The organism is Kribbella sp. NPDC050281 (assembly GCF_040655855.1).
Taxonomy (GTDB): Bacteria; Actinomycetota; Actinomycetes; order Propionibacteriales; family Kribbellaceae; genus Kribbella.
Map to the genome: position 1 here is coordinate 54,945 of NZ_JBFAKS010000022.1, position 56,404 is coordinate 111,348.

Genomic DNA, 56,404 nt, shown 5'->3' on the forward strand with positions numbered 1-56,404 from the left:
ATGCAGGCGGCCTGGTGTCGTTCGTAGCCGTATCGCCATCCGGCGTGTGCAGCCGCACCTCCAGTTGGTTCTCGCTGGCTGCGACGCCGACGGCGATCTGCCCGGCCAGGCCACCCAACCGGATCACCGGCCCGACGGCCGGCGTCGGATAGCCCAGGTCCGCCGTAGCCGGAGCCGGGGAAGGCAATGACACGAGTACGGCGCTCGCGGCCAAGACCACCAGCAGAACCACGGCCTCGGCTCTCACCGGCCGGGTGAACGACGAGCCAGTTGCCGAAAGCAACCGTCGCCGGGCGACCCAGGCCAGGACCGCGACAACCGCCACCAGGGAGACCTTTGCGAGCAGCGTCCGACCGTACGCCGTACCGCTGATCACCCCAGGACTCGGCACCAGCATGAGCGCGCCGATCCCGCCGGAGACTGCGACACCAAGGAACAGCACGACGGCGAGCCGCGAGTACACCGCGAAGGCTCGCCGGATCGGGACACCACCACCCCTATTGGCTCTGGCTACCCGGAGGAGATGGAACAGCGCCCCCAGCCAGACGCTGAGAGCCACCAGATGGACGGCGATGACCAGAGCACCGGAGACGCCGCGTTGACTCCCCAAGTGATTGCGCAAGGCCTCGACCGAGATCACCACCACAGCCACCGTCGCAACCATCCACCAACGCATGCGATGAGCGAGTGCTGCCAGCAATGCGAGACCGGCGGCCCCGACAGCAAGGAGAAACCCGGCCCGGCCGAACCCAGCGGTCGCGATCACGACGTACACGAGCTGCGAGGCTGTCGCCAGAGAACCGACTGCCGCCGAGGGCCGCACAAGCGATCGCGGGCGGGTCGCCGCCGGTACGGCGCGGCGGACGATCCGTTCACCGACAGCGCCACCCAGCAGGCCGATCAGACCGAGGAAGAACAGCCAACGCAGCACGGCGATCACCGGGAATCCCGTCGAACTGCCGCTCTCCGCTCCGCTCAGCTCGACCGCTGCGGCTGCGACAACGAAATCGAAGTCGGCCGCAACCACATCGCCGTCCTGCGCGGTGACCTCCCAATGGACCACATACCTTCCCGCAGGCATCGGCTCGAGAGTGTTGACGGCAACTCTGCGTCCGCCCTGTTCGATGGCCACCTCGGACGTGTCGACAGCGTGCCCGCTGCTGTCCTCGACCCGTACGCCGTGCGGCGCAACACTGACAGGTTCATCGAACACCATCGTGATCGCGGAAGGCCTGGACGCGACCGAGTAGCCCGCTGCAGGCGTCGTACTCAGCAGCGTGGGGTGCGCACTTGCCTGCGGCGCAGTGATGAACAGCAGGACCGGCACCAGGCCCGCGACCAGACCCCACTGCCGCCCGCTCAACGGCCTGATCCGACGATTGACATAAAGCATCCTGTCTATCGGGTGGTGCTGGTCAGGGTGGCCAGGACGGTCTCGTCGGACCGGATGACGTCGAGACGGTCGATCTCCGAGAGCGGAATCGACGTACTGCCCGGAATCATCAGGCGCGACTGGTAGTTGGTCGACCACCAACCCGCTGTCTCAGCAGCACCAGTCCGCGGGTGCACAACCAAGCGACAGGTCAGCTCCGGCGGGAGATCGTCCATCCACAACCGGATGTCCGTGCCCCATGCCTGATCGGCGAGACGTGCGACCGTGTCGATTCCGCCGGCCGCATCCGTTGACGTCCAGGTCACAACCCCCGGCGTCGGCTGGCGAGTCAGGAGTTCTGCGCTCGCCAAGCCGCCGGTCGCCAGAACCAGCACCATGATCATCGCCAACAGCAGCATCGGCGACCGGCTCAAGCGATGCACAACCGCGGACCAGACCGAAGCAGTAGTGGCCTCGGAGAACGGTCTTGCCGCGTCGATTTCCGAGACGAGGTCAGATCGAGGCTCAGCTTGGACATCGCGTGCAGATGCCCTCGGTGAGACGTCATCCAGCGTGAGTCTGTGCATGAGCCCGGGCAGGTGAGCCACGTCGATCAGTTCCTGGCGGCAGACCTCGCAACCGATCAGGTGCCGCTCCATCTCGACCTGCTCCTGGGGGTCCAGCGCACCCAGCAAATAGGCCCCGACCGACCGCGTCTCCGGACACATCACGGGCCGGTCATCCCGTGTTCTCCCGCCGCGGCCCGAAAGGCGCCCAGCGCAGACAACGCCCGCACAGCTCGCTCCGCCGCTGGCCCGTCCTTCACATGGGGCTAATACGCCGCCGACGGTCGCTCGGTTCACCTACACAAATCGACCGGACGGATGCAGCGTGTGTACGCCGAGCACGGCATCCTGAGCCAGGTCTGGTGGGTTTCCCCGGCCACGGTCCGGCCGGTTGCCTCACAGTCGGAACATCCCCTTGACGGCCGGGGAACCCGTCGACCACTTCATCACGAGCTGACGCGGCAACACCAACGCCGAGCCACCATCCAGACAGGTGCGCGGCCAGCAGCCGGCCTTCACTCAGCGTCCGATCGGTTGTCGTCCTTGATGCGGGTACGGAAGAACGCCCGGACGTCCTCGGCGAGCAGCTCGGGCACCTCCATCGCGGCGAAGTGGCCTCCGCGCTCGAACTCCGACCAGTGCCTGACGTCGTACAGCCGCTCGGCCAGCGGTCGTACCGACTGTGTGATGTCGTGGGCGAACACCGCCACGCCGAGCGGCACCCGGCACGGCAGCTGGCTCCCCCGAGGGGTGTCGTGGTGGAACCGGCCCGATGAGGCCGCGGTGGCGGTCAGCCAGTACAGCGAGATGTCGGTCAGCATCTGATCGTCGCTGACCGGCGTGGCGGGGTCGGTCCACTGGGCGAAGCGCTCGGCGATCCAGACCAGCTGACCGACCGGCGAATCGGTCAGCGCGTAGCCGATGGTCTGCGGGGTGAGCGCCAGCAGAGCCTGGTAAGGCGGACGATTCGCCATCAGCTGTCTGACTTTGTCCAGTCGGGCCTCATCGGCTGCGGAGACCTCGACCTCGGGATCCGGCCGGGTCGGCAGGTAGTTGACGTGCACCCCGACGACCTGGTCGGGCGCCACCGCGCCGAGCGCCATGGAGATGCCCGCGCCGAAGTCGCCGCCCTGCGCGCCATAGCGCTCGTACCCCAGGCGGCGCATCAACTCGGCCCACGCCCGGGCGACCCGGACCGCGTCCCAGCCGCGCTCGTGGGTCGGCCCGGAGAATCCGAAGCCGGGGATGGACGGAATCACCAGGTGGAAGTCGCGCGACAGCGGCTCGATCACTTCGAGGAACTCCAGGAACGAACCTGGCCAGCCGTGGGTGAGGATCAGCGCGAGCGCGTCCGGTTTCGGCGACCGGACGTGGACGAAGTGGATGTTCTGGCCATCGACCTCGGTGGTGAAGTGCGGAAGCTCGTTCAGCCTGGCCTCGTGCTCACGCCAGTCGTAACCGGTGCGCCAGTATTCGGCCAGCTCCTTGAGGCGTGCCAGCGGGAACCCATAGTCCCATCCGGCATCGGCGACCTCGTTGGGCCACCGCGTGCGGGAGAGCCGGTCGGCCAGGTCGTCGAGGTCGGCCTGAGGGATCGTGATGTGGAACGGCTTGATCATCGTGTCAACTCCAGGGAGATTCATTCGGCGTCCAAACGTTAGCTCGACTAACGTTTGGTGTCCAAACGATATCACGGTCATTGGTCGCCCTAACGATTCGCTAGACTTGCCACGTGGAGAAGCCATCCGATGAAACGCCCGCAAGGTGGGAGAGCCTGCCCAGCTGGCTGCTCGGCCTGACCGCCCAGCACGCACACCGCCTGGTGGGCGACGGGTTCTCGTCCGTCGGCGCCCGCGGCTACCACTACCGCCTGCTGGCGACGCTGGAGGATTTCGGGCCGGCCAGCCAGGCCGCGCTGGGCCGCCGTAGTGGCATCCACCTCAGCGACATGGTCGCGACGATCAACGAACTCGCCGATCGCGGACTGGTCGAGCGCGCCCCGGACCCCTCGGACGGGCGGCGCAACATCATCTCGCTGACCGCCGCCGGCAAGCGGCAGCTACGGCGGCTGGAAAAGCGGCTGGCCGAATCCCAGGACGAACTGCTGGCTCCGCTGTCACCCGACGAGCGCCGGCGACTGACCGAGCTCCTGTCCAAACTGTCCGACCACCACAACCGACGTACCGGCACGCTCGAAGAGCCGCCGATGCGCTGACCGGGTCTGGATAATGAAGGTCGCGTCTGCGCAGTGCGATCGTCCTGGAGGATTGCCATCACCGACATCCGCGCCGAGATGGAACAGATCGAGAGGGCCATGCCATGAGTACGGCGTCCTGGTCCGTCAGGCGGTCGATCAGCGATCTGATCGAGCAGGTGGATCAATCGGCGATCCGGCTCGTCACGACGGCGGCCACGCTGAGCGATGCCGACGTTCGCGGCCCGTCGATGCTTCCAGGCTGGTCGCGCGGACAGGTGCTCCTGCATGTGGCACGGAGCGCGGATGCCTACACCTGGCTGCTGCGTTCGGCCCGGCGCAACACACAGCCCGGCAGCAGGCCGAGCACGACTGCCCCGCCCGATGCTGCTGCCACAGCCATGGAGGTCACCGGCGATCTGCAAGTCAGCCTGGAACAATTCGCCGCGGAGATCGGCAAGATGCCCGCCGACGCCTGGGGTCACGTGGTCACAGCCCTTGCGGGGTGGCCACACCCGGCCTGGTTCACCCTGCGGCGATGCTTGCGAGAACTGGAAACCCACCACTTCGATCTGGGCCGCGGGTACGGGACCCGAGACTGGCCCACCTCCTACGCGGCCTGGGCTCTCGACGACACACTGGCGACGATGAAGGCGCAACGCTTCCCGCTCGGATCGGCCGAGGCGATCGATCTCGGCCGCACCTGGACGATCACGCCGGGCGGACCGTCGATCGCCGCCGCCGGGCACGAACTGCTCGGCTGGCTCGCAGGTCGCAGCGAAAGTCCGGGGACCAACTCGGACACCACGCTGCCGATCCCGCCGCCGTGGCCGCAGCCGCCCGCGACCCTCCCGGTGCTGCCCGGAGAACAGTTCTGAGACCGTTGCTGCAGGCAACTTTCAGGTCGGGACGGTACGCCGGCACTTGCTGGCTGTCAGGAAGAATCAACCTCGGGGCTAGATTCTTGACGCGATCAATTAATCCCCCGTACGGTACCGGGACGCCCCGCAACGAAAGGTGCCATGCCATGTCCACCGTTCGTCCCCTCCGCCGTGCCCTCGCGCTGGCGACCGTCGTACCCCTCGTCCTCACCGCGACGATGGTGTCCACGAGCGCACCGGCGCTCGCCAAGAGCGACTTCAGCGTCAAGCCGTTCATGGGCTGGAGCAGCTGGAGCGTCCAGTCCTCCACTCACCCCGACTACGGGACGAAGTGGCTCACCGAGCAACACATCAAGGACACCGCCGACTCGATGGCCGCGAACCTGAAGCCGGCCGGATACACGAACGTGAACCTCGACGCGGGCTGGAACGCCAACTGGGACTGGCAGTTCCGCACCGACGCCAACGGCATCCCCGAGGCCGACCCGGCGCGCTTCCCCAACGGAATCGCCAGCCTGGCCCGCTACATCCACGGCAAGGGGCTCAAGATCGGCCTGTACGGCGGCGCCGGTCTGCAGAAGGCGATCTACGACAAGAACGCCCCGATCATCGGCACCGACTGCACGACCCAGGACATCACCGTGATGCCGCTGACGCCGACCAACATGTGGGGCGGCGACTGGAAGATCGACTTCACCAAGCCGTGCGCGCAGGCGTACTTCGACTCGATCGCGGACCGATTCGCCTCCTGGGGCGTCGATTTCGTCAAGGTCGACGGCGTCACCACCGACAACATTCCGGACATCGAGGCCTGGTCGAAGGCGATCGACCAGAGCGGCCGCAAGATGTGGCTGACCGCGAGCGCCTGGCCGGTACCGCGGGACGCCGGCGAAGGCCTGCGACCATGGGCGAACAGCGTCCGCGTCGACACCGATGTCGAGTGCTACTGCAACACCGTGTCGACCTGGACCAGCTCGGTCGACAACCGGTGGGAAGACCTGCCGAACTGGCTCGACGTGGTCGAGCCGAACTACTGGCCGGACCTCGACTCGATGCCGATCTCCAACAACACCGGCCTCGGAATCCAGGACGGCATCACCGACACCGAACGGCAGAGCGTGATGACGTTCTGGTCGATGGCATCCTCGCCGCTGTACGTCGGCGGCGACATCTCCACCATCGACGACAAGGCCGTGTCGATCCTGACCAATCGCGAAGTCATCGCGGTCGACCAGGCCGGCGTGATCCCGGCCCAGGTCACCGGCGGAACGCTGCAGGTCTGGAAGAAGCGGCTGCCCGACGGCCGCCTGGCAGTTGCGGTCTACAACCTCGGGGACGACTCTTCGGACATCACCGTCCAGTGGAGCCAGCTCGGCGTCAGAGGCAACCGGAATGTCCGCGACCTGGTCGGCCGGCAGAACCTCGGCAAGTTCAACAAGTCCTGGACCGCCGAGGCCGTCCCGGCCCACGGCTCCCGCCTGATCACCCTCTCCTGACCGTCGAACATCGGACCGAACTGCTGCTCACCGGCCTCTGGAGCAGGCTCGCGCCAGTCTTCGCGGGTGGTTCGTGGACAGGGCCGCTGGAAAGGCACATGCTGGGGGCAGCGCGGTCAGATCTTGCGCTCAGTAGCTCATCGGGGTTGCCACAGTTTCGTGTCCGTGCTGGGGGCCGTTCGCATGGACACAATCAGCAGTCGCGGCATAGAACCGCCGTGGCAACCGCCTGGCTTCCGAATCCGTCCTTGATCGAGATCCCTCGACAGGACTACCCGGGCATGTGCCTTTCTGGCACCGCGCACAAGCACCACAATCCAGCCGGCCGTTGCCGCGCTCAGGAGTTGAACACCATGACCCACTTCGCAACATCACAGCCAGTCTTCCTGCGGACCTGGTTGCTCTGGACAGCGGGCTTCCTCGCCTTCCCCGTCGCCGGCATTGCCGGCGACCTGGCCGCGGGCCGCGTGGACGACGCCCCCGCCGCGTTGCTCGGTGGCTTGGTCACCGGTGCCGTCCTCGGTACTGGACAAGTGCTGGTCAGCCGCCGGCGGCTCGACCCGCGGCGATGGATTCCGGCCACCGCGGTCGGTATGGGCCTAGGGCTCCTCCTCGGCGCCGCGATCGTCGGGTACGGCACGTCGTTGGGCGAACTCGCCCTCATGGGGGTTCTCACCGGCATCGTCCTCGGCCCGGCGCAGGCACTCGCGCTACCTGCCCGGACCCACCGGCGGTGGCTATGGGCCGCCGCCCTGCCGATCCTGTGGGCGCTGGGCTGGACTGTCACCACCCTCGGCGGGATCAGCGTCGAGAACCAGTTCACCATCTACGGCGCCTACGGAGCGGTGACCTTCTCCGCCCTGTCCGGCCTGCTGCTGCACTACCTGCTGCCGTACCGCGCCGCGGCCGGCCCGGCTTCGACGCAGACACCGATCGAGACCCAGGCATGAGCACCCCGCAGCACGTCATCTTCGGGACTGGCGCGATCGGACTCGCACTGCTCGCCGCGCTCCGCCGGCGCGGCGAGACCGCCCGGCTCGTCAACCGTTCGGGCCATGCACGCGTGCCCGATGGGATCGAGGTCGTCGGCGGCGACGCCCGCGACCCCGACTTCACCACTGCCGTGGCCAAGGGCGCCCGCGTCGTCTATCAGACGCTCAACCCGCCGTACACCGAATGGACGGCGCAGTTCCCTGCCCTGCAGGCCGGTGTGCTCGCCGCTGCCGAGGCCTCCGGCGCACGGCTGGTCAGCGTCGAAAACGTCTACATGTACGGGCGTCCTGCCGGTCACACGTTCACCGAAGACCACACCTACGACGCTCACACCAAGAAGGGACAACTCCGAGGACGAATGGCACGCCAACTCCTCGCCGTCCACCTCGCCGGCCGCGTCCAGATCGCGATCGGCCGCGCGTCGGACTACTTCGGCCCCCGCGGCGGCGCCCAATCCAATCTCGGCGACCGCGTCTTCCCCGCCGCCCTGGCCGGAAAGACCGCAACCGTGCTCGGCGATCCTGACCAGCCACACACTTACACCTACATCCCCGACATCGGCGAAGCACTCGCAGTACTTGGCGAACACCCCGATGCCCCCGGCCAGGTGTGGCACGTCCCGAACGACCCGGACACACGCAGTACGCGAGAGTTGGTCGACCTCATCTACCGCGACGCCGGGCAACCCCGCACGAAGCTCCGTGCCATGCCACCGCTGATGCTCCGCGCGCTCGGCCTGTTCAACCCAGCGGTCCGAGAACTCACCGAAATGCGGTACCTGTTCGAAGAACCCTTCATCGTCGACAGCACCAAGATCGCGAACAAGCTCCACGTCCACGCGACACCGATCGCACAAGCCCTGACCGACACCCTGACCACCTACCGAGGCTGACCGAGGAAGATCTCCGGGACCACCAGATAGCCGAGCAGCATCAGATGTACGCCGAAGAGCGCCAGCCCGATCAGCCACGTGTAGTCGAACACCTCCCGTGGCCGGGCCGGATCTGTGCGTGCGCATCGGGCTGTGAACTGAGGTGTCTCAAAGGCCATCGGCGTCGAGCTGGTGGAGTCGGTTGGCGAGCTCTGTGCGCGACCGAACCGACAGCTTGCGGTAGATGCGAGTCAGGTTGGCTTCCACAGTCTTGACTGACACGAACAGTTGAGCAGCGGCCTCCTGATTGGAGTGACCCGAGCCGACCAGGTCGGCGACCCGGCGTTCGGTTGCCGTGAGCATCATTGTGGTCGAGGGAGACCCGATCCGGTCGGCTTCGTCACGGGCACGTTCTGCCCACCGCGGTACACCCAACTCCTCGAAAGCCGCCGCTGCGCCGAGCAGCATCTCCTCGCCCGAGCGTCGGTGGCCGGCACGACGATAGACCTGCCCAAGCGCCAGTAGGGATCGCGCCGCCTCGAACGGACACTCCGCTCCCGTGTTGCCGACGACTTTGCGAAGCACGATCAACGCTCCGTCGACATCTCCGCGGGCAGCGGCCAACAGAGCCTGGCAACGGTCCGCGGCGACTGCTGCTTCCGGCCGGCCGGCCGCGCCCTGGCGTCGCAGGAGGTCGATCGCCACCTCGACCTCGTCCAGTACGCCGGCCTGCAACGCGGCGTCCGCGTAGTCGACGGGCCACAACAACTGCTCCAGGTCGACCATCTTGGTGATCGCGAAGATCTCCGCGAGCTCGCGCAACGACTCCAGCGCCGCAGACCAGTTCCGCGCGGAGACCTCGATGAAGCCCAGCTGCGCCAGGAAGCCGCCCAGCCAATACATCAGCCCACTGGACCTCGAGCGTTCCGCGGCGCGCCGGGCCAACTCGCGGGCCTCGTCCAGGTCGCCGGAGTACTCCTTGATCAGGATGCGGGCCATGCTCTCCTGCAAGCCGACCGTGCCCCACGCACCCGAGCGGTCCGCGTCCTCCAGAGCAGCCTGCGCCTGGGGAACCTTCGACGCGCGGATCAGAACGAGAACCAGCCAGATGTACAGGCTGGACAGGTCGGCGTACCGGCCGGCATCGACGGCCTTCACGATGGCATCGCGGACCACCGACTCGGCGGTGCCGTCGTTCCAGGCCGCATAGAAGCTGCGTGCGCCGGCCCATTCCGCCGGCGACAGCTCGAGCGACGAATGAGCGACCAGCCGTTCCATCTCGTGCAGCGTCCGTTCGGGCCGATCGATCCCCCAGATCTGCTCGATCGACTGCCGCTGATACAGCGCGACCAGCTGAATGTCCGGCCGATCCGCCGCGACCGCCTCCGCGATCGCCATCCGGGCCAGCCGCAGGGCGAGCCTGCCGTGTCCCTCCATGCGGTGGCGCTCACTCAGGGTCTGCAGGATCTCGGCACGGACCTCCCCCGCCGGTGCGATCCGGAATGCCTGCTCGGCCAGAGATCGAGACTCCCGCAGGTCCTCGGCCAGCCGGGCCCGACGTACCAAGACCTGGGCTCGATCCTGCGAACTCCCGGCCAATGCCGCCCCCTTGCCCAAGGCTGCACGCGCCGACAGGCCGTCGCCGGCATCGACGTAGCTGTCCACGGCCCGAAGCCAGCGACGGAAGCCATCAGCGGTGTCCATCGCTGACGGAGTGGCCAACGCGGCGCCTTCCAGCAGCTCCCCGGCAAGCTGCTGGGCACCGCGCGCCCGAGAGATCTCCGCGGCAGTCTCCAGTTCACCGGCGACGGCCTTGTCGGGGGCGACGATCGACTTCGATCGATGCCTGGCACGCTCGACCGGGTCGTCCAGCAGTTCCGCGAGAACGCGATGGGCGCGGCGACGGTCAGCAGGTACGGCGGCCTCGTAGATCGCCGAAGCCAGCATCGGATGGGTGAACGCAACGACCGACCCGGCACCCACTGTCGCCACATCCCAGTCCGCGGCAGCCTCCAGCGCGGACTCAACCTCGGCGTCATCCACGATTGCTCGCAGTGTGTCGACCGTAAGCCGCCCAGCAGCAGAAACGAGCAGCAGGACGTCGCGCGCGTTCTGCGGGAGCAACATGACCTTCTCGCCGAGAAGCCCAGCCAGACTCGGCGGTACCGGGAAGACCGGCTCGTGGCCGTCCTGGGCGCTCCAGCGCCACTTCGACACGTCTGACTGCATCGCCTGCGCGATCATCAACGCAAGGTAGGGATTCCCGCTGCTGGCCCGCGCCACCCCAGCACTCATCGGCGGAGTCCACCGCGCGCCCAGGCGAGTGCGCAGCAACTGGCCGATCGCCCAGTCCGCCAAGGCCGGCAGCGACAGCTCGCGGCGCGGCTCGGGCAGCTCGCCGATGAAATCGGCGCCGGCGTCCCGATCCGGCCGTGTCCCGACCAGGATGCTCAACCGCTGCGGCTCGACCGAGATCCGGCGGAGCGCGAAGCCGAGGCTGCCGACAGTCGCCCGGTCCAGCCACTGCAGGTCGTCGATGATCAGGGTCACCGGCTCGGCCTCGCAGAGCTGCTTCAGCAAACCCTGGACCGCCAGCGGAACCGCCAGGGCATCGGCGTCGCGATCGCCTGGTTCGTCACGGTGCAGAGCCACCGCGAGTGCGCGCCGCTGCGGCGCCGGAAGGGTCAGCTCCGATCCCGGCGGACATTGGCCGATGAGTTCGGCGAGACCGGCGAACGGCAGGCCCCGGTCGAACTGTGTCGGAGCGAGCGAAAGCACCCTTCGCCCTCGGCGCTGGGCCAGCTGATCCGCGACCTTCAGCAAGCTGCTCTTGCCGACCCCGGGATCACCGATCGCCACCGCGCTCCCACCCCGGTCCAGCACGTCGCTCACCGCACGCACCGCGTCCTCACGGCCGAACAGCCCGTACGCGGCCGCCGAAACCTCATCCACGAGGACATCATCCTGCACCGCACAGGCCCGGATCGAGGGTCCTGACCGCCGCTGTCGAGGGGTATCCCCGATGCCCCGAGCGCCGACCCCCGCCTAGCGTCACCGCATCGGTCCACAATCAAGGAGGACGCCATGAGCACAAGCACCCGGCCGGCCGTCGTACTCATCCACGGAGGATTCGTCGACGGTTCCGGATGGCGAGGTGTCTACGACCGGCTCCGCGCCCAGGGTCACCGGGTCGCCGTCGTACAGAACCCGACCGTCTCCCTCGAAGGCGACGTGGCCGCGACCAAGCAGGTCCTCGACGAGCTCGACGGGCCTGTGGTCCTCGTGGGTCACTCGTACGGCGGCGTGGTCGTCACCGAGACCGGCAGCGACCCGCGCGTCGTCGGACTCGTCTACATCGCGGCATTCGCCCCCGACAAGGGTGAGTCCGTCAACACCCTTATCGCCGACCCGCCGCCGGGTGCGCCCGTGCCGCCGATTCTGCCGCCGCGGGACGGCTACCTGTTCCTCGACCGGGACAAGTTCCACGACTCGTTCGCCGGTGACCTACCGACCGACGAGGCCGCCTTCATGGCCGACTCCCAGGTCCCGTGGGGAGTCGACGCCCTCGGCGGCACCGTCACCGAACCCGGCTGGCGAAGCAAGCCGAGCTGGTACCTCGTCGCCGCCGACGACCGCATGATCCCGCCACCGGCCCAGCGCGCCATGGCCGAACGAGCCGGCGCCTCGGTCCGCGAAGTCCCCGGTAGCCACTCGGTCTACGTGTCCCAGCCCCAGGCCGTCGCCGACCTCGTCCACAAGGCCCTCGAATCCCTCACCTGATCAAGGACCGCAGGAACGCCAGCAACGACATGGCCGTCAGCAGGCAGGCGACAACCCCTTCCATCACCGGCAGCGATCGAGCGTCCGGCAGAGAACCGGCCACTTGACGACCACGATCCCCACCCCCATGAACGCGTACCCGAACCGCATGGCGTTCATCCGCCGGGTAGTCAGCTCCTGATGGCGTCGTGGGATGGGTGTTCGTACACCTGGTTCGACGGGAACGGCGGCGTTGATCTGTGCACTCACGGTTTGCAGCCCTTTACTAGTGGTTGTGGCGAGTGAGGAGGCGTCGGCGCACCCGGTGCAGCTGCGGCATCAGTCCGTAGATCACGATCGGTACGGCGATGGTCGCGAGGACGAACGTCCGCACGACCGGCGTGAGCGTGCCGAGCCAGTGACCTAGGACGAGGTTGAGAGCGGTGAGGGTCGGGAACACGGCCAGCCAGATCATCAGGGCCAGCTGGTGCTTGGTCGGGGGTCCAGGTACAGCGGGCTTGGGCGTCGGGTCGAGCTTCGGACTGAGCGATGGTGTGGTCATGCTCCAAGGCTGGGGCTGGGTGGGGCGTTCGGCCACGAAGGTTGCCGTTTGTGGGAATCGGGGGTCAGATGTGTTCGTGGAGGACACCTCAGCGGCGGAGATCGCCGCGGTGCTCGAGGGAGTCGGGGGACGGCTCAAGCGACTACGCGCGCGCCGCCGGATGACCCTCACCGAGGTTGCGACAGCGACGGGGATCTCGAAGAGCACGATGTCGCGGCTCGAGACCGGACAGCGCCGGCCGACCCTGGAACTGCTGCTCGCGTTGTCGCAGGTGTATCGGGTGCCGCCGGATGACCTCGTCGCCGCACCGGTGCAGGGCGATCCACGGATCCGCCTCAAGCCCGGTCGCGTCAAGGGCCGGACGGTGATCCCGCTGACGCAACAGCCCGATGGCACGCAGGCGTGGAAGATCGTCATACCGACCAGCAACGTCACCCCGGAGCTCAGGGCGCACGACGGCCACGAGTGGATCTACGTGCTGTCCGGCCATATGCGCCTCGTCTTCGGCGACGAGGACTGGGTGCTCGGCCCCGGCGACGTCGCCGAGTTCAGCACCGAAAAGCCCCACTGGTTCGGCAGCACCGGCACCGAGCCCACGGAGATCCTCAGCATCTTCAGCCGCCCCGGCGAACGGATGAACGTCCGGGAAACGACTCCGCACCCGTAGCACTGCCGCCAGCTGCGTACCGGCTAGCTGGGGTTGCAGATCCATGCCAGCAGCAGGCACCTTCGGGCGCCACCGGCGATGCCAGCTGAGTTCCTGGCCGGGAGCATGGTGATATCCCGGCCCGATGAGGTGAGGAGGCGGCGTTGAGTCTCGTCGATCTGTCCCGATGGCATCGCCGGCGGCGCGACCGCCAATCTGTGAACCGGCATCGTCATGGCGCTGTTCGCCGCCGTTCTTCACCTGCGGTCGGTGAGGTCACGACACGCCCGGTGTGGCTGAGGATCTGGCAGTCCCAGCGTCAGGGTTCCGTGATGCCGTCCGCCATCGCGATCCACCGGTCGGTCGAGATGCACGTGGCCCGCACGGCAGGCGTCGCGCTGACCATCCAGCAGCTCCGTCAGGCCGCCGTCTACACGGTGCGGTACGACGAAGAGAGCGACCGCATGCTGCACGAGGTGTTCGCGCCGTACGGCATCCCGTACCAGCGGGCCACCGGATGAGCACACATCAGAAGGAGTGATGACCCATGTCAGAGTCCAATCCCGGAAACGCCGGAGCGGCCGGCACCATCGATGTCGGCGGTGACCTGACCGTCAACCGTCTCGGCTTCGGCGCCATGCGGATCACCGGTGCTGGGATCTGGGGTCCACCCAGCGACCGAGACGAGGCGAAGGCGGTACTGCGCCGAGCGGTCGAGCTCGGCGTCAACTTCATCGACACCGCCGACTCCTACGGTCCCCACATCAGCGAGGAGCTCATCGGCGAGGCCCTCTACCCGTACCCGGACGACCTGGTGATCGCGACCAAAGGCGGCCTCGTGCGCCCCGGCCCTGGACAGTGGCTCGCCGACGGCCGGCCGGAGCACCTGATCGAGGCCTGCGAGGGAAGCCTGCGCCGGCTCAAGCTCGAACAGATCCCGCTCTACCAGTTCCACCGGCCCGACCCGGACGTGCCGCTCGAGGACTCGATCGGCGCTCTCGTCACCCTCAAGGAACAGGGCAAGATCCGGCACATCGGGCTGTCCAACGTCACCGAGGACCAACTGCGGCGCGCACAGCGACTGACCCCGATCGCCTCGATCCAGAACCGCTACAACATCGACGACCGCCATTCGGAATCGCTGGCCGACCTCTGCGAGCAGGAGCGGCTCGTGTTCCTGCCGTGGGCGCCGATCCAGGACCTCGACGACAACCGGGCTGTGCAGGAACTGGCCCAGCGCTACCACGCTCAGCCCCGGCAGATCGTGCTGGCGTGGCTGCTGGCCCGGTCACCCGCCATCCTGCCGATCCCGGGCACTGGATCGGTGTCGCACCTGGAGGACAACATCGCCGCCACGTCGATCAAGCTGACCCCGACCGAGATCGCCTCCTTGACCCGCGACGCCGACTGAAACCACGTCGGACGACTCAAACGCTTAGCTTTACCACCGGCCCGAGGGATCTGGAGGGTCTTGGGTCGATGGGCGAGCCTCGGCAGGACTTGCTGCGTGGATCCCGCTCGGATCTGTGCTCCTGTGGCAGCTAGAGGAACAGCGCTTATCCGCGGAAAGGGGCGAGCCTGATTGTCACGTCGCTGAGTGCGAAGCGGTGTAGGTACCAGGCGCGACCATGTGGGACCTGCTTGGCTTCGGCTCGTAACAGCCCGGAGAACTCCCGCTTGAAGCCGACGCGTGGGTAGTCCTGGACGACGGTCTTGCGGACTGCGTCGGGTACGTGATCGCTGCGCAGCCCGAACACATCAACTGCTGCACCGGCGGAAAGCAGGAAGGCTTCGGCACCGGATTCAACACCGACGCCTGGCGTGTGGTGCATCGCAATCGCATTCGTCACGAGCTCGCGTTGCACCTCTGGTACGTCGTGGCGGTCAGTGAAGTCGCGTGCCAGTGCCGCGCTGCGAACCGTGAAGTCGACGTCCGGGACCCGGCTCGGCAGGCCGGTATCGTGAAACAGCGCGGCGACGTACAGCAATTCGTGATCGAACTCGACTTCGTCGAGTGCAGCGATGGCTGCACCCCAGGCATAGGCACGGCGCGAGTGATTGAGCAACGCCGGTGTCAGGAGGTCGTGGGCAGCAGCCTCGGCGTCTCGTGCCAGCAATGAGTCCGGCGGGACCAGCGCGTCTGGTTCAACCGAGTTCCGGCGCCCCGAATGTGTTCGAGTGGCCATCGCGAGACTGCCGGCGATGATGCGGAGGTGGCCGCGCAGGAGTGGCCGGGCGAGCGCGATGCGTTCGCGGACCGTCAACACACCACCGGTGCGCTCGGTCCAACCGATGGATCCGATGGGGTCGTGCGTCGCTGGCTGGTTCATCCGAATCTCACCGTCTTCCTCGATGGTGTCAGAGTAGGGCGCCGTACGCCGTACGCCGACGTCTCGACACCACCGACCCGTAGAGCGAAACTGCCAGCATGGCCGAGACACCGCTCATCCCGGAGAACGCGGAAACCGCCTTGCGGGGGGTTGGTGATGATGACCGCGTGGAGGTCGTCGTGGTGGGTGCGGGCCAGGCCGGGCTGGCGATCGGGTTTTTTCTGGCACGTCATGGTCGCCGGTTCATCATCCTCGAGGCCGCCGACGCGGTGGGGGCAGCGTGGCGGGACCGGTGGGATTCGCTTGCCCTGTTCACGCCGCGCCGGTATGACGCACTCCCCGGAGTGGGCTTCCCGGGGGATCCCGACGGTTACCCGACTCGTGACGAGGTGGTCTCCTATCTGACGGCGTACGCGGAGACCTACAAGCTCCCGGTGGTTTTGAACAGTGCCGTCAGGTCGCTGACCCAGATTGAGGATGGGTTTCAGCTGGAGTGCAGCGACAGGAGAGTGAGGGCCGACCAGGTCGTGGTGGCGACCGGTCCGTTCCAGCTGCCGTTCACGCCGGCGCTGGCCGGGCAGCTCGGTCCTGAGGTCTTCCAGATGCACAGCACGGGGTACCGGCAACCGCAGGACGTCCCGGCGGGGACCGTGCTGGTTGTCGGTGGGGGCAACACCGGTTTCCAGATCGCGACGGAGCTCACCGGCACGCACGCGGTCCACCTCTCGGTCGGCTCACGGCAGACGCCGCTGCCTCAGAAGGTTTGGCACCGCGACTTGTTCTGGTGGCTCACCAAGACACGGTTGCTCAACATGACTGTCGATTCACGTCTCGGGCGCCGGCTGAGCGAGCGGGAGACACTCATCGGCTCAAGCCCGAGGCAGCTCAGGCGTCTCGGTGTCGACCTGCATCCGCGAGCGGTCAGCGCGTCGAACAACACCGTGAACTTTGCTGACGGCACCCAACTCCGCGTCGACGCAGTCGTCTGGGCAACCGGATACCAGCCCGACTACTCCTGGATCGAGGCCCCGGTACTGGATGCCGGAGGACGCGTCCGCCACCGCAGAGGGGTGACCAACCTGCCGGGACTCTACTTTCTCGGCCTGTACTGGCAACACACCCGCGGCTCAGCGTTGCTCGGCTGGGTGAAGGACGACGCCGAGTACATCGCCACACAGGTCCAGACCCTGGTCGGCAGCCGCAAACTGCCCCCAGATACAGCCAATCGTGAACACGCCGACGCCGGAGACAGCCAGGGGGCGATCATGTCGAGCCACAGTGACCACACCGAAAGTGAGAGTCGCGGAGACTTCTCCACCGACATCCGTGACCTTCCAGAATCCCGACCATCCGAGATCGTCTCTCTCGCGAACGGGGAAGCGTTCGACCTCGGTATCGCTGCGATGGTCAAACGGCTGGGCGATGCGACTGTGCGCATGCTTGCCTACAACGGATCGGTGCCCGGGCCAACCATGCGGGTCCAGCAGGGTTCGGAAGTGGTCATCAACGTGACCAACGAGGCGGACACCGAGGCCACCGTGCACTGGCACGGGCTCCGGTTGCAGAACGCCTATGACGGGACCCACGAAACCCAGACACCGATGCAGGTGGGTCAGAGCTTCAGCTATCGACTGCAGTTCCACGATCCCGGCCTGTACTGGTACCACCCCCACATCCGCGAGGACTATGGCCAGGAGATGGGCCTGTACGGCAACATCGTGGTCGTCCCGTCCGACCCCGACTATTGGCCCCCGGTGAACCGGGAGGAGCTGATCACCCTCGACGATGTGTTGCTCGAGAACGGTCAGATCGCGTCGTTCAGCCGCACCGAGACGACGTACGTGGCGATGGGGCGGTTCGGCAACACCATGCTCATCGGCGGTGACGTCACCGTCGAACTGTCGGCCGACCTCGGGGAGGTGGTCCGCTTCTACTTCACCAATACGGCCAACACGCGGGTCTTCAATGTCGGCTTCGACAGGGCCCGGATGAAGCTGGTGGGTGGTGACAGCGGCAGGGTCGAGCAGGAAGCCTTCGTGACTGAGGTGATGCTTGCGCCGTCGGAGCGGATCGTCGTCGACGTACTGTTCGACCAGCCTGGCATGGTGACACTCGAGCACCGGCATCCAGAGCGCACCTATCCCCTGGCATCGGTCACTGTTCGCGAGACGCCGGCCATGCCGGAGCTGAGCAAGCAGTTCGAGGTGCTTCGCACCAACGCAGACATGACAGCCGAACGGGCTCGGCTGGACCGGTACCGCGATGTGGCACCGGACAAGACGCTCGCGTTCGTGGCTGAAATGGACATGGGTGTACCCGACGGCCCGATCGTCTACTCCTGCCCAATGCACTCCGAAGTCATCACCGCCGACCAGGGCCGATGCCCGCACTGCGGTATGAAGTTGGTTGCCGTCGCCACCACCTACACCTGCCCGATGCATCCCGATGTCGTGAGCGGCTCACCCGACCGCTGCCCCCAGTGCGGGATGAAGCTCATGCCGTCGCAGCTCGTCAGCCAGACCCAGGAAGACCACGGCGACGAACCCACCCATTCCCAGCATCACGCGACCGACCAGCACGGCCACGACCATGAGGCCACTGGTGGCATCGAGTGGGAAGACGACATGGTCGACGTCAACCGGATCACCACACCGGCCAACATGCGCTGGAAGCTCGTCGACCGCAGCACCGGTGGGGAGAACCATGCGATCGACTGGCACTTCAAGGTCGGCGATCAGGTGAAGATCAGGCTGGTCAACGAAATGGACTCCGACCACCCGATGCACCACCCCTTCCACATCCACGGCGCGGGCCGCTTCCTTGTCATGAGCCGCGACGACACCGTCGAGCCCAATCTCGTCTGGAAAGACACCGTTCTCGTACGCACGGGCGAAACCGTCGACATCCTCCTCGACGTCACCAACCCCGGTCTCTGGATGGCGCACTGCCACATCGCCGAACACCACGAGAGCGGAATGATGTTCAGCTTCACCGTCGACCCCTAGCCCATAACCTGCAGGAACCGGCCGGAGCGGGGATGCTCCGGCCGGTTCCGTGTCTGGGTTGATCAACGGGCGGCTCGCTCGATCACCTGGGTCACAACCGCGGGCTGGGACACCGCGACCAGGTGCGACGCACCGGGAACCTCGACCTTCGTGGCTCCCGCCCGAGTGGCCATGAACCGCTCGGCCGCGGGAGCGATCGCCTTGTCACCGGTCGGGATGACGGCGTACTTCGGGAGTGCCGCCGGGGCGGTCTCCTGCACCGGCTCGGAGAAGGCCGAGGCAGCGACCGGACGCTGGGCGGCCAGGAACACCGCTCCCTCCCGCGCCGGAATGTCGGCGGCCAGGACCGGCCCGGCCGTCTCCGGCTTCAGCGCCAGGTCGACGCCACCGGGATAGCTGATCACGTTGGTCGTGTCCGGACCGAGTTCACTGCCCGGGAACTGCGAGTTCAGCGCACCCAGCGTTTCGCCTGCCTCGGGGATGAAGGCGGCCACGTACACGAGCGACTTGACGTCGGGTGTGTCAGCCAGCTCGCTGACCAGGGCACCGCCGTAGGAGTGACCGACGAGCACCTTCGGCCCGGGGATGCTCGCGAGGACGCCACCCAGGTACGAGGTGTCGGACGCAATTCCCCGCAGTGGTACGGCGGGCGCCACGACGTTGTAGCCATCGTGCTGCAGCCGGCTGGTCACTCCGGACCAGCTGGAGCCGTCGGCGTACGCGCCGTGCAGCAAGACGATCGTCGGTTTCTCCCTGGTCTGTGCGGTTTCTGCGGCCTGTGCGGTCGTCCCGCCGGCCAGCAGCACGCCTGCACCCAGCACCGCGAGGAGCAGGTTCTTTGCCTTCGGCATCATCTTTGTCATTGTTCTCATACCTCTACTTGGTGGTCGTACCGGTGGGGATGTTGCGGGTCTCGATCGCCCGCACGGAGTTCTCGAACGCCGTGCCCAGGACCCGCCTGCCGAAGACGGCGAAGACGGTCGCGAGCAGGTGGCCCTTCAGGTTCTTGCCGTCGCGCACGATGACGGCGTCGATCTCGGTCGCGCCGTCCGCGCGCCGCTTGAAGGTGTAGGTGTAGCCGGACTCGCCACCCCAGACACTGGAGTCCGTGGTGGTGAGGACTACGCGGTCCGGGTCGGACCAGTCGTAGTGCAGGCGTTCCCAGACACCGCCGGAGCCCTCGGTGACATCGGCGTACCCAGGACCCTCGTCGTGCACCAACAGGTCGTCGTCGTGGCTGTTCGCGAAGAGCTTCGAGCGGCCGGGCCCGAAGTCGGTGAGCCCGGCAATGAACTGCTCGGGCGTCGAGGTGGTCACCTCGGTCAAGTGGATCGTGGTCATGGCGTCTTCCGTTCCTTGAAGGGGTTCTGCTTACTCCCAGATTTCATCGGGAGTTGACGCATCACCCCAGTGGAAGACACTGGTCCACTACCCAGCGCAGCTGACCGCAACAAACCGTCGACCCCGTGGAGCGCCCGTCGGTGTCCTTCGAACCGGCCTCGTCAGAGTCGCTGGCGTGCCGGGGCGTAGGTGTTCGTGCCGGCCGCTTCCTCGGCGCGAATGATGTGGGTGATCGCGTTGATCATGGCCAGGTGGGTGAAGGCCTGCGGGAAGTTGCCGAGATGGCGTCCGCTGCGCGGGTCGATCTCCTCGGCGTAGAGACCCAATGGGCTCGCGTAGGACAGGAGCTTCTCGCAGAGCGCAGTGGCCGGCTCCATGAGGCGTGGTCGACAGACGAAGCCGTTCGAGAACCTCACCGACAGCATCCTCTCTCCCGACCTGGACGCGATGAGCAGCGGCGCCCTACCGGGGAACGATCCCGCTCCGCCCCTGCCACGAGCCGTGCTCCGACAGCGGCCGGAATCGCAGGGTCGCGAACTCGTGGTGGAAGTCCCTGCGCCGGCGTTCGGCCATTGCGGCGGCATGACGGTCGGGTTCCGGGACAGTGCTGTGGCCGTGCACCATCTCTTCCATCTGCCGCACGGACCGCCAGACCGAGAACGTCGAGATCGTCCGAGGCGGGCGCATCGCGGCCAGCGCCAACGTGGCCCCCGGATGGTCGCGAACCAGGCGCTCCACGGGCTTGCCCCACTTGAGGAACCTCGGCACCTCCAGGAGGCGCATCCGGGCCAGCGTGACCGCCACGACGGGCTCGGCGGGGTCCCACTCGCCCGCTCTGGCCGGCAGGTCGGGCAGCGCCGCAAGCCGCGACCAGCGACGAAGGAACTGCATGCGCACGTGCCAGCCCGCAGCCAACTCCCTGCCCAAGGGGTGATCCGCCAGGAACGTCATGACCGCCGCCTCGTCCTCCCACCGCGCGAACATCGCCATCCGACGCAGCTGCATCCGGGCCGACGAGACGGTCGGTGCACCGAGGCGCATCAGCGCTAGGCACTCGGCGTACCGCAACCCGGGCGTGGAAGGCACAGTCGGCGCCTTCCACAGTGCCCCCGCCGTCGTCGTCGGACGGAGCGCCGCGAGGTGGAACGTGAAGATCGTCATCGTTGGGCAACTGTCCCATGGGTGAGGCGCATAGCGCCGAGTACGGACTCAAGCCAACAACTTGTAGATGTCATCGCTCGCGTTACTCGAGCACCGAGCTGCAGCCGTGTGGTTAGGGTGCGTGTAGCTCCTCGGACACAGCAGTTGTCTACACGGGCGGCTCATCCCGGCTTCTCGCCGCGCCGTCTCGAACGCGGCTTCTGCGGACCCTTTCCACAGCTACACACGGTGGTCCATCGGGTTGACCTTCGGTTACGGGGCAAGGGTTATTTCGACTGTGTGGGCTCCATGGAGCGAGGCTGGTACGCCGTACTCGGTGCGTGGGGTGGCGTCGAGGGTGAATGAGCGGATGGCGTTGCCTGTGCCGCGGAGGGTCACCGTCAGGGTGGCGTCGCGGTAGCGCAGGCCGGTCAGGGCGACGCTGCCCCAGCTGCGTGGGAGAGTTGGCGCGAAGTTGAGGCCGTGGTCGTCGAAGGTCATCCCGAACAGGCCGGTGTGCATCATGTCGATGAACGCCGTCGCCGACCAGGTCTGGTCGGGCTCGGAGTCCCAGCGGCGTTTCAGTACGTCGGTTGCGCCCTGGTAGCCGCCCTCGACGGCACCGGTGTTCCCGTGGTAGACCTCCCAGAAGCCGCCGCTGTCCCTGACCAGCTCCGCGAGCAGCCCGGTCTCCGTCGCGTACCCCTTCAGGTCGCCGTGCTTGGCCAGGGCCTTAGCCCAGAGTCCTTGCACGAGCGGCCACACGATCGCGTTGTGGCGTCCTGGCTCCGCGCTGGAATATCTGTCCCAGTGTGGATAGGTGTCGGGCATTCCCCAGGTCATCCGCTGCGCGTTCGAGATCAGGGCACTGGCCTGTGCTCCGTCGGCGATCCCGAAGAGCAGGGTGAACGCCAGCCCCGCGCCTTCCTGGTAGGCGCCCGGCGTCCCGTCGGCAGTGATCTCGTAGTTGTAGCTTCCGGTCCGCGGGTTCCAGAAGTGTTGGTTGATCGACTGCTTGATGGCCGCTGCCTTGGCGCGGTAGCCGCCGGCCGGCCGGCCGAGCGTGTCCGCCATGTCGGCGGCGCGCGTGTAGGCCGCGTGGTACAGCGCGTTGGTGCTCAGGTACATGGCCGAGACGACATCGGGGTACGACGTACTCTCGCTCCCCCGCGACTCGCCGCCGTCCGCCGTCGGCGCCGGGAAACCGGAGACGCCGTCGTTGAAGAACGACGGACCGGTGAACAGGCCGTAGCGCGGGTCGGGGCCGAAGACCGCGGCCTGCTCGCGGAGGGCGAGGGTGTTCGTGACCACGTCGTACGCGCTCCGCAGGAAGTCCCGGTCGCCGGTCACCAGATAGTGGTGCCAGGCGCCGACGGTCCACACCACCTGATCCCACTGCTGGCTGTCCTGCTGCACCCTTAGCTTGCCCACGGCATCCTTCTCGACCACCGCCCACAGCGTGTTCGCGGCGAGCGCCGGCGCCAGCAGGCTCGTCGCGTTCCAGCTGTTGATCGTCGCGTCCCGGGTCCACGGCTGCTCGTAGCCGCCACCGGCCCGGACCATGCCGACCGCCGGATCCATCAGCCCGCTCCTCGCGTGGATGTCGCCGAACGCAACGGTGTTGGTCCCCAGCAGGTTCTCGAGCGCCGCCGCGTAGATCGCGCCGTACAGTGCCTGGCTCTCCGGATCCTCGAACCGCAGCGTCGGACGGGAGGCTGTCGTGGTCATCCGCCCATTCCATCAGACTGGCCGACCACGGCAGTACGTCGCCTGTCCGGGGTTGGAGGTGGGTACCGGGTGCTCCTCAGGGCCCGGTCAAGGGAGGCGCGTGATGAGTATTGGGTTCGGGATCTTTCTGATGGCCACGGGCGCGATTCTCGCCTTCGGTCTACGCGACCGCAGTGACGTCGTCGACCTGCCCGCCGTCGGAGTGATCCTGATGCTGGCCGGGGCGGCCGGCATCTGGCTGTCGTTCCTGATCACCAACAAGCGTCGCCGCGTCGCGACTCAAGCACTGGACGGGTCGGTGGAGGAGCACCGCACGGTCCGGTCGGCGGGACGCATCCGGGCGTACGTCACCCGCAAGCCTCAGTCTGCACCGGCGAGGACCGACACCCCCACTGCCCGCAGGATCGATCTCGACCCGGCCGCCAGCGGCCTCCCCATCACGCCCGCCACCGCAGAACCTACAGACATCGTCGAGACCCCAGCGCCTGTCGTCCCACGCCGCCGACGCCTACTGAACGCAACCCGAAGGCGCTGACCCGGTCAACCAGTCCTTGAAGGATGATCGAAGGCCGACCGATTGCTAGCGCGTCTTCTCCTTCTTCCAGGGCCCGACGCCGAGCTTGCCCGAGGTACCCAGGTCGAGCTCTGGTGTCAGCATGACCAGGCAGGCGCTGGCACCGGACAGCCCGACGGTGATGGCGCTGCGGTCGTGCAGGATCTTTACACCGATACCCGGCGCGTCTCCAGTCATCGCCCTGGCCTCCGCACGTAGTCGAGAGCGCGGAAGACCGCAGCGGTGCTCAGCCCGTAGACCAGGTGCGCACTGAGGTCCTTTGCGAGGATCTTGGCGTCGTACTTCCAGATCGGTTCGTAAAGCCCGGCGGCGGGCAGGGTCACATAACCGCTCCCCCACACGCCCGCGCCGAAGAGGGCGCCGTACCGGACCTTCGGCACCGGCACCGATCCGGCGAGTACGCCGTACACCGCACCGTTGACGATCCCGAAGCCCCAGTGCATGACGTTGTTGACCAGGGCCGCCCGGCGGTCCGGCAGCTCACGACGGAGCAAACCTTCGTACAGCCTTTTGCCCACCTGGGCAGGCGCTGGGGCTTCGTCCCAGCTGTGCACGTCGGCTGAGAACTCCCAGCGCGGAAACGCGCTCTTGCCGCCATCCCTGCGATAGCGGCCGTAGAGCAGGACATCCATCGCCAGCGTGCCGAGTGCGGCGGCAGCGCCTCCACGGGCCACGGCTCCCAACGGCGTCAACGGCCGGCGTCTACCTCTCGTCATCATGGTTCCTCCGTCATTCACAGGGCCGCGCTCAGGAGCGGCCTATCACCACCGTGCTCTTGGGAAGCGTCCGTCGCACCCGGGGAATCCACGGGTGCCTCCCCCGTGTCTCGCCGACGCGGCATTCACACCTCGTACGCCGCGAGTTCGGACGAAGCCGACTCGAGGTAGGGAGCTACGTTGCCCAGTGCCCGGGCGACGTACTCATCCTTCTCGCCGACCGGCGCGACGTAGTACATGGCGTCCTCGGCAGCCTCGAGGCTGTGGAGGCGGGCGATCGTCCAAGTGGCGAGGTACGTCGACGCCAGACAGCCGCCCGCAGTTGCGACGTTGCCGCGGGCGAAGAACGGCTGATCGAGGACCTCAACGCCGGCCGCCACTACCCACGGCTTGGACACGAGATCAGTACAGGCGGGCACGTCACGCAGATGTCCGAGCTTGGCCAGGACCAGCGCGCCGGAACACTGCGCGGCCAACAATTGCCGGGCAGGATCCAGCCGGCACAGCGAACTCATGATGGCAGCGTTCTCCACTACTTCGCGGGTCTGCCGGCCACTGCCGACGACGACGGCATCCGCGGTGCAGGCCTCATCGAGATCGATCGTGGCATCGATCGTGACGCCGTTCATCGAACGCACCCGCGGCGTCGGGCCGGCGATCGAGACCCGCCAGCCGGGTGCGCTGACGCGGTTCAGAATGCCGAGGGCGATGAGGCTGTCGAGCTCGTTGTAGCCGTCGAAGGTCAGGATCGCGATGTGCATGATCCACAGGCTAGGACTCTGATCCATGACGATCGAGAAATTGTCATGCATACACTGCGGTGGTGAGAGTTCCGAAGTACAAGGGCGTGGTCGATGCGCTGGCCGCGCAAATCCGCGACGGGCGGTGGCCGGCAGGTCACCGCCTACCCACTCATCGCAAGCTCGCCACCGACCACGGAATAGCAGTCGTGACGGCATCCCGGGTGTACGCCGAACTGGAAGCGATGGGGCTGGTCAGCTCCGAGCAGGGCCGAGGCACGTTCGTCCGTGACCTCTCTGCCGCCTCCGGCGATGAGATCGATCAACGGTCGGTGGCCGTCGACGCCATCGATCTGAGCTTCAACTCGCCCTCGGTTCCCGGCCAGGCCGAGCTGCTGCGCCAGGCACTGCGGGACCTCGCTGGAGCCGGCGACCTCGACGCGCTCCTGCGCTACCAGCCTCACCGCGGACGCGTTCAGGACCGGACCGCGGTCGCCAGTCACTTGCGCCGGCGGGGACTCGACGTCGGCCGCGAACGAATCCTGATCGTCAACGGCGCCCAGCACGGACTGGCCGTGACGGCGATGGCCCTGTTTCAGCCCGGCGACGTGGTTGCTGTGGACGCTGTCACGTACCCCGGGCTCATCGTGCTCGCGCGCACACTGGCGCTGGAGTTGTCGCCCCTGCCGGTGACCGAGGCCGGGCCTGATCTCGATGCACTCGAGCAGTTGTGCCGACGCCGGCGGGTCCGCGCCATCTACACGATGCCGACCCTGCACAACCCGCTCGGCTGGGTGCTCGACGACTCGCAACGCACCCAACTCGTCTCGATCGCCGACCGGTACGGCGTTTCGATCATCGAGGACGCCTCGTACGCCTTCCTCGTCGAGGACGCACCAGCGCCCCTGGCGATGTCCGCGCCTGACCTCACGATCTACGTGTCGAGCCTGTCCAAGAGCGTGGCCACCGGTTTGCGGTTCGGCTTCATCGGCGCACCCGCCGAGCTGGTGCCGGCACTCGAACGCACCATCCGGGCAACGACCTGGCACACCCCTGGCCTGACAGCAGCGATCGCCTCCCGGTGGCTGGACGACGGCACCGCCGACCGCCTGGAGACACAGAAGCGGACCGACGCCCGCCTACGCCAGTCCATCGCCGCCGAGGCCTTGGCCGGGACGCCCTATCTCAGCCACCCGTCGTCGTACTTCCTGTGGTTGCCCTTGGCACCGGATGCACGCCCGGACCGCATCGCGGCAGCTCTCGCCACCAAACAGGTCGCGGTCTCGACAGCTGAACCATTCGCAACAACGCCCACGGTGCCGCAAGCCCTCAGACTCGCACTCGGCTCGGTCCCAATCCCCGACCTCCGTCTCGCCCTCCAGGCAGTCCGCCAAGAAGCCGAGCGCGATCCCTACCGCTGACAACCACACTGTGAGTTGCCAAGGCGGACGTCCTTCAGGCGCCGGCTGGGGCCGGCCAGCCGGCCTGTTCTGCGGCCCAGGCGAGGGCGTAGTCGGCGACCTCCTCCCACCCCTCGTGCGCGGGCAGCAGGTGCGGCATGCCTTCGTATTCCTTGATCTCGGTGATGGTCTTCGACGACTTGTAGTGCTTGGCGTTCGACCGCTGGATGCTGGGCGGCATCAGGTGGTCCTCGCTGCCGGAGATGAACAGCAGCGGCGGCCGGTTGTCGTTGTGGTAGTCGACGTGGACATCCTGCGGGCCGGGCTCGAAGTTCGCCAGCAGACTGTTCCAGAAGATCCGCCCCGAGGCCGGGACGTGGTACCGGTGGTAGAGCTCGAGGGACTCTTCCTCGGTGAAGGTGTTGGCGAACGTGTACTTCCACTGCTCGGGCGTCAGCGCGACCGCCTTGTGCCGGTTCGCCGGGTTCTTCAGCACCGGGAACGACGCCTTGACCTGGGACAGCGGGGTGACGCGCACACCCTCGGTCGGCGCGGAGTTGACCGCCACGCCCGCGGCACCGAATCCGTGGTCCAGGAGGACCTGCGTGAACGCTCCGCCGGCGGAGTGGCCGATGATGATCGGCGGCTCGTCGAGGGCTCCGACCACCGACTCCAGATGCGAAATGATCTCCGGGGCGGTCACCGCCTCGATCGGCGTCGGGTCGGCGTTGAGTGCCTCGACCTCCACCTCGAACCCAGGGTAAGCGGGCGCGACGACCGTGTAGCCGGCCTTCTGGTAACGGTCGATCCAGTGTTCCCAGCTACGCGGGGTCACCCAGAACCCGTGGACGAGAACGATGGTCTTCATAATGTGCCGCCCTTTCCGGCGAGGTAGTCGATCTACTGAGTACACCTCTAGGTCCGGACAGCTCGCCGAAATGTGACAGGACCGAACCACGCGAGCATTCCCGTGGTCATCCGGACCACGGGATCGCCTATGGGTCTGCCAGGGCGCGACGGCGGCACCGACGACGGAACGTGAAGGGAGGAAACATTTCCAGAGTGCAGGAAGGCCGGAAGCGTGAGACAAGAACTGTCGGATCTCGACGAGGCACTGACGACGTTCGTCGAAGTACGGCCGCGGCTGATGGCCATCGCGTACCGGATGCTCGGCAGCACGCCTCACCCCGCACGGACCTTCTGGTTCTATCCGGCATTCCAGATCAACGCCTGCTTGGCAGGCGCCTCGGAGGGCTGCGGGCGGTTGCCGTTGGCTGCTACGCAGAGGTGGTCATCGCGCACAGTCTGCTCCGAGTCAGCCGAGCACGACTCCACCGCCCGCCGGCCAGCGGTAGCTGCGGTTTGCCGCATTCGGTGGATGACCCTGCCGGCTCCTGAGACTGTCGTCGCTATCGATCCTTGGTTGGCCCGAAAGGCTCCGGCACCCCGCCTCATCAGTTCGTCAAACACGTCCCGTAGGCGGTCAATGATCACTCGTTGCTGCGTATCATCCGGGAGACCCGCTGCCGAATCCCACGGCAGGACGGTCTCAACGTACGGCTGGCCGGCATCCATCCGGCCCGGCGCCCGAAGGAGCCTGCTCCTTCGCGGGTGCAGGACCAGGACGATCCAGAGCTCACTACCACCAGGCGCCGCGCACCACTTCATCGCCGATTCCAGACGCTGTGCCTCAGGTACCAAACCCTCGGCCAGCGCTGTCACGCGCTCCTCTTCAGCGATGCTGAAATATCTCTCCCAGTACTTGTTGTACTCACTGCCCGCGCCCAACTTCAGCCATTGCCGCTCAACGCTTGTCATGAACGGCCTGCCCTCCTGCCGCGACTATCACCGGTTGCACGGGTTTCTGCACCTGGCCGGCGAGCAACTGCACGGCTCCTAGTCGGCGCTCAGCGAGGCGATGGCGAGCTTGGCGCACCGCTCAGAGATTGTGCGAAGTGGCTGGATCAGCGCGGTGGGCGGAGTACGGCGAAGGGGTCTGTGACGGTGAGCTCGTGGGCTACGAACTTGTAGACGGTGGCGGGGCGTCCGCCGGACTGCCCGGGGCGAGACGTGCGATCGGTCGGGTCGATCACGTGCCGCCGGGTCAGAACGCGAGTCAGATTGGTGGCGCCGAGCTCGTAGCCCAGCGCCGCGCGGAACAAGTCGCGTAACTCCGCGATGGTGAACTCGGGCGGAGCGAGGGCGAATCCGATGTTCGTGTACGACAGCTTCGCCCGGAGCCGCGCGACCGCTGCGTCGATGAAGTAGTGGTGGTCGAACGCCGTACGCGGTAGATCGTCCACCGGGTGCCAGACCGTGTCGGTCGGCAGATTGGGCCGCACGTCGGACGGAACCAGGCCGAGATAGGCCGTCGCCAGCACCCGTGCCCGCGGATCACGGTCGATCGCACTGTGGGTGGCCAACTGCTCCAGATGCGCGACATCGCGGACGTCGACTTTCGCCGCGAGATGACCGGTGATGGCCTCCCGGAGCCTTTCGGTGGGCTCGACGCCACCCCCAGGCAAGGCCCAGCGATCCCGGTGCGGACTCCGCCCGCGTCTCCACAGCAGGACACACAACCTGCCGTCGCGGACGGACAGAACCACGGCCAGCACCTCATGGGGATAGCTGGGGAAGTTAACCGGATCACCTTTCTTGGCTGCGGGCACGTCGCAGATGGTACCGTCACCCTAGTTATCGCCTATCGAGCGAAAACCTGTCGATGGAAGGACCCCGTCGTGACCGTTGCTCAGAGCACGGCAATCAGCTGGCAGGAAGAGGTACGCCGCCTGGCCCGGGAGCGAGATGCGGTGGTGCTCGCCCACAACTACCAGGAACCGGCGATCCAGGATGTCGCCGATCACGTCGGCGACTCGCTCGCACTGTCTCGCATCGCGGCCAGTACCGACGCGTCCACGATCGTGTTCTGTGGCGTGCACTTCATGGCGGAGACCGCCAAACTGCTGAGCCCTGACAAGACCGTGCTGATCCCCACTGCTCAGGCCGGCTGCTCCCTGGCGGACACCATTGACGCCGACCAGCTGCGGGCCTGGAAGGCCCAGCACCCCGACGCCGCGGTGGTTGCCTACGTCAACACCAGCGCGGCGGTGAAGGCCGAGGCCGACATCTGCTGTACGTCGTCCAACGCGGTCGAGGTGGTGAACTCGATCCCGGCGGATCAGCCGGTCCTGTTTCTGCCCGACCAGTTCCTCGGGGCCCATGTCAGGAGGCAGACCGGTCGGGACAACATCGAGGTGTGGATGGGCGAGTGCCACGTGCATGCCGGCATCAGCGCGGCCGACCTGCGCGCTCAGGTGGCAGCCGACCCCGCGGCCGAGGTTCTGGTCCATCCCGAGTGCGGCTGCGCGTCGTCGGCCGTCTGGCTCGCCGGCGTGGGTGATCTGCCGGCAGATCGGACCCACATCCTGTCCACCGCCGGCATGCTGGACACGGCTCGTGACATGACCGCGAAGACCGCCCTGGTCGCAACAGAGATCGGCATGCTCCATCAGCTTCGCAAGGTGAACCAGAAGACGACCTTCCTGCCGGTGAACCCCAAGGCCTCGTGCCGATTCATGAAGATGATCACCCCGGAACTCCTCGTGCGGTGCCTGCGTGAGGGACGCGACGAGATCCACCTGGCGCCCGAGGTCGTCGAGCGTGCCCGGCGTTCGGTCGAACGGATGGTTGCCATCGGCAAACCTGCAGGTGCTCGATGACGCGCTCCGTCGACGTCGTCGTCATCGGCGCCGGCGTGGCAGGTCTCTCGACCGCGCTCGGCCTGGCAGCCACCCGCGAGGTGCTCCTGCTCAGCGCCGGCGACGGCAGCACACCGTCGGCGCAGGGCGGTGTCGCCGCCGCGTACGGCGAGGACGATCCGCTCGACCACGCGCGCGACACCGACATCGCCGGCGCAGGATTCTGCGATCCTCGCAACGTTCGGGCGCTGGTCGAGGAAGGACCCCAGCGACTTGCCGAGCTGATCGCTCAGAGGGCGCGCTTCGACCGGAACGACGACGGATCCCTGTCGAGAACTGTCGAGGGCGGCCACGGTCATCCCCGGATCGTGCACGCAGGCGGTGACGCCACCGGCGCGGAGGTTCATCGCGCGCTCCGCAGCGCGCTGGAGCTCACCGGCGTTCAGACGATGGACGGACGGACCATCGGCCTGATCAAGTCGGACTCCGGCCGCGTCGTCGGCGTGCTCGTCGAGACCGGCACGGAGATCACCCGGATCCACGCGCGCGCCGTAGTACTGGCCACCGGCGGAATCGGCAACGCCTACCTCGCGAGCACCAATCCGCCGACGGTGCGCGGTGACGGCATCGCTCTGGCACTGCGGGCCGGTGCATCCCTGGTGGACATGGAGTTCGTCCAGTTCCACCCGACCGCACTCTTCACCGGTGAGACCAGCGGTCAACTGCCGTTGGTCACCGAGGCCGTCCGCGGTGAAGGCGCAGTACTACGTGACATCCATGGGCGCAGGATCATGGCCGGCCGGCACCCGCGAGCCGATCTGGCCCCGCGGGACATCGTCGCCCGGGAGGTCGAGGCAACGATGCGCCGGGACGGATCCGACCACGTCTGGCTCGACGCCACCTCCATCGCACCCGACGTACTTCGTCACCGGTTCCCGACCGTACTGGCCTCCTGCGCACGGATCGGGGTCGACCTGCTGTCCGAGCAGATCCCGGTCGCGCCCGCCGAACACTTCCTGTGCGGCGGTATCCGGACCGACCGCGACGGCGCAACCGACGTACCAGGTCTGTACGCCGTCGGCGAGGTCGCCGCAACCGGCGTGCACGGGGCCAACCGGCTCGCCTCCAACAGCCTCCTGGAGGGCCTGGTCTTCGGCCGGCGCGTTGCCACGGCCCTCACCCTCGACCTCCCCGCAACCGTCCACGGTCGCTCACACGACCTGGCGCTGAACCATGATCGCGAACCGGAACGGATCCGCGCGATCCTGACCAAGTACGCCGGTATCCGTCGCGATGGCGCAGGTCTGAACGCCGCTGCGGACGAACTCGAGCCCCTGGGCAACGGACCACTCGCGACGGTGGCGCGATCTGTCATCGCGGCAGCGACCACACGACAAGACAGCCGCGGCTGCCACTGGCGCTCGGACCACCCCCGCACCGACGAGCGATGGAACGAGCATGTCGTCGTACGCCTCAACGAAGAAGGCCGCCCGACTACCCGACAGCTCCTACGCTCGGGCACACACTGACCCCGCTCGAGCGGGCCTAGGCACATGGCCGCCAGGCTCGCGCGTTCCTGGTCGAGCCCGACGGCCCCCGAGGCGCACCGCCGCGGCGAAGTCGGACACACCCGAGGCAAGCTCGTCCTCCGCGTGGCCTCCAGCTCTTGACACCGGTCGTGCTGGGACGGATTCTGTGACCGCTCACAGCTTCCGCCTCGATGACAGGACGCCGCCGTGATGAGACCAACGCATCTCCTCAGATCTGTCACCGCTCTGGTGGTCCTCGCCGCCATCACTTCTCCGCAGCCGGCCGCAGGGATCGGCGGGACAGCAACGATCAACCCGATCGCGAGCGACATCGCGGCCAAGTTCTGGTCGTCGGTCCAGGTGAGTAGTGGCTCGGCCACCGCGGCACTCGCGAAGGATCAGGACGAAGCGACAGCGTGGATCGCCGACAACCGCGGCCCAGGGCAATGGCTGACACTCGATCTCGGCGGAGGGTACGACGCGATCCGCAAGGTCGAGGTCGTCTTCCCCGATGCCGGTGCCACCTATCGCTACGTCGTCGAAGCGTCGAGGGACAACTCGCACTGGGCCGCAATCGCGGACCACTCCCGCAGTACGGTCGCTGCTCGTGGTGCCGTGGACCTGGTCCATCGCGAGGGAATCCGCTACCTGCGGGTCCGGATCATCGGCACCAGTCCCGGTGCGACCGTGGGCATCAGCGAGATCAGAGCGTTCAACTATCTTCGCGACGACCTGGTGAACGGCGCGGACATGTCGTACGCCGACCAGCACCAAGGTCAGAACTTCTACGTGAATCCGAACCCGTCGATGGAGAACATGGGCGCCGGGCCGGATCTGCTGGACGTCGCGGCCGACCGCGGCATGCAATACACCCGGTTGCGCGTCTGGAACGAGCCCCGCGATGAGAGTTCGGGCCTTCCGACCTCACCGGCGTACCAGGGCCCGGACCGCACCGCGGCGGTCGCCAAGACTGTCGTCGCGCACGGCATGAAGCTCGGTATCGACTTCCACTACGCCGACTCGTGGGCCGACCCCGGCAAGCAGCCCAAGCCGCGTGCATGGGCACAACTGACGTTCCCCGAACTGCAGCAGGCCATGGACAAGTTCACCTACGACTACGTACGCCGCCTGGTCCGGCAGGGAACGCGGCCGGATAAAGTTGCTGTCGGCAATGAAGTCATCAACGGCTTCTTGTACGGCAGCGAGGCCGCCGAGATCGGCACGACCAGCCCGCCGTACTTCGACCGGGACAAGGACATCTACCAGTCCCAGCCGGGTGGCGGCCTGCTGTGGAAGTACTGGAAGTCGACAGTGCCGGAGGAGCAGGTCAAGTACAACCAGGCGTGGGATCGTTTCGCAGCACTGATGGCCACCGGCATCAGCGCGGTTCGCAAGGCCTCGCCGTCCACCAAGGTCGAGATCCACGCCATCGTGGACAAGGACCGGCTGGACAAGACCATGGAGTTCTGGCAGCAACTCCTCCCCCGGCTCAAGGCCCGCGGCGTGAATCCGGATGTCCTGGCACTGTCCTACTATCCCGAGTGGCATGGCTCGCCGGACGAGCTCGATCTCTACCTGCACACCATGGCGACGACTCTGGGCAATTACCGGCTCGAGATCTCTGAAACGTCCTACCCGGCATCCGGCGAAGGCGGCGCTCCGATGCCGAACTCCACGTTCCCGCGCACGGTGCAAGGTCAGGCCGACGCGCTCCAGCGCGTGATCCAGGCGGCGAACGACATCGTCGACAACAAGGGCCTCGGGATGCTCGTGTGGGAGCCGGCGGACTGGCAGTCGATGTTCCGCGCCGTACCGGGGATGCCCGGGTACTTCGAGCCGTACGCCTCGATCGACATCTTCGCCAAGAGTGCCGCGAAGAACATCCTGCAGGACAAGGTCTACCTCACCGCCAAGGCAGGAAGTACTCCGCGGCTCCCCCACAACGTCACGGTCATGCGGGTCAAGGACAACGTCGTCCGATCCACGCCGGTCAAGTGGAGCCAACCCGACCCCCAGGGCACCAGATACTCCATCACCGGCCAGACCGCCTACGGCCCTGTCACCGCAATCGTCGACGTGCTGACCTGACCGCCCGGGTCCGGACCGTTTGTTGGATCAGATTGTTGCTGTGGCTGACGTTGCTGTGCTCTGGGCGAGCCTGGTGGAGATCTCTCTGCGAGAAGTGATGCCGAGCTTCGAGAAGACCTTGCGGAGGTGCCAGTCGATCGTGTGTGGGCTGAGGAACAGCCTCGCGCCGATCTCGTGATTGGTGAGCCCGTCGCCGGCAAGCCGAGCAATCTGCGCCTCCTGGGCCGTGAGTGCGGACTGTGGAGCGACGGCGCGCTCGCGTACCCTCCCTCCCGTCGCCCGCAGCTCACGACGCGCGCGCTCGGCGAAGGCGTCAGCGCCGAACTGGCTCAACATCTCGTGGGCGATCGTGAGCTGCACGCGAGCGTCGACACGGCGGTTCTCCCGTCGCAGCCACTCGCCGTACAAGAGATGCGCCCGGGCCAAGTTCACGCGGACCCGAGTCCTGGCGAGCCGCGCGATCGCCTCACGGTAGAGATCCTCGGCAGCGACGCCGTCGCTCAGCAGAGCGCGTGAGCAGGCCTCGGCGCCGAGTGCCCAGTCCGTGCCGCTGGCCCGTGCTGTCTCCGAGAGCTGCTCCAACGCGTCGTGCGCGGCCTCGGGCGAGCCACTGCGCACGGCTGCCTCGATCAGCTCGGCAAGGGCCCATCGCGGCGCGCCGAATTCCTCCTGGTACCTGGCGGCCGCGCGCGCCGCACTCATTGCCTCCTCGTACTGCGCGAGGCCGTTGCACAGTACTGCGTGATGGCAGTTCGCAACCGTGACGCCGAGCCCCTGACCATGGACGGCCCCCTCACTGACAGTCGCATCGATCAGCGCGCGTGCCTCCCGTTCATGTCCACGAGCTGCGGCCAACGCGAGAGCCCCGAAGGGCGGTTGGACGGTCCCGGTCGCAGTACTCACCGTTCGCACTTCCTCGACCACTGCTGCCGCCGCCATCAGGTCACCGGCGAAGACGAGCACCACGGCCGACGAGTCCAGCGCCAGCGGAAGCCCGCTGAGCGCGCCGGTCCGACGGGTGAGTTCTACATGGCGAGTCGTCACCGTCTGCCAGCGCTCGAGGTCCCAGAGATCCGCCGCAATGACCCCCGCCAGCAAGAGCCAGCGCAGCGACTCCTGCACAGGAAGGTCGTCGGCAGAGAAGGTCGTGAGGGCGCTCTCGATCGCCGGTACCGAGGCCTTGAAGCCCTCCGTCAAACGCATCGCCAACGCATCCAGCAGTTCATCGGTGGCACGTGGTAACGGCGACGGCGGCGCACCACGCGCCGCCGTTCCCACCTCCGGCCACCCCGGGCTCCGGGCCAGATGGCCGGCGAAGACTACCGCCGAGACTGCTTCCAGGTAGGTGTCACGAGCAAGTGCTACGTCGAACTGCTCGAGCCGACGAGCTGCGGCAAGCAGCGGAGCAGGAGCGTCCATGCCGCGCCCCTGCGCAAAGGCAAGACCGGCGTGCAGCACATCGATCCGGGCACGAGTCAGCTCGTCGGGCGGATCGATGCCGGCTGTCGCCAGAAGACTCGTCGCCGATCCGAACGACCCGGCCTGGAATTTCGCTTCGGCAGCTTCCAGCGCGCGCGTCGAGCGCCGACCAGGATCGTCGGTCAGCTCGGACGCGCGCTCCAGGAACGCGGCCATCGCCGCCATCCCACCGCGTGCCTGCGCGCGGACGGCCGAACGCTCGAGCTCCATCGCGACGTCCTCGTCAGGACCTGACGCGGCCTGCGCACGATGCCACGCCCGGCGATCCGGATCCACCTCGGGATCGGTCGACTCCGCCAACGCACGATGTGCCGCCCGGCGCTCCGTCGAAGATGCGACCCGGTACGTCGCGGAGCGCACCAGCGGATGCCGGAACCGGACGCGGGCGTTGAGGGTGATCAGCTCCGACGCGTTCATGACCGCGGCGTCGACGTCGACGCCCAGAAGCTCGGCCGCCCGTCGCAACAGCCTGACGTCACCGACCGGCTCGGCGGCCGCGACAACCATGAGCGATCGAGTCTCGACCGAGAGCGACTCGATCCGGCGGACGAACTCCCGCTCGATCTGGCTCGAAAGCGGCCGCGCGTCCGCTTTCGCGAGGCCGGCGGCCACTTCCGCCCCCGTCCATCTGCGCGGCAGTTCGAGAATGGCCAGCGGGTTGCCGCCGGCCTCGGCGAGGATCCGATCGCGCACCCGCAGGTCAAGCGGACCGGTGACGACGGAGTCCAGCAGTCTTCGGGAGTCGCGCTCGAGCAACCCTCCGACCGGCACTTCGGGCAGCCCGGCCAGTGTTTCGTGCGACACGGGTTCGCGGATGGCGAAGACGAGTACGACGGACTCCGCGAGCAGCCGGCGGCCGACGAAGCCCAAGGTCAGTGCCGATGCCTGGTCCAGCCACTGCGCGTCGTCGACGAGACAGAGCAGTGGCTGGTCGGCTGCTGCATTGGCGAGCAGGCTCAAAGCGGCGAGGCCAACCAGGAACCGGTCGGGCGTAGTGCCCGACCGGAGTCCGAACGCCGCACCGAGCGCATCTCGTTGAGGCTCCGGAAGGTGGTCCAGACCGGCAAGCAGCGGAGAACACAGCTGGTGCAGCCCGGCGTACGACAGTTCCATCTCCGACTGAATGCCGGCCGCCCGCACGATCCGGCATCCGTCCGACCGCTCGATGGCGTACTTGAGGAGTGCGGTCTTGCCGATTCCCGCCTCGCCCCGCAGGACCAAGGCCGCACTGCGCCCCGCCTTGGCGCCTCGCAGGAGGTCGTCAAGGACTCGACACTCGTCTCGTCGCCCGATCAGCCTGGCGCCCGACTGGCCAGGTGCCACCGGTCGAGAGTACCTGCAATCGCATCCGGGTCGGTACGCCTCCGGACCGGCCGATGACATGTCAGGGCCGCAAGCAACAGAAGGCACGACCGAACCGGAGGCCACGAACCTCGTAGTCGCACAGGGCCACGTGGCAGAAAGACCCACGTGGCAGGCCACGAGCGCCCGGGGGCGCGCAGACAGGGGCGACTGCCGGACTGTGATGACTGACGCATTTCTGCAGTACCTGCCGGACCGGGAGAAGGGCCAGGAGGATGAGCGTTGGTGCCGCGACAGCGAGTTGGGAGCGCGAGAGACCCGCCGCAGTCCTCGATGGTGCGGCTGAGTCTGCCGACGGTGATCTCGACGAGGCCCTCGCTGTCTTCCTCGGCGAGCGAAGACGACTGACAGCGATCGCGGCCATGATCCTGCGCAGCGTCACCGAGGCCGAGGACGTCGTACAGGAGGTCTGGCTTCGCTGGCAGAAGACGGACCGGGCAACCGTCTGCAACGCACGAGCACTTCTGGTGACGATGACGACCCACTGTGCCATCAATGTCCGACGGTCGGCCAGGCGTCGTCACGAGGTGTACGGGTCGTCAGTCCCGGATGCGGCAGACCCGGACGCCAGTCCCGTGACGGACATCGAACAGAGCGAGGCTCTCGAGGAGGCGGTGATGCTCATCCTGGCAAGGCTCACCGCCAACGAACGCGCGGCGTATGTTCTCCGGGAGGCCTTCGACTATCCCTATGACCAGATCGCGGAAGTCCTCCAACTCGGCCCGGTCTACACCCGCCAGCTGGTCTGCCGTGCTCGGCGGCACCTCGCCACCGATCGGACCGCGATCGTCAGTCCGGACCGGCACCGACGCTTCCTTCAGACGTTGATCGACGCGACCCGGGGCGGCAGCCTGACCCGCCTGGAAGATCTGCTGGCCGCGGACCTCGCAGGCTGAAACGGCGGTTGTCCCGCACTCACGCCGCCGTCGTCCGATCAGCGCTCGCGGCGCAATAGTCGCGAATGAGGTCGATCACGGTGTCGGTGGTGCGATCGAGGTGACTGCGGCCGTCGGGCAATGTCGCCGTTGGACTGATGTAACTGCGCGGCCCGACGTGAGTCGCCGGATCGAGCGTTCGCACCGTGACCTTTCCGGCACGTACCGCGCGATTCCAGCCACTACGGCGCAACAGCCGCCACCGCTGCGGGAAGATCCACGTCCCGACCCGTTCGATGCGATCCTTCGAACTCGTCAGCTGGTACACGTGCTCGACCAACGACAACTCGTTGGCGCCGTTGTGAAAACCGCCGAGCATGATCACCAGGACGGGAGCGCCCAACTGGCGGTGGACTTCGTCAACCGCGCCGGTGGAGACCTGAGCGCCCCCGCTGTAGCTGAGAAGTACCACCGGGATGTTGCTGCCGGCCCGATACCCGGCCAGTCGAAGCTGAACGACGATCTGCTGACCGACCGCCCGGTTGTACAGGGGCCGGTACCGGCGGTCGGCCGCCACAAAGGTCTGCATGACGTTGTGCAGGAAGAGCAGCAGACCTGCTCGACGACGCAGCCACGCCCACACCGGCCGATCAGCGAGCGGCGCGGCCAGCGGCGAGTAGGGCTGCACCTGACCCAGCACCCGCAGCTCCGGCGCCCCGGCGATCACGGCCTGGACGAGTTGGCCACCGTCCCGGGTGTCACGGAACTGACGTTTCCCGATGCCGTCGAGATAGACCAGGTACGCCGCCGGCGGACGATCGGGTGCCGCTCCACGGGCGTACGGCAGACCCTCCGGCAGCTCCGAGGTCGGAACCCTCCAGCCGACGCTGTACGCGAGTACCTCGTACCGGGCCAGCACTCCCTCGACGATCAGAGCCAGACCGATCCCACCGAGCAAGAGCATCAGACTGTTCATGCGACGGACTCCCCCACCCCGACAGCCAGCGCCCTCGCGACGAGTCGTCGAACCACCTCGACTGCGCACGCGAGTCCGAAAGCAGCAACAGCCAAGCACCCCGCTGCGGCGGCCCAACTCAGGCCGCTGGACGCGGCCAGCGGTCCGGACAGGCTGGCGCCGACCGCGGTCAGAAGCAGCACGTGAAGCAGCGGACCGAGCCACGGAAACGCCAGGATGCCTGCGAGCACCAGTGGTGCGATGAGGGCCGGTGTCCAGACGAGTCCGGCAGTGTCGGGCGCCGGATCGGACCGCAACAGTCCGGCAAGTGTCCACGCGGTCCGAGGCCACAAGGCAATCACCGCACTCTCGATCAGGGTGCCGGTCAACAGCAACCCGACGACCACGGGCCGGGACATCCCGGGACGGCGCGAGACGAGAGGCAGAACGCGTCCGGTCGCCTCGGACAATCCGGCGATCAGCAGCAGCACCACAACAGGCGACATGAGTCAGGCTCGCCGTGAGGGATCGACCGGCGCTTCGCGATCGACTGGCCCGGCCGCTCGCAGATACTGCTCGAGCTCGTCGGCGGCCCGACGGAACCCACCCGGCTCACGCTCGGCGACCTGCAGGGCCACTGCCGCCGTACGGAACGTGGGCTCCTCGAGAAGTTGGCGTGCGAGTTTCCGCACGAGGGCCTCGGTGATGTCCTGGTTTCGGATCGTCAAACCCGCCCCGAGCTCCACGACCCGGCCGGCCACCAACGGCTGATCGGCACCCTGGGGAACCACGAGCATCGGGATGCCGGCGTACATCGCCTCGTTGACGCCGTTCATGCCGCCGTGCGTCACGAACAGCGACGCGCGAGCCAGCACCTCCGGCTGAGGGACAGAGCGACGTACGAGAACGTTCGCGGGCAGCGGCGTGAGCGCGGAGGGATCGGTCTGTCCAGTTGCGACGACCACTGTCTCGGCCAGAGACGCGAGCGCGGTCGCGAGCGTGCGGAGCAGCTGCGGCTCCGCTGTGAACACGGTGCCCATTGAGATGTAGGCGACCCGGGACTGCAGTCTGTCGATCGGGAACGACGGGTCGGGCGGACGAGCCCCGATGCTTGGTCCGACGAAGCGGAACGACTCGTCAAACTCTTCGGCAGCCGGCTGAAACGTCCGGGAGGTGTAGACGAGATTGAGTGCCTGACGAATGTTGCCCAAATCAACCAATGGCAGCCCGCGCGCGGCGAAGCGCCGACGTAGTTCCCACCGGGATCGCACATACCCCTTGACGTGGACCGGATGAGCCGCTGCCGCCAGCAGCAACCTCCTCGACAGCCCGGTCGGGCTGGGCGCCTGCCGATTGAACGCGAAGGTCGTGAACGACGATGCCACCGGCACGTCGAGCTCCCGAGCTGCTATCGCACCCCACAGACAAGCAGAGTCATGGACGATGAGATCGGGCTGTATCTCACGCAGCTCACCGAGTACATCGGGCAGCACTTGTACGGCGGTGCGCGCCAGCCCGTCCAGCAACGCAATCGGCGTGGGCGGATCGGGCAGCGCCTGATCGCCGCCGGCGTAGCACCGTACCGTGGCGCCGGCCCGTTCGACCTGTGGCCTGAAAGCAGGCGAGGTGTGGTAGCTGACCGCGTGACCACGTCGGACCAGTTCGGCGACGATCGGAAGGGTCGGGTTGACCCGCCCGGGCATCGCGATGTTGAGGAAGGCGATCGTGCTCATTGACTCGTTCCTGTCTCGGCGCGAGCCTGCGACGGCTCGGTGTCAGGGTCGACTCGGTACAGCCCGGGGCCATCGACCTCGAGTTCCTCGAGAAAGCGCTCTGCCGTGACCGTCGCTGTGGTGATCAACCGCTCTGAATGCCCGAAGTCCCACGGGGCCGGCCATTTGTCGACGCCGGTAGGCAGCACGACGGTAGGGATGTGTTGGGACACATCGTGCAGATCGGACTCGATCTGATGGTGCACCTGGAGTACGGCGGCCCTCGAGGCGATCGCACCGGCGCGGCGGCGTGGTGTCACCGGCGGCAACGGCCAGCTCGCCGGCCCGGTCGAGAGAACCAGCACACTGGCCGCCCCCAGCGCGTAGGCGGCCCGCACCGGAACGTAGGCGATCAGACCACCATCGACAAGAGTCCGGTCGTCCCGTACCACCGGTGGCAGAACGCCGGGGATGGCAGAACTCGCCAGCAGCGCAGACTCGAGGTCTCCGCAGTCGAGCCGAACCTCGGCACCGGACGCGAGGTCCATTGCGACGGCGGTGAACGGGATCGACAGATCGTCGATCCGGGCCGGCAGCTCGGCACCTGCGATCAACCGGCGCAGGCCACGATCGGAGAACAGACTCGCACGCGAGGACAGGTAGCCGAGTGGGAACACCTCACGACGACGGAGATGAATCCACACCTCGTCCAACCGTGCTGCGGCAGAGGCGGGATGCGCAGCGGCAATGGCACCGGTGAGGGCGCCGACCGACGTACCAACGATGAGGTCCGGGACGAATCCGCGACGTTCCAGCGCGTGCCCGACGCCGACATGGGCCGCGCCGAGCACACCACCACCGCCCAGGACCGCGGCGACCGGACGCGGCAGCGCCGCCAACCCTCCACTGATCATGCCCTGCATGGCCCACCTCGTGGCGCTGACTGACTGACTCACTCACAGAGGAAGACCGAGTACCTCCCCTCTGTGTGACACATCAGCGGCCGAACGCTTCGAGCGACAGCTGCCACGCCAGCGAGGTCGTGGGTCAGGCGGTCTTGTGGCGGGCTCCGCCCTCGAGGTGGATCGTCTCTCCCGAGATGAAGCCCGCGTGAAGGAGCCACATCACCGTGTCGACGACGTCCTCGGTCTCGCCGTGCCGTCCGACCAGCGTGCCGGCGGCGCTCTTGCTCAACAGGGCGGCCTTGTTGTCGCCGAGCCGGTCCCAGGCGCCCGAGTCGACGACACCGGGCGAAATGGCGTTGACCCGCACCGGGGCGAGGTCCGCCGCCAGATGGCGAGCGAGAAACTCGACCGCGCCGTTGGTGGCCCCCTTGACCAGTGAGCCCGGCCCAGGCCGCCAACCGACAATGCCGGAGAACAACACGATCGATCCAGCCGGCCGCAACACCGCAGCGAACTGCTTCGCAACCAGCATCGGTCCGATCACCTTCGCCGTGAACGCAGCCACCAACTTGTCCTGGTCCAGGTCGACCGCACGAACGTCGTGCGGCGCAGAGCCAGTCATCACGATGTGATCGACGCCATCCTCGAGCCGTGCGGCCGCGGCGGCGATCGTCGTCTCGTCCTGCAGATCGATGCGCAGCGCGGTCGCACCGATCTCGCTCGCCAGGGCGTCGGCGGCCGCCAGGTCGCGTGCGCCGATCACCACGTCGTACCCATCCTTCACCGCACGCCGCGCGACCGCCGCCCCCAGCGCCCGTGCACCACCGATGACCAGGATCCGCTCCATGTGTGTCACTCCCTCTCGTAGGATCGGATCAACGGTATGGATTTGATACCGGTATCTTCAACGGAACTGGGAGCACCCATGGGCAAGGCGTACAACGTGATGGCAGCCAGCTGCCCGAGCCGTACGGTGCTGCACCGCATCGGCGCCCGCTGGACGGTGTTCGTCGTCAACGCCCTCGCCGACGGACCGCGTCGCTTCACCGACCTGAAGTCCCACATCCAGGGCATCACGCCGAAGGTTCTGACCGAGACCCTCCGCTCCCTGGAAGTCGACGGTCTGATCAGCCGGCACGAGTACGACGCGAACCCGCCGCATGTCGAGTACGACCTGACGCCCTTGGGACGCTCCCTCCTCGTCCCGCTCCTCGCCGTACGGCGCTGGGCCGAACAGCACGTCCCCGACATCGAAGCCGCCCGAGCCCGCCACGAGAACGTGATCGCCACCACCGACCAGTCCACATAGACGACGACGCTGATCCGTGCCACAACTGGATGCCGTCGGCCCGGAACGGCCAGGGTCGCGTGGTCGCGTCCACCAAGGCCGGACAGTAGGTGCCCGACCAGCTGGCGGCCGTCTCCTGGAGCAGCCGCCGTAGCCGCTCGTACGTCGTGTCGGAGCCTGCGGATCGTGCTGGCGAATGGCGTACCGCCCGCCCCGCAGCACCAGTTCGACGAGCCGATCTCCACAGAGCAACCAACTGAGCGAAGCCGCCCACCAGATCCCCCGGCAAACCGGACAGGACGGTCGGTGACGCGGGCCGCCAGTCGAAGGCAACCACGCTCAGCCAGCCGTAGTCCGTGTTCAGATCCTGCTGGCGCGCCGCATGCCAGGTGTGCCAGTCCTGCTCGAGGTCGGAAACGGCTACACAGCCGACAGGAGATCCCGTGCGAAGGGGACCCCGAGCAGGTGCTCGGGGTCCCCAGATGGGATGGACCGCGCAGGAGCCTCTGGGGAAGAGGGAATCAGGTGCCCGGAGCGATCGCACAGGCCGAGACACAGACCCAGGTGCCCTCACGCTTCTGGTACGCGTCCGTGTACAGAGCTTCTGAACCGTCCCGGGTTCGATGCACCCTCGGTTACGTGAGTGCGACCGGTTGGTCGTCTCGGGTTCGTGCATAGTAGTGGGCCTCGGCTTCGGCGGGTGGGCGTCGGTCGAGGCGGTGCATGAGCCGGCTGGTGTTGTACCAGTGGACCCAGTCGGCGGTGATGGTCTCGAGGGTGCTGAGGCCGGTGAGGGGTCCGCGGCGAAACGGTGAGTCGTCGCGGATGCATTCGGTCTTGTAGAGCCCGATGGTCGTCTCGGCGAGGGCGTTGTCATAGGCATCACCAACGGTCCCGATCGACGGGCTGAGACCGTGGAGTTGCAGGGTCTCGGTGAGGTGCACCGACGTATATTGCGACCCGGCGTCGGAGTGGTGAATCGTCTTGTTCTGCAAGGGATTTCCCTGCCTGGCGCGGAAGGCTGCGGCTTGGGCGATGGCGCGTTCGACGAACGCGGTGTGCTTGCTGGTGGAGCATTCCCAGCCGACGATCAAGCCGGCGAAGGCGTCGATCACGAACGCCGTGTAACAGAACCCGGCCGGCGTCCGGACGTAGGTGAAATCGGCGACCAGGAGCCGGTTCGGGGCCTCGACGGCGAACTGCCGGTTGACCAGGTCCGGTGCCCGGGTCGCGGCCGGGTCCGGAATCGTGGTGCGGACCTTCTTGGCTCTGGTCGCGCCACGCCAGCCGTTGCTGCGCATCAGTCGCTCGATGGTGCACCGCGCCACCTCGACACCTTGTCGCCGCAGATAGGCCCACATCTTCAGCGACCCATACAGCGACTCCGGTGGGCGCCGGCCGTGCTCGTCCGGCTCGTAGTACCCGGCCAGTAGTTGGGTGATCGTGGTGTCCCACAGGGCCCGTTTCGACGGTGCACGCCGGGCCCAGGCGTAGTAGGTTCTCGGGGCGATCTGGCAGCCGTGCGCACTCAGTGCGGCGCAGATCGAAGCGACCCCGAACCGGGCCTTGTGCTCGGCGATAAACGCGCAGATCACCGCTGTCGCGGGTCGCTCTCCCGCGCGAAGAAACTCGTCGCCTCCTTGAGGATCTCGATCGTGCGTTCCAACTCGGCGTTCTTCCGCTTCAGCTCACGGATCTGTTGCGCCGACTCCGACGCCACCCCATCGGCCCGACCGGTGTCGATCTGAGCCTGCCGGACCCAACGGCGCAACGTCTCAGACGTCATCCCCAACCGGGCCGACACCGCCCTGATCGCCGCCCACTCAGAGTCATAGTCGTCAACATGCCCGATGACCAGACGAACCGCCTTGGCCCGGGTCTGCTCGTCGTACTTGCTCGGCATGACTGCCACCTTCCCAACGAAGGAGGTGTGCATCAAACCCGGGGTGGTTCATTCCTGCTCCGCGCCATCGGCGAGCATGGTGTACGTGCTGCGACCGTGGATCAACGCAACATCGCTGAGGATGCGGACCTTGACGTCGTGCACAGCGAGATCCTTGAAGGGCCGCGGCTTGGCGATGTACTCGAGGAACTCCTCACGGTTGCGGGTGACGCCCGGGGTCTGCACGACGAAATCTTCAGCAAGCAACTCGCTGAAGCGCGTGGCATCGCTGGCCTGGTCGGCCTCGACATAGTCGAGGTTGAGCCGTTCGAGGATCGCCAGATCCTCGGGCGACTGCTTGGTGTCGCTCAATTCCTACTCCTTCTGTGTGCGGTCCAACGGTCGTTGCAGGTGTGCACAGCGACCGGCGTCATCGTGCAAGTGATCAGTGTTCGATCCGTGGCGCCGTCTTACCGATGCGTCGAAGAGCCAGCGAATGTGCGGAGTTGTTGGTAAGACTGCGCGACGGATCGACGCTCATCAGATGGACGACGACTTCGCGGTGTTCGGGACTGGAGAGAGGCACAACTCGATGCAAGGTGTGAGCCTGGCGATCAACCTGGGCCGCCGGGGCAGAACGCGCCGGCTGGCGTTCGTCTCCGCGGTCGTCTCTCTGATAGCCGTGTTTGCTGCGGTGGGCTCGACCATCCCGCTTTTCAACATCTACCGGGCCGAGGACGGGTTCACCAACGCCGACATCTCGCTGACCGTCGTCGCCTACTCCGCCGCGACTCTCAGCACGCTGTTGGTGCTGGGACGACTGTCCAATCATGTGGGCCGACGGCCTACCGCGATCGCCAGCCTCGGACTGCTCGTACTGGGTTGTCTGCTGCTCTTGAACGTGCACGTCATCGGCGTCCTGATCGCCGGCCGGCTCCTGATGGGCCTCGGCGCCGGGCTGGCCAGCAGCAGCCTCACCGCCTACATCGTTGACGCCGCACCGGCCAGGCCGACCTGGCTTGCTTCCGTTGCTTCCAGCCAGACAGTCATGCTCGGTCTCGCCGTGGGTGCCATCGCCTCCGGTGCCTTGGTCCAGTTCGGCCCGTGGCCACGTGACCTCATCTACCTGGTTGTCATCGGCCTGCTCTTGCTGTCTGCCTCACTCGTCGCCATCAGCCCAGAGACAGTGACTCCGACGCCGGGCGGTTGGCAATCACTGCACCCCAGCGTTCGCGTACCGGTCCGAGTCAGGCATCTGCTCCCCGTCGCGGCCGCGGTGCTCCTGGCCACCTGGGCGACCGGGGCCTTCTACCAGGCCTTCGTGCCCGCTCTGGTCGCAGATCAACTTCACACCAGCAACTCGCTCGTCCTCGGACTGGTGTTCGCCGCTTACATGGGCCCGAGCGCTCTGGGCGCTCCCCTTGGCGGCCGATTCTCACCGGCGGCAGCTCAGCGCCTCGGCATGATCGCCTTCCTGGCCGGATGGATCGGCCTGATCACAGCAATCAGCACCGGGGCGTTGCCGTTGTTCATCGCCGCCACCGTCATCGCGGGAGCTGCTCAGGGCATCGCCATCAGCGCCGCCACCCGTGGTCTGCTGTACGGCAGCACCCTGCCCGACCGGGCACCAACCTTCGCCGTGGTCTATCTCCTCAGCTACAGCGGCGCGACCGTTCCCAGCCTCATCTCTGCCCAACTCTCCACCATCTTCGCCCTACCGCAGATCGCCCTCGGATACGGCGGACTCGCCCTCGTCGCCACGCTGTTCACCGTCTTCGCAGCACGCAACCCGCACACCCAAGACGACCAAGAACAACTCGAGTAACCGACTTCGGGTGCCAGGTTCCGCCCTGCGATCCAACCGCTGATCCCCTGCGTCAGGCCGAGCGGGTCGAACTGACCGTGGCCTCCTTGGCTTCGGTCTCGAACGCCTCCCGCGGACTCTGGACCGAAGCCAGCGAGACGATGTCCCGACCGTAGAAGAACGCGATCAGCCAGACGGCGAGAACCCGGAACTTGCGGTCCCAGGTCGGGACGGCAAGCACGTGGTAGCCGCGGTGCATCAGCCACGCCGGCAGGCCCTTGATCACGATGCCGCGGTACTGGAAGATCCCCTTCCCCAGGCCGAGCGTCGCGATCGCGCCGAGGCTGCGGTGCACGTAGTTCCGCGGTTCGCGGCCGCGTAGCACCCGGACCAGGTTCTTCGCCAGCCGCTTGCCCTGCCGGACGGCATTCTGCGCGTTCGGAACCGTGAACGCACCAGGCACCGGTGACGCGAGGTCGGGAACGGCGGCGTCGTCACCCGCGGCCCACGCGTCAGGCACGATCTCGTCGTCGGTGCCGATCCGCAGGTCCGCGCGAACCTGGACCAGCCCCCGTGGAGTGTGCGGCAGATCGGTGTAGTTCCGGAGCAGTCTGGTCGCGGCATTGCCCGCCGTCCACACGACCAGCTCCGAGTCGAACGTCGTACCGTCCGACAGCACGACATGCCCGTCCTCGGCCGAGTCCATCGTGGTGCCCAGGTGCACATGCGCGCCACGGCGTTCGAGCATCTTCACCACCCACCGGCCGGGCTTCTCGGTCACCTCCGGCAGGATCCGCCCGGTCGCCTCGACCAGGTGGAACGCCAGGTCGTCCACGGACAGCTCCGGGTAATGCTTGACCAGGGCCTGCGCCAGTGACATCAGCTCGGCGAACCCCTCCACCCCGGAGAAACCACCGCCGACGAACGTGAACGTGAGCAGCCTGCTCCGATCCCGGCCCGGCGGCAGACAAGCCGCCTCGTCGAACGCGGTCAGCACTCGGTCCCGGATCGCCACCGCTTCCTCGACGTGCTTCAGTCCGATCGCGCGATCGGCCACCCCGGGGACATCGAACGTCCGGGTCACCGCACCAGCGGTCACCACCAGGACGTCGTACGTCATGGTGAAGTCCGACCCCTGCGCCGGCCGGATGACGACCGTCCGCGCCTGGTGCTCGATGTGGTTGACCATGCCGGCAACGAGCTTGGTCCGGTGCAGGTTGCGGCGCAGCGAGATCGCCGCGTGCCGCGCCTCGACCGAGCCGGCCACGACCTCGGGCAGGAAGGGCTGATAGGTCATGTACGGCCGTGGATCGACCACGACCACCTCGGCCTCATCGCGCCGAAGCTTCTTCTCCAGCTTCCACGCCGTGTAGAACCCGGCGTACCCACCACCGATCACCAAGATCCTGCGCACCGACTCACCCTCCGTCCCTTCACTCCACCAGTCGAGAACCAGCAGATACCCGATTCGTGCCATGACCTGGCCTCGATCTTTCGGGGGTTGGTTGGTCACATTCGGCGACATCTGTGGCGGTATCCCCCGCATCCCACAGAAGCCAGACGATGCAGGTCAGCCGTCGTGTCATCCAGTGGCAACGACTTGCGTGGTGTCGTACGCCAGGGGCAGGCTCGTCCAATGGAGTTCCGCCTGCTTGGATCCTTCGAGGCAATGGATGCGGGCCGGCGTATCCCGCTGCGGCTTCGCCGGCAGGAGCGGTTGCTGCTAGGCATTCTGCTTCTCAATGCTGGACGTACAGTCTCGATCGACCGGCTGACCGATCTGCTGTGGGACGGCGAGCCGACCGCGAACGCACGGCATGCGGTCCATACCTACATCGGACGGCTGCGGAAGCTGCTCGCGTCGTACGACGTCGAGATCGCCACTCAAACCGATGGCTACGAGTTCAAGCTTGCCGACCACTTTGTTGATGCCCTGAAGTTCCTCCAGTTGGAGCGCGACGCCGCTGCGACGACTGATCTCGCCGAACGTGCGCGGCATGCGGGCGCAGCGCTCGCCCTGTGGGGTGGCCCTGTCCTGGCAGATTTGACGACTCCGTCGCTGCGCTTGCGAGTCGGCGCGACTCTGGAGGAATCCCGGCTGACCACAGCGGAGACGTGGGCCAACATTCAGCTCACCATGGGGCACCACGACCGCGTGATACTCGAGGTCGCTGGACTCGCGGAGGAGTATCCGGCCCGGGAGAGGTTGGTCGCCGCGGTCATGACCGCTCTTTACCGCGCCGCTCGGCAGGCCGATGCGTTGCACCTTTACGACCGTGCACGAAAGGCACTCGCCGAGGAGCTGGACGTCGAGCCTGGACTCGAGCTCGAGACCGTATATCAACGGATCCTCACGAAGGATGTGCGACTGGAGCGACCGGCCGCCCCCATCTACGCCGTACTGGTGGGTGAGTTCTGGTTGCCGTGGAGTGTTGGCGGCCACCCAGCTCTGGAGTTCTGCAACACCTATGCCGGCTGGGGTGGACCGCGCAGTCCCGGCGCCGAGTGGCTCCGTGGATATCCCACGCTGGCCGTTTGGGCCGGCCATCAGGACTTGCTGGACGACGCAACCATCACCGACCTACTCAGCGACGCACAGCGGGATCCACTCACTGCGGCGGCCGTGCTGGATGAGGCGCGCAAGCTGCGCGGATGGCTGTACACCTGCCTCACTGATCCTGGGGAGCCTCAGGCCTTCGCCTCTGTCGCGAGGTACGTCGAAGAAGCCGCGCAGAACGCAACGTTCGGCTGCCGGTCGAACGGCGTTGCCCGGTGGAGTATCAACCGCGACATCGGCCTTCGAGCGCCGATTCTCGCCGTCGCGCAGTCCGCGGGTCAGCTTCTCGCCGATCCTCGGCGACTGACCGTCTGTGCGTGCTCGAGTCCACAGTGCGGATGGCTCTTCATCGACGAGACCGGCCGACGCCGCTTCTGCAGCGTCGCGACCTGCGGCGATCCCTCATGAGACGACGGGATGCGATGTGGTGAGTTCGTGGTGAGCTGCCGCCGCCACCCTTGTCGACATGTTCAAGCGAGTCTTCTTCCTAGCCATACTCATCCCACTGCTCCTGGGGGCGACACCGGCTCGAGCGACCACAAGTGGTGGCTGGGTGCCGGCACCGTCAGCGCCGTTCGACGCACCCGCCGGCACTCGGTGCGACTTCCCCGTCCATGCCGAACCGGTCCTCGACGAGGTAAAGACGCGAGTGCTTGCCCGCTATTCAGACGGCTCGACGAAACGCGAGGCGTACGTCGGCGACTTGATCTTCGACGTCACCAACCTCGCCACGAGCAGGACCATCCGCGTTGACATCGGCGGCAGCGCGCTCGTCGACTACGCCAGAGGGGGAACACTGGAAAGGAACTCCACCTGGCACTTGGTCGGACCGGCGATGTTCGGCTTTCGCGAGAACGGAGGAAACCGTCCGCGCGGGATCTACGTGTTCGACGGCATCTTCCGCGTCGCGTTCGACGCCACTGGGGTCAAGACCGTAACCCGGTACCAGGGTATTGAGCGCAACCTGTGCGAGGAACTCCAGAGGTGAGAACACCGCGCCTGGCGCCAACCCACCGCGCCAGGCGCGGGCTGCTGAGGTCAGCCCCTGCCTGACAGGGCCACGCGGGCGGCGGCCTGGCGTTCGGCCTCCAGGCGGTCCGCAGTTTCTCGTTCGGCCGCCACTCTCCTGTCGTAGGTAGTGCGAGCGGCCGCGATGGCGATCTGGTGCTCCTCGGTCCAGACGACCAGCGCGCTGATGGTGCTGTGCAGGGTCGCGCCCATCGGGGTCAGCTCGTAGTCCACACGTGGCGGGACGGTGGGATGCACAGTCCGGCTCACCAATCCGTCGCGTTCCAGATGCCGCAGCGTGCGGGTCAGCATGCGCTGGCTGACACCATCGATCGCGCGGCTCAGCTCGCTGAAGCGCAGGCTCCTCTTGTCGAGCAGCGCGATGACCAGAAGCGACGGTTCCCCGGTGCAGAGGGGTTGGACTCCGATGTCGATTTCGGTCAGCGGGCCGGCAGGCATGACGGTGCGCGCATGGGGCGTGTTGCTGGTGTTGTGCGGCGCGATCTTCCTCGAGGGGATCGACGTGGCGATGCTGAACGTGGCGCTGCCGTCGATCCGCGCCGACCTCGGGTTGTCCACCGGGATGCTGAGCGGCGTGGTCAGCGCCTACGTGCTCGGCTACGGCGGGTTCATGTTGCTGGGCGGCCGCGCTGCCGACCTCCTGGGACACCGGCGGGTATTCGTGGGGTGCCTAACTGTCTTCACGCTCTTCTCCGGGCTCGGCGGGTTCGCCACCGAAGGCTGGATGTTGCTGGCCGCGCGGTTCGTCACGGGAGTAGCGGCCGCCTTCATGGCGCCGGCCGGGCTGGCGCTGGTCACCTCCAACTTCCCCGAGGACCGCGCACGCACCAAGGCGCTGGGCGTGTACGCCGGGACCGCGGCGGGCGGGTTCTCGCTCGGGCTGGTCGCCGGCGGCGTGCTCACGTCGTTCGGCTGGCGGTGGGTGTTCTTCGCGCCGGTCATCCTGTCCGCGCTGATCCTGGTGGCGGCGCTGATTCTGTTGCGCGAGTCCGGCGGCAAGCGGGCTCGGGGCGGCTTCGACCTGGCGGGATCGCTGTCCATCACCGGTGCCATGTTGCTGCTGGTGTACGGAGTGGTCCGGCTGGAGCACCCCGGTGACGGGACGTTCCTGACCGTTGCGACGTTCGTCACGGGGCTGGCGCTGCTTGGACTGTTCGTCGCGATCGAGCGGCGGTCGTCGTCGCCGCTGGTGCGGTTGGGCATCCTGCGTAAGGCGTCGCTCGTGCGCGTCAATGTGGCGGCGCTGCTGTTCCTCTTGGCGTTCGCCGGCTTCCAGTTCCTGGCCACCCTGTACTTCCAGGAGGTGCGCGGCTGGAGCACGATGCAGACCGGCCTGGCCATGCTGGTGATCGGAATCGACACGGTCCTCGCGCCGACGCTGACGCCACGCCTGGTCAACCGCTTCGGAAACGTGCGGGTCTTGTTCGGCGGCATCGCGCTCGCGGCGGTCGCGTACGCGCTGTTTCTGCCCGTCGGCATGGACTCGGCATACATCACTATGCTCCCGGCGTTGCTCCTGCTCGGTCTGGCTTTCGCACTGGCGTACGGACCGCTGACCATGGCCGCGACCGAGGGTGTCGATGACGAGGAGCACGGTCTGGCGGGAGGTCTGCTCTACACGGCCACGCAGTTCGGCATGGCGCTCGGACTGTCGGCCGTCACCGCAGTCAGCGTCTCCGCCGGGACCGGCCTGAGCGCGCTGCGGACCGCGCTCGTGGTCCCGCTGGCGGCGGCGCTGCTCGGCGCGCTCGTCATGGCCTTCGGTCTCCGCACCCCGGTCGCCTCCCCCGAACCAGCCGACGAGTCCACACCCGCCACCGTCTGACACCAGGAACGCCGCCGCTACCCTCGCCAGCCGCAAATCGAAGTGCGATCCGGATCACCTATTGCCTCTTGTGCGTGCTGGAGACGGTAGACAAGTGGCAGTCGTTGAGTGAGGGGCCGCGAAGACGTGGATGTGTATGAAGCTGTGGACAGTCGCCGGGCTGTGCGGGCGTTCAGCGATCAGCCGGTATCCAAGAAGATCCTCGAACGAGTGCTGACCGCAGCGACCCGCGCTCCGTCGAGTGGGAACCTCCAGCCGTGGCATGTGTACGTCGTATCTGGTGAGCCCTTGATAGAACTGAAGAGACGCGCGACGGCCAGGGCATTGGCCGCAGATCCGGGTGACGAACGGGAGTACCCGATGTACCCGGCCGAGCTGACCTCGCCGTACCTGGACCGCTTCTCCGCCGCGGCCGCCCAACGGTACAAAGCGCTGGGAATCGAACGCGACGACCCCGACAGGCCCTTGAAGATCGCCGCCCTCAACTCGAAGGCCTTCGGCGCACCGGTCGTACTGTTCTGCTACCTCGACCACACGGCAGGGCCCGGGCAATGGGCGGATGCTGGGATGTACCTCCAGACGGTCATGCTGCTACTGAGGGCCGAAGGATTGCACAGCTGCCCCCAGGTCATGTGGACGATGTACCGCAAGACGGTCAGCCAGACAGTCGGAGCACATGACGGGCTCGTACTGGTCTGCGGTGTCTCGGTGGGATTTGAGAGGGAAGGCGTCCCACCGCTGCGTACCGGGCGCGCAGACCTGACAGAAACAGTGAGCTTCGTCGGACCGTGACCGGCATCTCGCACGCCGACGACAGACCTCTGCGCCAAGGGCGGGTCCTTAGCCGTCGAGCAGCTCGCGCAGCCGGGCCGCGAACGAGTCCGGGTCGCCGGTCTGGCCGTACTCCCCGCCCAGGAAGCCGCCGTGGTCGCTCGGGAATCTCGTCGGCTCGACCCCGAGGGCCTCGGCAACGGCGATCGCGGCGCGTTGCGTGATCAGCCCGTCCGACTCGATGCCGTACGCCAGCACTACGCGGGTCGGAGCAGCTTTGATCGCGCCGTAGTCGGGCTCGTATCCGGTGGTGTTGACGATGTGGCCGTGACCGAGCATCGGATCTTCCCGTGAGCCGTCGTCCTCTGTCGGCAATCCGAACTGGGCCGGGTCTGGAGCCGGCCGATCGGACCAATCGGCGGGGACTTCGCCGGCGTGCATGATCACGCCCAGGAACTTGGCCATCCCTGGACCGAGGCCGTCGTGCTCGTAGGTGTCCTGGACATCGTGCACAGCGGCCAACGCCGTCTCGCGGTCGGGCAACGCCGACACCAGCGGCGGCTCGTGGGCCACAAGGGTGCGAACCACATCAGGATGCGCCGCGACGAAGGCGAGCATGTTCACCGCGCCACCGCTGCTGGCGAACACATCGACGGGGCCAGGACCGACTGCGGCCTCGATCACCCGGTGGATGTCGTCGGCGTGGGTCTCCGGGGTGGGATCTGCATCGGTGGTGAGCTTGCTGCGCTCGCTCTGCCGCGGGTCATAGGTGACCACGGTGCGGTCGGTGAAGAGGCCGGCCAACGTCGTGAACCCGGCGGCTGCCATCGGCGCAGCAACCATGACCAGCGGCGTCTTGTCCCCATCGCTACCGGGCCGGACGTCATAGGTCAGTACGGCGCCCCGTACGTCGATCGTACGGGTCGTTGCCTCAGTCACCTGAATCTCCTTCGCTCGCGATGAGAACGCCGTACGGCGCGAACTCGACTACCTCGGCCCGGATGCACACCGTCCTGCTGAAGTCCTCGAGCAAGGGCGTGTCCCACCGCGCAAGACCTGGCTCACCGGCCGTCGTGACGAAGCCTCCGGAGCCTGTCCGCGCCGCGGCACCACGCTTGGCGGTCGTCAGCGCGTGGCCGCGAGCGCTGTCAGTGAGGCAGTTTGCGGGTCTCGACCAACTGGTGGGCGACGTCGCGCAGTTTCGTGTTGGTGTCTTGGGAGTACCGCCTCAGGACAGCGAACGCCTGATCAGCATCCATGTCGAAGCGTTCCATCAGGATGCCCATTGCCTGTCCGACCAGCTTGCGGGCATCCACAGCCTGAGCCATCGCGACTTCATGCCTGGCCGTGGCGACCGCGATCGAGGCATGCCGGGCCAGGATGTGCGCGATCGCTTCATCGTCGACGGTGAACGCCTTCGACTGGGTGTTGTACAGCGACAGCACGCCTGTTGTCCGGTCGCCGGCCCTCATCGAGACATGCAGCGCACTTCCGATCCCGGCGTCCGCGGCTGCAGACTGCCAGCCGGGCCAGCGGTGGTCGGTGGCGACGTCAGGAACGACGATTGTGTCGCCGGACAACGCGGCAAGCGTCGGCCCCTGACCGGTCTCGATCTCGATCCGGTACAAGGTACCGACGACCGGATCGGTGACCGCCCCGATCTCTGCGCGGCCCCCTCGGACCGCCAGCACGACGCCGGCATGAGTGCAGTTCTCGGCCTGCAACGCGAACCGCACCGCCGTCTCCAGAGTCTCGTCCACTCCTGGGGCGTCGTGTAACTCGATCGCCAACTGCGCGAACGCATCGGCGTCGAACGACTTGGCGGGATCCAACAGGGCCATCTCGGTCTCCAAGCGAAATGTGGTTGCCGTGGGCACCCGGGCGGGCCCAACCCCGCCGATACCGTGGTGCTAGCTCTCGCCCCGCAGCTGTTCGTTCATCCGCAGGGCTTCGGCGAGCTGATCTTCCAAGATGATGATTCGACAGGCCGCCTCGAGGGCCGTGCCCTCGTCGACGAGTTCCCGAGCTCTGGCCGCGAGACGCAACTGGTACCGCGAGTAGCGGCGGTGACCACCCTCGGAACGCTGCGGGACGATCAGCTTCACCTCGTCCAGGCTCCGCAAGAACCCCGGCGTGGTGCCGAGCATCTCCGCTGCCCGACCCATCGTGAAGGCGGGATAGTCGTCATCGTCGAAACTGGCCTGCCCGGTTGCCGGGTCTGAACTCATCGGATCTCCGTGTGCGTGTCCGGGTCATCGAGCCTCCTTGCCGAAGAGCTCCGGGCGTGCGCCCCGGTGCCCAGGGGTGATGGACTGCCACATCCACCGGCCGTGAAGCCGGCAAGGTCGTTATCTACCTACCTCAGCTACGATGTTCTTCTCTGTCAACACCAGGAAGACTACCTCCGCCGAGTGCGAATATCTACCCTAGCCACCATAGATATTGGCCGCAGCCCGCGACAGGCATCACCACACCTGCCGAGCCACGTCGGCGCCGCACTCCTCATGCTCACTCCGGTCGGCGCCCTCGCGCTTGGTGCCCTGGTCCTTGGCGAGCGGCCGACACCGCTCCAACTGCTCGGCTGCGTCCTGATCCTGGCCGGCTCATACTTCGCAACCAGCGCGTCCGACCCCGCGGCTCCCACCAGTGGGTTGATTCGTCCCGGAGTACGTCGTTCCTCAGGTTGACGGGACTGGCATCTTGGTGACGTTGGCCGGCCGCGCGAAGGAGGGCTCGAGCACCTCGACGGGTTGCAGAGAATCCAGTGTGAGGGGCTGCTCCTGGTGCATGACAGTCTCCAGGTGGTGCAGGATGATGCCTTCCCGCAGCGCCCACGGCGACACGTCCAGCGCTGTGATGTCGAGCGTCGTCATCACAGCATGCGCGACGATGGCCCCGGCAACGACCTGCCGGGCGCGAGCCTCGGAGATACCGCGGAGCCGAGCTCGCTCGGCCGCCGGCACCTCCGCCAGCCGGGGGATCCAGGCCGCCACATCGGAGCGACGCAGGCGGCGCCGTACGAACGGCCCGGTCCGTTGCGCCGGAGCACCGGCCAGCCGAGCCAGTTGCTTGAAAGTCTTCGAACTGGCGATCACCCGCTTCGGATCGCCCTCCCACCGGAGCCGGTCCGAGACCTCTCGCAGCGTCGACCGGCTGTGGCGGCGCAGCTCACGCAACTGCCGCTTGCTCGGCGGATCGTCGGGCAAGAACGCCCTGGTCAGCCGGCCCGCGCCCAAGGGAAGCGACACAGCCAGCTCGGGCTGCGCGTCACGACCGAGCGCGATCTCCATCGAGCCACCGCCGATGTCCAGCACCAGCAACCGCCCGGCCGACCAGCCGTACCAGCGCCGGACCGCCAGATACGTCAGCCGAGCCTCGTCCTCGCCCGTCAGGAACCTCGGCTGAATCCCCGCCTCGTCCCGCAACCGCGCCGCGATCTCCGCGCGATTCGAGGCATCACGCACCGCCGACGTCGCGAACGCGAACAGCCGATCCACCTGCAAGGACCGCGCCGCGGCCACCGTGTCGCGAACCGCCTCGATGACCCGGTCGGCACCCTCCGGCGCGATCGACCCGTCCGGCTGAATCGCCTCACCGAGCAGCGTGGCGTGCTTGACCGCATGGGTAGGCAGCGGCGGCGCACCGGGCGACGCCTCAACGACCTGCAGCTGGGCAGAATTCGACCCGACATCCAGAACGCCGATTCTCACGCGACACCCAATGCCCAACCCCGAAACACCGTCTACCGTATGCCGATGTGTACCGGCTCTCAGGCCTCCTCAACCGATTGCCCGGTGCCACCGGCCGGTCACAAGGTGCGAGCGAGGAGCCACCCGGATCGCGCCCGCCGAGACGCGTGCCGAGGTCAGCGCGGAGTTCTACGTCCCCATCTACCTCGGCGTCGCCCTACCGGCCATCGGCATCGGCGTACTCGCGGTCACGACAACGCTGTTCATCGCCGTGGCAACGTTCGCCGCGGTGACCGGCGGCGCGTCCCTCCTCGTCGCCGGCTGGCACCTCAGCCGGAACTGAGCAGGGTTGTTCGCCGGGAGTTACCTCCCGGGGCCGGGTCTGCGGAGGCGTTGGCACACATCCCGGGGCAGACCCGGCCACCTTCCGGAGGAGGTATTTCCCGGTGCCCGTTGGACCCGACAGTGAAACCACCGAGCGCCGCTTCCGGCCCCCGGTGAGTGCGATCGACGGGGGTACCTGCGATGGTTGAGAGTGACGCCCCTCGGGTACAGCAGCGGAGCGACCCTTCTCGGGGTGATGGAGATGAACGATCTGGAGCGTACGACGCTCCTCGCGCGCCTGGCGAGGCAGATCGCCGG

55 protein-coding genes (2 of these 55 only partly in view) are annotated in these 56,404 nt (G+C 67.1%); 24 read left to right on the forward strand and 31 right to left on the reverse strand.

The features are described 5' to 3' along the window. From AB0I34_RS23625 to AB0I34_RS23635, 3 genes are all read right to left on the reverse strand, one after another. On the reverse strand, positions 1-1,363 hold the 5' portion of the coding sequence (locus AB0I34_RS23625; RefSeq protein ID WP_360448375.1) for a copper resistance protein CopC. It extends 521 nt beyond the left edge of the window; only the first 1,363 of its 1,884 coding nucleotides appear in the window; it begins with the start codon at positions 1,361-1,363; its stop codon lies off the left edge, out of view. 35 nt (positions 1,364-1,398) lie between these two features. Then, positions 1,399-2,235 carry a zf-HC2 domain-containing protein gene (locus AB0I34_RS23630; protein WP_360448377.1) on the reverse strand — a complete coding sequence of 279 codons (837 nt, stop codon included), beginning with the start codon at positions 2,233-2,235 and terminating at the stop codon, positions 1,399-1,401. A gap of 218 nt (positions 2,236-2,453) precedes the next feature. Then, entirely contained in the window at positions 2,454-3,557 is a 1,104-nt protein-coding gene (locus AB0I34_RS23635) for an epoxide hydrolase family protein (RefSeq protein WP_360448379.1), read from the reverse strand. 113 nt (positions 3,558-3,670) lie between these two features. On the opposite strand from AB0I34_RS23635, the gene AB0I34_RS23640 reads away from it, so the two are divergent. The 5 genes from AB0I34_RS23640 (at position 3,671) to AB0I34_RS23660 (ending at position 8,394) form a co-directional block, all read left to right on the forward strand. Further along, positions 3,671-4,153 carry a MarR family transcriptional regulator gene (locus AB0I34_RS23640; protein ID WP_360448382.1) on the forward strand — a complete coding sequence of 161 codons (483 nt, stop codon included), beginning with the start codon at positions 3,671-3,673 and terminating at the stop codon, positions 4,151-4,153. 104 nt (positions 4,154-4,257) lie between these two features. Next, a complete protein-coding gene (locus tag AB0I34_RS23645; RefSeq protein ID WP_360448384.1) occupies positions 4,258-5,010 on the forward strand; it encodes a maleylpyruvate isomerase family mycothiol-dependent enzyme in 753 nt (250 codons plus the stop codon). A gap of 149 nt (positions 5,011-5,159) precedes the next feature. Then, positions 5,160-6,509: a glycoside hydrolase family 27 protein gene (locus AB0I34_RS23650; RefSeq protein ID WP_360448386.1), complete on the forward strand. Its 1,350-nt coding sequence runs from the start codon at positions 5,160-5,162 to the stop codon at positions 6,507-6,509. A 353-nt stretch (positions 6,510-6,862) separates the two neighbouring features. Beyond that, positions 6,863-7,459, forward strand: a complete 597-nt coding sequence (locus AB0I34_RS23655; RefSeq protein WP_360448389.1) for a hypothetical protein — start codon at positions 6,863-6,865, stop codon at positions 7,457-7,459. Beyond that, a complete protein-coding gene (locus tag AB0I34_RS23660; RefSeq protein WP_360448391.1) occupies positions 7,456-8,394 on the forward strand; it encodes an NAD-dependent epimerase/dehydratase family protein in 939 nt (312 codons plus the stop codon). Before AB0I34_RS23655 ends, AB0I34_RS23660 begins: the two co-directional genes overlap by 4 nt. Positions 8,395-8,541: 147 nt before the next feature. Here AB0I34_RS23660 and AB0I34_RS23665 read toward each other — a convergent pair whose 3' ends face one another. Beyond that, positions 8,542-11,325: an AAA family ATPase gene (locus AB0I34_RS23665; protein ID WP_360448393.1), complete on the reverse strand. Its 2,784-nt coding sequence runs from the start codon at positions 11,323-11,325 to the stop codon at positions 8,542-8,544. A 132-nt stretch (positions 11,326-11,457) separates the two neighbouring features. Between AB0I34_RS23665 and AB0I34_RS23670 the strand changes: the two genes are divergently transcribed. Next, entirely contained in the window at positions 11,458-12,153 is a 696-nt protein-coding gene (locus tag AB0I34_RS23670; protein WP_360448395.1) for an alpha/beta hydrolase, read from the forward strand. A 63-nt stretch (positions 12,154-12,216) separates the two neighbouring features. Here the strand turns inward: AB0I34_RS23670 and AB0I34_RS23675 are convergent, their stop codons facing one another. Together AB0I34_RS23675 and AB0I34_RS23680 are read right to left on the reverse strand one after the other, a co-directional pair. Further along, complete coding sequence (locus AB0I34_RS23675) at positions 12,217-12,402, reverse strand: hypothetical protein (RefSeq protein WP_360448398.1); 186 nt, start codon at positions 12,400-12,402, stop codon at positions 12,217-12,219. Between the two features lie 16 nt (positions 12,403-12,418). Continuing rightward, on the reverse strand, positions 12,419-12,694 hold the full coding sequence (locus AB0I34_RS23680) for a hypothetical protein (RefSeq protein WP_360448401.1): 276 nt from the start codon (positions 12,692-12,694) through the stop codon (positions 12,419-12,421). 76 nt (positions 12,695-12,770) lie between these two features. Between AB0I34_RS23680 and AB0I34_RS23685 the strand changes: the two genes are divergently transcribed. The 3 genes from AB0I34_RS23685 to AB0I34_RS23695 all read left to right on the forward strand — a co-directional run bounded on the left by AB0I34_RS23685 (position 12,771) and on the right by AB0I34_RS23695 (position 14,751). Then, the gene (locus tag AB0I34_RS23685; RefSeq protein WP_360448404.1) at positions 12,771-13,361 is read left to right on the forward strand and encodes an XRE family transcriptional regulator; all 591 of its coding nucleotides are present in this window, start codon (positions 12,771-12,773) and stop codon (positions 13,359-13,361) included. A gap of 311 nt (positions 13,362-13,672) precedes the next feature. Next, positions 13,673-13,861, forward strand: coding sequence for a hypothetical protein (locus AB0I34_RS23690; protein WP_360448407.1), 189 nt, complete (start codon positions 13,673-13,675; stop codon positions 13,859-13,861). A 26-nt stretch (positions 13,862-13,887) separates the two neighbouring features. Further along, on the forward strand, positions 13,888-14,751 hold the full coding sequence (locus AB0I34_RS23695) for an aldo/keto reductase (RefSeq protein WP_360448409.1): 864 nt from the start codon (positions 13,888-13,890) through the stop codon (positions 14,749-14,751). 145 nt (positions 14,752-14,896) lie between these two features. Here the strand turns inward: AB0I34_RS23695 and AB0I34_RS23700 are convergent, their stop codons facing one another. After that, entirely contained in the window at positions 14,897-15,670 is a 774-nt protein-coding gene (locus AB0I34_RS23700) for an HD domain-containing protein (protein ID WP_360448411.1), read from the reverse strand. 98 nt (positions 15,671-15,768) lie between these two features. Here AB0I34_RS23700 and AB0I34_RS23705 point away from each other — a divergent pair, with 98 nt between their 5' ends. Continuing rightward, positions 15,769-18,675, forward strand: coding sequence for an NAD(P)-binding domain-containing protein (locus AB0I34_RS23705; protein ID WP_360448413.1), 2,907 nt, complete (start codon positions 15,769-15,771; stop codon positions 18,673-18,675). Between the two features lie 62 nt (positions 18,676-18,737). Here the strand turns inward: AB0I34_RS23705 and AB0I34_RS23710 are convergent, their stop codons facing one another. The 5 genes from AB0I34_RS23710 to AB0I34_RS23730 all read right to left on the reverse strand — a co-directional run bounded on the left by AB0I34_RS23710 (position 18,738) and on the right by AB0I34_RS23730 (position 22,884). Next, positions 18,738-19,529, reverse strand: a complete 792-nt coding sequence (locus AB0I34_RS23710; RefSeq protein ID WP_360448416.1) for an alpha/beta hydrolase — start codon at positions 19,527-19,529, stop codon at positions 18,738-18,740. Between the two features lie 22 nt (positions 19,530-19,551). Next, entirely contained in the window at positions 19,552-20,016 is a 465-nt protein-coding gene (locus AB0I34_RS23715) for a hypothetical protein (RefSeq protein WP_360448419.1), read from the reverse strand. Between the two features lie 161 nt (positions 20,017-20,177). Beyond that, entirely contained in the window at positions 20,178-20,432 is a 255-nt protein-coding gene (locus AB0I34_RS23720) for a glycoside hydrolase family 15 protein (protein ID WP_360448422.1), read from the reverse strand. 46 nt (positions 20,433-20,478) lie between these two features. Beyond that, a complete protein-coding gene (locus AB0I34_RS23725; protein ID WP_360448425.1) occupies positions 20,479-21,177 on the reverse strand; it encodes a hypothetical protein in 699 nt (232 codons plus the stop codon). Positions 21,178-21,429: 252 nt separating this feature from the next. Continuing rightward, the gene (locus AB0I34_RS23730) at positions 21,430-22,884 is read right to left on the reverse strand and encodes a glycosyl hydrolase family 65 protein (protein ID WP_360448428.1); all 1,455 of its coding nucleotides are present in this window, start codon (positions 22,882-22,884) and stop codon (positions 21,430-21,432) included. 103 nt (positions 22,885-22,987) lie between these two features. Between AB0I34_RS23730 and AB0I34_RS23735 the strand changes: the two genes are divergently transcribed. Next, the gene (locus AB0I34_RS23735; protein WP_360448430.1) at positions 22,988-23,419 is read left to right on the forward strand and encodes a DUF6458 family protein; all 432 of its coding nucleotides are present in this window, start codon (positions 22,988-22,990) and stop codon (positions 23,417-23,419) included. 45 nt (positions 23,420-23,464) lie between these two features. On the opposite strand, the gene AB0I34_RS23740 is transcribed toward AB0I34_RS23735, so the two are convergent. From AB0I34_RS23740 to AB0I34_RS23750, 3 genes are all read right to left on the reverse strand, one after another. Beyond that, the gene (locus tag AB0I34_RS23740; RefSeq protein ID WP_360448433.1) at positions 23,465-23,635 is read right to left on the reverse strand and encodes a hypothetical protein; all 171 of its coding nucleotides are present in this window, start codon (positions 23,633-23,635) and stop codon (positions 23,465-23,467) included. Then, complete coding sequence (locus tag AB0I34_RS23745) at positions 23,632-24,174, reverse strand: DUF1440 domain-containing protein (protein WP_360448436.1); 543 nt, start codon at positions 24,172-24,174, stop codon at positions 23,632-23,634. The genes AB0I34_RS23740 and AB0I34_RS23745 overlap by 4 nt, the downstream gene beginning before the upstream one ends. A 125-nt stretch (positions 24,175-24,299) precedes the next feature. Then, positions 24,300-24,935 carry a DJ-1/PfpI family protein gene (locus AB0I34_RS23750; RefSeq protein ID WP_360448439.1) on the reverse strand — a complete coding sequence of 212 codons (636 nt, stop codon included), beginning with the start codon at positions 24,933-24,935 and terminating at the stop codon, positions 24,300-24,302. Between the two features lie 62 nt (positions 24,936-24,997). On the opposite strand from AB0I34_RS23750, the gene AB0I34_RS23755 reads away from it, so the two are divergent. After that, positions 24,998-26,335 (forward strand): PLP-dependent aminotransferase family protein, encoded by a 1,338-nt coding sequence (locus AB0I34_RS23755; RefSeq protein WP_360448441.1) that lies wholly within the window; start codon positions 24,998-25,000, stop codon positions 26,333-26,335. A 34-nt stretch (positions 26,336-26,369) separates the two neighbouring features. Here the strand turns inward: AB0I34_RS23755 and AB0I34_RS23760 are convergent, their stop codons facing one another. Further along, entirely contained in the window at positions 26,370-27,182 is an 813-nt protein-coding gene (locus AB0I34_RS23760) for an alpha/beta hydrolase (protein ID WP_360448444.1), read from the reverse strand. 1,096 nt (positions 27,183-28,278) lie between these two features. Continuing rightward, complete coding sequence (locus AB0I34_RS23765; RefSeq protein ID WP_360448447.1) at positions 28,279-28,983, reverse strand: NUDIX domain-containing protein; 705 nt, start codon at positions 28,981-28,983, stop codon at positions 28,279-28,281. Between the two features lie 69 nt (positions 28,984-29,052). Between AB0I34_RS23765 and nadA the strand changes: the two genes are divergently transcribed. The 3 genes from nadA (at position 29,053) to AB0I34_RS23780 (ending at position 33,629) form a co-directional block, all read left to right on the forward strand. Continuing rightward, entirely contained in the window at positions 29,053-30,033 is a 981-nt protein-coding gene (nadA, locus tag AB0I34_RS23770) for a quinolinate synthase NadA (protein WP_360448450.1), read from the forward strand. Continuing rightward, complete coding sequence (nadB, locus tag AB0I34_RS23775) at positions 30,030-31,541, forward strand: L-aspartate oxidase (protein ID WP_360448453.1); 1,512 nt, start codon at positions 30,030-30,032, stop codon at positions 31,539-31,541. The genes nadA and nadB overlap by 4 nt, the downstream gene beginning before the upstream one ends. 210 nt (positions 31,542-31,751) lie before the next feature. Further along, the gene (locus AB0I34_RS23780) at positions 31,752-33,629 is read left to right on the forward strand and encodes a glycosyl hydrolase 53 family protein (RefSeq protein ID WP_360448456.1); all 1,878 of its coding nucleotides are present in this window, start codon (positions 31,752-31,754) and stop codon (positions 33,627-33,629) included. A gap of 27 nt (positions 33,630-33,656) precedes the next feature. Here AB0I34_RS23780 and AB0I34_RS23785 read toward each other — a convergent pair whose 3' ends face one another. Further along, the gene (locus AB0I34_RS23785; RefSeq protein ID WP_360448458.1) at positions 33,657-36,431 is read right to left on the reverse strand and encodes an AAA family ATPase; all 2,775 of its coding nucleotides are present in this window, start codon (positions 36,429-36,431) and stop codon (positions 33,657-33,659) included. Positions 36,432-36,685: 254 nt separating this feature from the next. Between AB0I34_RS23785 and AB0I34_RS23790 the strand changes: the two genes are divergently transcribed. Then, a complete protein-coding gene (locus AB0I34_RS23790; RefSeq protein ID WP_360448460.1) occupies positions 36,686-37,366 on the forward strand; it encodes a sigma factor-like helix-turn-helix DNA-binding protein in 681 nt (226 codons plus the stop codon). Positions 37,367-37,385: 19 nt separating this feature from the next. Here the strand turns inward: AB0I34_RS23790 and AB0I34_RS23795 are convergent, their stop codons facing one another. The 5 genes from AB0I34_RS23795 to AB0I34_RS23815 form a co-directional block, all read right to left on the reverse strand. Further along, complete coding sequence (locus tag AB0I34_RS23795) at positions 37,386-38,321, reverse strand: hypothetical protein (protein ID WP_360448462.1); 936 nt, start codon at positions 38,319-38,321, stop codon at positions 37,386-37,388. After that, a complete protein-coding gene (locus tag AB0I34_RS23800; protein ID WP_360448465.1) occupies positions 38,318-38,806 on the reverse strand; it encodes a hypothetical protein in 489 nt (162 codons plus the stop codon). Before AB0I34_RS23800 ends, AB0I34_RS23795 begins: the two co-directional genes overlap by 4 nt. A 3-nt stretch (positions 38,807-38,809) precedes the next feature. Beyond that, entirely contained in the window at positions 38,810-40,033 is a 1,224-nt protein-coding gene (locus tag AB0I34_RS23805) for a macrolide family glycosyltransferase (RefSeq protein WP_360448467.1), read from the reverse strand. Next, complete coding sequence (locus tag AB0I34_RS23810) at positions 40,030-40,935, reverse strand: patatin-like phospholipase family protein (RefSeq protein WP_360448469.1); 906 nt, start codon at positions 40,933-40,935, stop codon at positions 40,030-40,032. The genes AB0I34_RS23805 and AB0I34_RS23810 overlap by 4 nt, the downstream gene beginning before the upstream one ends. A gap of 124 nt (positions 40,936-41,059) precedes the next feature. Beyond that, positions 41,060-41,764, reverse strand: coding sequence for an SDR family oxidoreductase (locus AB0I34_RS23815; protein WP_360448472.1), 705 nt, complete (start codon positions 41,762-41,764; stop codon positions 41,060-41,062). 78 nt (positions 41,765-41,842) lie between these two features. Here AB0I34_RS23815 and AB0I34_RS23820 point away from each other — a divergent pair, with 78 nt between their 5' ends. Continuing rightward, positions 41,843-42,226 carry a helix-turn-helix domain-containing protein gene (locus AB0I34_RS23820; RefSeq protein ID WP_360448475.1) on the forward strand — a complete coding sequence of 128 codons (384 nt, stop codon included), beginning with the start codon at positions 41,843-41,845 and terminating at the stop codon, positions 42,224-42,226. 614 nt (positions 42,227-42,840) lie between these two features. Here AB0I34_RS23820 and AB0I34_RS23825 read toward each other — a convergent pair. After that, positions 42,841-44,108, reverse strand: a protein-coding gene (locus AB0I34_RS23825; RefSeq protein WP_360448478.1) for an IS3 family transposase whose coding sequence is annotated in 2 segments (ribosomal slippage) — positions 42,841-43,835 and positions 43,835-44,108 — 1,269 coding nt in all. Because the reading frame shifts where the segments join, the coding sequence is not laid out codon by codon here. Between the two features lie 48 nt (positions 44,109-44,156). Continuing rightward, entirely contained in the window at positions 44,157-44,459 is a 303-nt protein-coding gene (locus AB0I34_RS23830; protein ID WP_360448481.1) for a nuclear transport factor 2 family protein, read from the reverse strand. A gap of 172 nt (positions 44,460-44,631) precedes the next feature. Between AB0I34_RS23830 and AB0I34_RS23835 the strand changes: the two genes are divergently transcribed. Beyond that, positions 44,632-45,912: an MFS transporter gene (locus AB0I34_RS23835; RefSeq protein ID WP_360448483.1), complete on the forward strand. Its 1,281-nt coding sequence runs from the start codon at positions 44,632-44,634 to the stop codon at positions 45,910-45,912. Positions 45,913-45,964: 52 nt separating this feature from the next. On the opposite strand, the gene AB0I34_RS23840 is transcribed toward AB0I34_RS23835, so the two are convergent. Then, positions 45,965-47,305, reverse strand: a complete 1,341-nt coding sequence (locus AB0I34_RS23840; protein WP_360448485.1) for an FAD-dependent oxidoreductase — start codon at positions 47,303-47,305, stop codon at positions 45,965-45,967. Positions 47,306-47,527: 222 nt separating this feature from the next. On the opposite strand from AB0I34_RS23840, the gene AB0I34_RS23845 reads away from it, so the two are divergent. Then, entirely contained in the window at positions 47,528-48,856 is a 1,329-nt protein-coding gene (locus AB0I34_RS23845; RefSeq protein WP_360448487.1) for a BTAD domain-containing putative transcriptional regulator, read from the forward strand. Between the two features lie 58 nt (positions 48,857-48,914). Then, positions 48,915-49,436: a hypothetical protein gene (locus tag AB0I34_RS23850; protein ID WP_360448490.1), complete on the forward strand. Its 522-nt coding sequence runs from the start codon at positions 48,915-48,917 to the stop codon at positions 49,434-49,436. A gap of 50 nt (positions 49,437-49,486) precedes the next feature. On the opposite strand, the gene AB0I34_RS23855 is transcribed toward AB0I34_RS23850, so the two are convergent. Continuing rightward, complete coding sequence (locus AB0I34_RS23855; RefSeq protein WP_360448492.1) at positions 49,487-49,915, reverse strand: helix-turn-helix domain-containing protein; 429 nt, start codon at positions 49,913-49,915, stop codon at positions 49,487-49,489. Here AB0I34_RS23855 and AB0I34_RS23860 point away from each other — a divergent pair. Further along, a complete protein-coding gene (locus tag AB0I34_RS23860; RefSeq protein WP_360448494.1) occupies positions 49,914-51,302 on the forward strand; it encodes an MFS transporter in 1,389 nt (462 codons plus the stop codon). The genes AB0I34_RS23855 and AB0I34_RS23860 overlap by 2 nt on opposite strands. Before the next feature lie 132 nt (positions 51,303-51,434). Then, positions 51,435-52,094: a nitroreductase gene (locus AB0I34_RS23865; protein WP_360448496.1), complete on the forward strand. Its 660-nt coding sequence runs from the start codon at positions 51,435-51,437 to the stop codon at positions 52,092-52,094. Positions 52,095-52,142: 48 nt separating this feature from the next. On the opposite strand, the gene AB0I34_RS23870 is transcribed toward AB0I34_RS23865, so the two are convergent. The 3 genes from AB0I34_RS23870 to AB0I34_RS23880 all read right to left on the reverse strand — a co-directional run bounded on the left by AB0I34_RS23870 (position 52,143) and on the right by AB0I34_RS23880 (position 54,301). Further along, a complete protein-coding gene (locus AB0I34_RS23870) occupies positions 52,143-53,012 on the reverse strand; it encodes an alpha/beta hydrolase (protein WP_360448499.1) in 870 nt (289 codons plus the stop codon). A gap of 209 nt (positions 53,013-53,221) precedes the next feature. Continuing rightward, positions 53,222-53,914 carry a GAF and ANTAR domain-containing protein gene (locus tag AB0I34_RS23875; RefSeq protein WP_360448501.1) on the reverse strand — a complete coding sequence of 231 codons (693 nt, stop codon included), beginning with the start codon at positions 53,912-53,914 and terminating at the stop codon, positions 53,222-53,224. Between the two features lie 69 nt (positions 53,915-53,983). Further along, entirely contained in the window at positions 53,984-54,301 is a 318-nt protein-coding gene (locus tag AB0I34_RS23880) for a MerR family transcriptional regulator (RefSeq protein WP_360448503.1), read from the reverse strand. Between the two features lie 183 nt (positions 54,302-54,484). Between AB0I34_RS23880 and AB0I34_RS23885 the strand changes: the two genes are divergently transcribed. After that, positions 54,485-54,760 (forward strand): EamA family transporter, encoded by a 276-nt coding sequence (locus tag AB0I34_RS23885; protein ID WP_360448505.1) that lies wholly within the window; start codon positions 54,485-54,487, stop codon positions 54,758-54,760. On the opposite strand, the gene AB0I34_RS23890 is transcribed toward AB0I34_RS23885, so the two are convergent. Then, a complete protein-coding gene (locus AB0I34_RS23890) occupies positions 54,752-55,783 on the reverse strand; it encodes a Ppx/GppA phosphatase family protein (RefSeq protein WP_360448507.1) in 1,032 nt (343 codons plus the stop codon). The two genes, AB0I34_RS23885 and AB0I34_RS23890, sit on opposite strands and share 9 nt — an antisense overlap. A 565-nt stretch (positions 55,784-56,348) precedes the next feature. Between AB0I34_RS23890 and AB0I34_RS23895 the strand changes: the two genes are divergently transcribed. Continuing rightward, positions 56,349-56,404: the 5' end (the start) of an ANTAR domain-containing protein gene (locus tag AB0I34_RS23895; protein ID WP_360448510.1), read on the forward strand. It continues 655 nt past the right edge of the window; only the first 56 of its 711 coding nucleotides appear in the window; the start codon lies at positions 56,349-56,351; its stop codon lies off the right edge, out of view.

What these genes read in the sequence shown, in the direction of transcription:
- AB0I34_RS23635 (WP_360448379.1), bottom strand. Translation starts at nt 3,557, where the DNA reads ATGATCAAGCCGTTCCACATCACGATCCCTCAGGCCGACCTCGACGAC.
- AB0I34_RS23645 (WP_360448384.1), top strand. Translation starts at nt 4,258, where the DNA reads ATGAGTACGGCGTCCTGGTCCGTCAGGCGGTCGATCAGCGATCTGATC.
- AB0I34_RS23650 (WP_360448386.1), top strand. Translation starts at nt 5,160, where the DNA reads ATGTCCACCGTTCGTCCCCTCCGCCGTGCCCTCGCGCTGGCGACCGTC.
- AB0I34_RS23655 (WP_360448389.1), top strand. Translation starts at nt 6,863, where the DNA reads ATGACCCACTTCGCAACATCACAGCCAGTCTTCCTGCGGACCTGGTTG.
- AB0I34_RS23660 (WP_360448391.1), top strand. Translation starts at nt 7,456, where the DNA reads ATGAGCACCCCGCAGCACGTCATCTTCGGGACTGGCGCGATCGGACTC.
- AB0I34_RS23670 (WP_360448395.1), top strand. Translation starts at nt 11,458, where the DNA reads ATGAGCACAAGCACCCGGCCGGCCGTCGTACTCATCCACGGAGGATTC.
- AB0I34_RS23680 (WP_360448401.1), bottom strand. Translation starts at nt 12,694, where the DNA reads ATGACCACACCATCGCTCAGTCCGAAGCTCGACCCGACGCCCAAGCCC.
- AB0I34_RS23690 (WP_360448407.1), top strand. Translation starts at nt 13,673, where the DNA reads ATGCCGTCCGCCATCGCGATCCACCGGTCGGTCGAGATGCACGTGGCC.
- AB0I34_RS23695 (WP_360448409.1), top strand. Translation starts at nt 13,888, where the DNA reads ATGTCAGAGTCCAATCCCGGAAACGCCGGAGCGGCCGGCACCATCGAT.
- AB0I34_RS23700 (WP_360448411.1), bottom strand. Translation starts at nt 15,670, where the DNA reads ATGAACCAGCCAGCGACGCACGACCCCATCGGATCCATCGGTTGGACC.
- AB0I34_RS23705 (WP_360448413.1), top strand. Translation starts at nt 15,769, where the DNA reads ATGGCCGAGACACCGCTCATCCCGGAGAACGCGGAAACCGCCTTGCGG.
- AB0I34_RS23710 (WP_360448416.1), bottom strand. Translation starts at nt 19,529, where the DNA reads ATGATGCCGAAGGCAAAGAACCTGCTCCTCGCGGTGCTGGGTGCAGGC.
- AB0I34_RS23715 (WP_360448419.1), bottom strand. Translation starts at nt 20,016, where the DNA reads ATGACCACGATCCACTTGACCGAGGTGACCACCTCGACGCCCGAGCAG.
- AB0I34_RS23725 (WP_360448425.1), bottom strand. Translation starts at nt 21,177, where the DNA reads ATGACGATCTTCACGTTCCACCTCGCGGCGCTCCGTCCGACGACGACG.
- AB0I34_RS23730 (WP_360448428.1), bottom strand. Translation starts at nt 22,884, where the DNA reads ATGACCACGACAGCCTCCCGTCCGACGCTGCGGTTCGAGGATCCGGAG.
- AB0I34_RS23735 (WP_360448430.1), top strand. Translation starts at nt 22,988, where the DNA reads ATGAGTATTGGGTTCGGGATCTTTCTGATGGCCACGGGCGCGATTCTC.
- AB0I34_RS23740 (WP_360448433.1), bottom strand. Translation starts at nt 23,635, where the DNA reads ATGACTGGAGACGCGCCGGGTATCGGTGTAAAGATCCTGCACGACCGC.
- AB0I34_RS23745 (WP_360448436.1), bottom strand. Translation starts at nt 24,174, where the DNA reads ATGACGAGAGGTAGACGCCGGCCGTTGACGCCGTTGGGAGCCGTGGCC.
- AB0I34_RS23750 (WP_360448439.1), bottom strand. Translation starts at nt 24,935, where the DNA reads ATGCACATCGCGATCCTGACCTTCGACGGCTACAACGAGCTCGACAGC.
- AB0I34_RS23760 (WP_360448444.1), bottom strand. Translation starts at nt 27,182, where the DNA reads ATGAAGACCATCGTTCTCGTCCACGGGTTCTGGGTGACCCCGCGTAGC.
- nadB (WP_360448453.1), top strand. Translation starts at nt 30,030, where the DNA reads ATGACGCGCTCCGTCGACGTCGTCGTCATCGGCGCCGGCGTGGCAGGT.
- AB0I34_RS23780 (WP_360448456.1), top strand. Translation starts at nt 31,752, where the DNA reads ATGAGACCAACGCATCTCCTCAGATCTGTCACCGCTCTGGTGGTCCTC.
- AB0I34_RS23790 (WP_360448460.1), top strand. Translation starts at nt 36,686, where the DNA reads ATGAGCGTTGGTGCCGCGACAGCGAGTTGGGAGCGCGAGAGACCCGCC.
- AB0I34_RS23795 (WP_360448462.1), bottom strand. Translation starts at nt 38,321, where the DNA reads ATGAACAGTCTGATGCTCTTGCTCGGTGGGATCGGTCTGGCTCTGATC.
- AB0I34_RS23800 (WP_360448465.1), bottom strand. Translation starts at nt 38,806, where the DNA reads ATGTCGCCTGTTGTGGTGCTGCTGCTGATCGCCGGATTGTCCGAGGCG.
- AB0I34_RS23805 (WP_360448467.1), bottom strand. Translation starts at nt 40,033, where the DNA reads ATGAGCACGATCGCCTTCCTCAACATCGCGATGCCCGGGCGGGTCAAC.
- AB0I34_RS23810 (WP_360448469.1), bottom strand. Translation starts at nt 40,935, where the DNA reads ATGCAGGGCATGATCAGTGGAGGGTTGGCGGCGCTGCCGCGTCCGGTC.
- AB0I34_RS23815 (WP_360448472.1), bottom strand. Translation starts at nt 41,764, where the DNA reads ATGGAGCGGATCCTGGTCATCGGTGGTGCACGGGCGCTGGGGGCGGCG.
- AB0I34_RS23820 (WP_360448475.1), top strand. Translation starts at nt 41,843, where the DNA reads ATGGGCAAGGCGTACAACGTGATGGCAGCCAGCTGCCCGAGCCGTACG.
- AB0I34_RS23835 (WP_360448483.1), top strand. Translation starts at nt 44,632, where the DNA reads ATGGACGACGACTTCGCGGTGTTCGGGACTGGAGAGAGGCACAACTCG.
- AB0I34_RS23845 (WP_360448487.1), top strand. Translation starts at nt 47,528, where the DNA reads ATGGAGTTCCGCCTGCTTGGATCCTTCGAGGCAATGGATGCGGGCCGG.
- AB0I34_RS23850 (WP_360448490.1), top strand. Translation starts at nt 48,915, where the DNA reads ATGTTCAAGCGAGTCTTCTTCCTAGCCATACTCATCCCACTGCTCCTG.
- AB0I34_RS23860 (WP_360448494.1), top strand. Translation starts at nt 49,914, where the DNA reads ATGACGGTGCGCGCATGGGGCGTGTTGCTGGTGTTGTGCGGCGCGATC.
- AB0I34_RS23855 (WP_360448492.1), bottom strand. Translation starts at nt 49,915, where the DNA reads ATGCCTGCCGGCCCGCTGACCGAAATCGACATCGGAGTCCAACCCCTC.
- AB0I34_RS23875 (WP_360448501.1), bottom strand. Translation starts at nt 53,914, where the DNA reads ATGGCCCTGTTGGATCCCGCCAAGTCGTTCGACGCCGATGCGTTCGCG.
- AB0I34_RS23880 (WP_360448503.1), bottom strand. Translation starts at nt 54,301, where the DNA reads ATGAGTTCAGACCCGGCAACCGGGCAGGCCAGTTTCGACGATGACGAC.